The sequence below is a fragment of the Actinomyces sp. zg296 genome (genome assembly GCF_009829695.1).
Classification (GTDB): Bacteria; Actinomycetota; Actinomycetes; order Actinomycetales; family Actinomycetaceae; genus Actinomyces; species Actinomyces marmotae.
In genome coordinates this window covers 114,731-171,007 of record NZ_VWPG01000005.1, presented here as the reverse complement: position 1 = coordinate 171,007, position 56,277 = coordinate 114,731, and the positions used below count along the sequence as shown (strand labels likewise).

55 protein-coding genes (2 of these 55 only partly in view) are annotated in these 56,277 nt (G+C 70.4%); 8 read left to right on the top strand and 47 right to left on the bottom strand.

Annotated features, from left to right (window positions below; all coding sequences use genetic code 11):
- Positions 1–732: the 3' portion of an ROK family protein gene (locus tag GVV76_RS06250; protein WP_159524087.1), read on the top strand. 18 nt of this gene lie to the left of the window's left edge; the window shows 732 of its 750 coding nt (coding positions 19–750); its start codon lies off the left edge, out of view; it ends in the stop codon at positions 730–732.
- 220 nt (positions 733–952) lie between these two features.
- On the opposite strand, the gene GVV76_RS06245 is transcribed toward GVV76_RS06250, so the two are convergent.
- The 20 genes from GVV76_RS06245 to rplN all read right to left on the bottom strand — a co-directional run bounded on the left by GVV76_RS06245 (position 953) and on the right by rplN (position 13,889).
- Positions 953–2,500, bottom strand: a complete 1,548-nt coding sequence (locus tag GVV76_RS06245) for an Ig-like domain-containing protein (protein WP_159625750.1) — start codon at positions 2,498–2,500, stop codon at positions 953–955.
- A 254-nt stretch (positions 2,501–2,754) separates the two neighbouring features.
- Positions 2,755–3,492: a 50S ribosomal protein L17, sunset domain variant gene (gene rplQ / locus GVV76_RS06240; RefSeq protein ID WP_159625748.1), complete on the bottom strand. Its 738-nt coding sequence runs from the start codon at positions 3,490–3,492 to the stop codon at positions 2,755–2,757.
- Positions 3,493–3,523: 31 nt separating this feature from the next.
- Entirely contained in the window at positions 3,524–4,522 is a 999-nt protein-coding gene (locus GVV76_RS06235) for a DNA-directed RNA polymerase subunit alpha (protein WP_080461926.1), read from the bottom strand.
- A 162-nt stretch (positions 4,523–4,684) separates the two neighbouring features.
- Positions 4,685–5,086, bottom strand: a complete 402-nt coding sequence (rpsK, locus tag GVV76_RS06230; protein ID WP_159524076.1) for a 30S ribosomal protein S11 — start codon at positions 5,084–5,086, stop codon at positions 4,685–4,687.
- A 67-nt stretch (positions 5,087–5,153) separates the two neighbouring features.
- Positions 5,154–5,528 (bottom strand): 30S ribosomal protein S13, encoded by a 375-nt coding sequence (gene rpsM, locus GVV76_RS06225; protein ID WP_159524077.1) that lies wholly within the window; start codon positions 5,526–5,528, stop codon positions 5,154–5,156.
- 175 nt (positions 5,529–5,703) lie between these two features.
- Positions 5,704–5,817: a 50S ribosomal protein L36 gene (gene rpmJ / locus GVV76_RS06220; RefSeq protein WP_005987264.1), complete on the bottom strand. Its 114-nt coding sequence runs from the start codon at positions 5,815–5,817 to the stop codon at positions 5,704–5,706.
- A gap of 32 nt (positions 5,818–5,849) precedes the next feature.
- Positions 5,850–6,071, bottom strand: coding sequence for a translation initiation factor IF-1 (infA, locus tag GVV76_RS06215; protein WP_017177298.1), 222 nt, complete (start codon positions 6,069–6,071; stop codon positions 5,850–5,852).
- 225 nt (positions 6,072–6,296) lie between these two features.
- The gene (map, locus tag GVV76_RS06210; protein WP_159625745.1) at positions 6,297–7,202 is read right to left on the bottom strand and encodes a type I methionyl aminopeptidase; all 906 of its coding nucleotides are present in this window, start codon (positions 7,200–7,202) and stop codon (positions 6,297–6,299) included.
- Positions 7,203–7,270: 68 nt separating this feature from the next.
- Positions 7,271–7,855 (bottom strand): adenylate kinase, encoded by a 585-nt coding sequence (locus GVV76_RS06205; RefSeq protein WP_235905448.1) that lies wholly within the window; start codon positions 7,853–7,855, stop codon positions 7,271–7,273.
- A complete protein-coding gene (gene secY / locus GVV76_RS06200) occupies positions 7,852–9,141 on the bottom strand; it encodes a preprotein translocase subunit SecY (protein WP_159524079.1) in 1,290 nt (429 codons plus the stop codon). The genes GVV76_RS06205 and secY overlap by 4 nt, the downstream gene beginning before the upstream one ends.
- Before the next feature lie 429 nt (positions 9,142–9,570).
- Positions 9,571–10,086 carry a 50S ribosomal protein L15 gene (gene rplO, locus GVV76_RS06195; protein ID WP_159625743.1) on the bottom strand — a complete coding sequence of 172 codons (516 nt, stop codon included), beginning with the start codon at positions 10,084–10,086 and terminating at the stop codon, positions 9,571–9,573.
- A gap of 1 nt (position 10,087) precedes the next feature.
- Complete coding sequence (gene rpmD / locus GVV76_RS06190) at positions 10,088–10,291, bottom strand: 50S ribosomal protein L30 (protein WP_017177303.1); 204 nt, start codon at positions 10,289–10,291, stop codon at positions 10,088–10,090.
- A complete protein-coding gene (rpsE, locus tag GVV76_RS06185) occupies positions 10,291–10,995 on the bottom strand; it encodes a 30S ribosomal protein S5 (RefSeq protein WP_159524081.1) in 705 nt (234 codons plus the stop codon). Before rpsE ends, rpmD begins: the two co-directional genes overlap by 1 nt.
- A 34-nt stretch (positions 10,996–11,029) precedes the next feature.
- Positions 11,030–11,404: a 50S ribosomal protein L18 gene (gene rplR, locus GVV76_RS06180; RefSeq protein ID WP_159524089.1), complete on the bottom strand. Its 375-nt coding sequence runs from the start codon at positions 11,402–11,404 to the stop codon at positions 11,030–11,032.
- A 2-nt stretch (positions 11,405–11,406) separates the two neighbouring features.
- Positions 11,407–11,946, bottom strand: coding sequence for a 50S ribosomal protein L6 (rplF, locus tag GVV76_RS06175; protein ID WP_159524082.1), 540 nt, complete (start codon positions 11,944–11,946; stop codon positions 11,407–11,409).
- Between the two features lie 23 nt (positions 11,947–11,969).
- Entirely contained in the window at positions 11,970–12,368 is a 399-nt protein-coding gene (rpsH, locus tag GVV76_RS06170) for a 30S ribosomal protein S8 (RefSeq protein WP_017177307.1), read from the bottom strand.
- A gap of 58 nt (positions 12,369–12,426) precedes the next feature.
- Entirely contained in the window at positions 12,427–12,612 is a 186-nt protein-coding gene (locus GVV76_RS06165) for a type Z 30S ribosomal protein S14 (RefSeq protein ID WP_017177308.1), read from the bottom strand.
- 1 nt (position 12,613) lies between these two features.
- Positions 12,614–13,171, bottom strand: coding sequence for a 50S ribosomal protein L5 (gene rplE, locus GVV76_RS06160; RefSeq protein WP_159524083.1), 558 nt, complete (start codon positions 13,169–13,171; stop codon positions 12,614–12,616).
- Positions 13,171–13,515, bottom strand: a complete 345-nt coding sequence (gene rplX / locus GVV76_RS06155) for a 50S ribosomal protein L24 (RefSeq protein ID WP_159524084.1) — start codon at positions 13,513–13,515, stop codon at positions 13,171–13,173. Before rplX ends, rplE begins: the two co-directional genes overlap by 1 nt.
- A gap of 2 nt (positions 13,516–13,517) precedes the next feature.
- Positions 13,518–13,889 (bottom strand): 50S ribosomal protein L14, encoded by a 372-nt coding sequence (gene rplN / locus GVV76_RS06150; RefSeq protein WP_159524085.1) that lies wholly within the window; start codon positions 13,887–13,889, stop codon positions 13,518–13,520.
- 364 nt (positions 13,890–14,253) lie between these two features.
- Between rplN and GVV76_RS06145 the strand changes: the two genes are divergently transcribed.
- On the top strand, positions 14,254–15,348 hold the full coding sequence (locus GVV76_RS06145; protein ID WP_159625740.1) for a hypothetical protein: 1,095 nt from the start codon (positions 14,254–14,256) through the stop codon (positions 15,346–15,348).
- Positions 15,349–15,484: 136 nt separating this feature from the next.
- Here the strand turns inward: GVV76_RS06145 and rpsQ are convergent, their stop codons facing one another.
- The 23 genes from rpsQ to rpoB form a co-directional block, all read right to left on the bottom strand.
- Positions 15,485–15,772, bottom strand: a complete 288-nt coding sequence (gene rpsQ / locus GVV76_RS06140) for a 30S ribosomal protein S17 (RefSeq protein WP_017177313.1) — start codon at positions 15,770–15,772, stop codon at positions 15,485–15,487.
- Positions 15,769–16,014: a 50S ribosomal protein L29 gene (gene rpmC / locus GVV76_RS06135; RefSeq protein WP_017177314.1), complete on the bottom strand. Its 246-nt coding sequence runs from the start codon at positions 16,012–16,014 to the stop codon at positions 15,769–15,771. The genes rpsQ and rpmC overlap by 4 nt, the downstream gene beginning before the upstream one ends.
- Entirely contained in the window at positions 16,014–16,433 is a 420-nt protein-coding gene (gene rplP, locus GVV76_RS06130) for a 50S ribosomal protein L16 (RefSeq protein WP_017177315.1), read from the bottom strand. Before rplP ends, rpmC begins: the two co-directional genes overlap by 1 nt.
- 3 nt (positions 16,434–16,436) lie before the next feature.
- Positions 16,437–17,249, bottom strand: coding sequence for a 30S ribosomal protein S3 (gene rpsC, locus GVV76_RS06125; RefSeq protein ID WP_159524090.1), 813 nt, complete (start codon positions 17,247–17,249; stop codon positions 16,437–16,439).
- Positions 17,249–17,626, bottom strand: a complete 378-nt coding sequence (gene rplV, locus GVV76_RS06120; RefSeq protein ID WP_073451442.1) for a 50S ribosomal protein L22 — start codon at positions 17,624–17,626, stop codon at positions 17,249–17,251. Before rplV ends, rpsC begins: the two co-directional genes overlap by 1 nt.
- A 31-nt stretch (positions 17,627–17,657) precedes the next feature.
- A complete protein-coding gene (rpsS, locus tag GVV76_RS06115) occupies positions 17,658–17,936 on the bottom strand; it encodes a 30S ribosomal protein S19 (protein WP_009748893.1) in 279 nt (92 codons plus the stop codon).
- Between the two features lie 12 nt (positions 17,937–17,948).
- A complete protein-coding gene (rplB, locus tag GVV76_RS06110) occupies positions 17,949–18,785 on the bottom strand; it encodes a 50S ribosomal protein L2 (protein ID WP_159524091.1) in 837 nt (278 codons plus the stop codon).
- A gap of 27 nt (positions 18,786–18,812) precedes the next feature.
- Entirely contained in the window at positions 18,813–19,118 is a 306-nt protein-coding gene (gene rplW / locus GVV76_RS06105; protein ID WP_159524092.1) for a 50S ribosomal protein L23, read from the bottom strand.
- On the bottom strand, positions 19,115–19,765 hold the full coding sequence (rplD, locus tag GVV76_RS06100) for a 50S ribosomal protein L4 (RefSeq protein ID WP_159524093.1): 651 nt from the start codon (positions 19,763–19,765) through the stop codon (positions 19,115–19,117). The genes rplW and rplD overlap by 4 nt, the downstream gene beginning before the upstream one ends.
- A 4-nt stretch (positions 19,766–19,769) precedes the next feature.
- The gene (rplC, locus tag GVV76_RS06095; RefSeq protein ID WP_159524094.1) at positions 19,770–20,438 is read right to left on the bottom strand and encodes a 50S ribosomal protein L3; all 669 of its coding nucleotides are present in this window, start codon (positions 20,436–20,438) and stop codon (positions 19,770–19,772) included.
- 11 nt (positions 20,439–20,449) lie between these two features.
- A complete protein-coding gene (rpsJ, locus tag GVV76_RS06090) occupies positions 20,450–20,758 on the bottom strand; it encodes a 30S ribosomal protein S10 (RefSeq protein WP_005987219.1) in 309 nt (102 codons plus the stop codon).
- Between the two features lie 374 nt (positions 20,759–21,132).
- A complete protein-coding gene (locus GVV76_RS06085) occupies positions 21,133–22,617 on the bottom strand; it encodes a class C sortase (RefSeq protein ID WP_159625738.1) in 1,485 nt (494 codons plus the stop codon).
- Positions 22,618–22,840: 223 nt separating this feature from the next.
- A complete protein-coding gene (locus GVV76_RS06080; protein ID WP_159524096.1) occupies positions 22,841–24,478 on the bottom strand; it encodes a SpaH/EbpB family LPXTG-anchored major pilin in 1,638 nt (545 codons plus the stop codon).
- A gap of 561 nt (positions 24,479–25,039) precedes the next feature.
- Positions 25,040–26,230 (bottom strand): elongation factor Tu, encoded by a 1,191-nt coding sequence (tuf, locus tag GVV76_RS06075; protein WP_159524097.1) that lies wholly within the window; start codon positions 26,228–26,230, stop codon positions 25,040–25,042.
- A 207-nt stretch (positions 26,231–26,437) separates the two neighbouring features.
- Positions 26,438–28,573 carry an elongation factor G gene (gene fusA, locus GVV76_RS06070; RefSeq protein ID WP_159524098.1) on the bottom strand — a complete coding sequence of 712 codons (2,136 nt, stop codon included), beginning with the start codon at positions 28,571–28,573 and terminating at the stop codon, positions 26,438–26,440.
- A gap of 142 nt (positions 28,574–28,715) precedes the next feature.
- Entirely contained in the window at positions 28,716–29,186 is a 471-nt protein-coding gene (gene rpsG, locus GVV76_RS06065) for a 30S ribosomal protein S7 (protein WP_006548368.1), read from the bottom strand.
- Positions 29,186–29,560 (bottom strand): 30S ribosomal protein S12, encoded by a 375-nt coding sequence (gene rpsL / locus GVV76_RS06060; protein WP_017177329.1) that lies wholly within the window; start codon positions 29,558–29,560, stop codon positions 29,186–29,188. The genes rpsG and rpsL overlap by 1 nt, the downstream gene beginning before the upstream one ends.
- 568 nt (positions 29,561–30,128) lie before the next feature.
- The gene (locus GVV76_RS06055; RefSeq protein WP_159625736.1) at positions 30,129–31,901 is read right to left on the bottom strand and encodes an FHA domain-containing protein; all 1,773 of its coding nucleotides are present in this window, start codon (positions 31,899–31,901) and stop codon (positions 30,129–30,131) included.
- Positions 31,898–32,782, bottom strand: a complete 885-nt coding sequence (locus GVV76_RS06050; RefSeq protein WP_159625734.1) for a PP2C family protein-serine/threonine phosphatase — start codon at positions 32,780–32,782, stop codon at positions 31,898–31,900. Before GVV76_RS06050 ends, GVV76_RS06055 begins: the two co-directional genes overlap by 4 nt.
- A gap of 1 nt (position 32,783) precedes the next feature.
- Positions 32,784–34,814 (bottom strand): FHA domain-containing protein, encoded by a 2,031-nt coding sequence (locus GVV76_RS10610; RefSeq protein WP_268891786.1) that lies wholly within the window; start codon positions 34,812–34,814, stop codon positions 32,784–32,786.
- Positions 34,815–35,106: 292 nt separating this feature from the next.
- Positions 35,107–36,072, bottom strand: a complete 966-nt coding sequence (locus GVV76_RS06040) for an AAA family ATPase (RefSeq protein WP_159524102.1) — start codon at positions 36,070–36,072, stop codon at positions 35,107–35,109.
- A 378-nt stretch (positions 36,073–36,450) separates the two neighbouring features.
- On the bottom strand, positions 36,451–40,407 hold the full coding sequence (locus GVV76_RS06035; protein ID WP_159524103.1) for a DNA-directed RNA polymerase subunit beta': 3,957 nt from the start codon (positions 40,405–40,407) through the stop codon (positions 36,451–36,453).
- A 19-nt stretch (positions 40,408–40,426) separates the two neighbouring features.
- Entirely contained in the window at positions 40,427–43,948 is a 3,522-nt protein-coding gene (gene rpoB / locus GVV76_RS06030; protein ID WP_159625730.1) for a DNA-directed RNA polymerase subunit beta, read from the bottom strand.
- Between the two features lie 1,410 nt (positions 43,949–45,358).
- Here rpoB and GVV76_RS06025 point away from each other — a divergent pair.
- Positions 45,359–46,393, top strand: a complete 1,035-nt coding sequence (locus GVV76_RS06025; RefSeq protein WP_159625728.1) for a hypothetical protein — start codon at positions 45,359–45,361, stop codon at positions 46,391–46,393.
- 125 nt (positions 46,394–46,518) lie between these two features.
- Here the strand turns inward: GVV76_RS06025 and GVV76_RS10420 are convergent, their stop codons facing one another.
- Positions 46,519–46,968: a prepilin peptidase gene (locus tag GVV76_RS10420; protein ID WP_236263246.1), complete on the bottom strand. Its 450-nt coding sequence runs from the start codon at positions 46,966–46,968 to the stop codon at positions 46,519–46,521.
- Between the two features lie 562 nt (positions 46,969–47,530).
- On the opposite strand from GVV76_RS10420, the gene GVV76_RS06015 reads away from it, so the two are divergent.
- The 3 genes from GVV76_RS06015 to GVV76_RS06005 all read left to right on the top strand — a co-directional run bounded on the left by GVV76_RS06015 (position 47,531) and on the right by GVV76_RS06005 (position 51,101).
- Positions 47,531–49,063: a 3-phosphoshikimate 1-carboxyvinyltransferase gene (locus GVV76_RS06015; protein ID WP_159625724.1), complete on the top strand. Its 1,533-nt coding sequence runs from the start codon at positions 47,531–47,533 to the stop codon at positions 49,061–49,063.
- Positions 49,063–50,202 (top strand): ribosome small subunit-dependent GTPase A, encoded by a 1,140-nt coding sequence (gene rsgA / locus GVV76_RS06010; protein ID WP_159625722.1) that lies wholly within the window; start codon positions 49,063–49,065, stop codon positions 50,200–50,202. The genes GVV76_RS06015 and rsgA overlap by 1 nt, the downstream gene beginning before the upstream one ends.
- Positions 50,203–50,348: 146 nt before the next feature.
- Positions 50,349–51,101: a helix-turn-helix transcriptional regulator gene (locus GVV76_RS06005; protein ID WP_159524216.1), complete on the top strand. Its 753-nt coding sequence runs from the start codon at positions 50,349–50,351 to the stop codon at positions 51,099–51,101.
- Between the two features lie 66 nt (positions 51,102–51,167).
- Here GVV76_RS06005 and GVV76_RS06000 read toward each other — a convergent pair whose 3' ends face one another.
- The 3 genes from GVV76_RS06000 to GVV76_RS05990 are packed head-to-tail and all read right to left on the bottom strand — an operon-like array spanning position 51,168 to position 55,301.
- A complete protein-coding gene (locus tag GVV76_RS06000) occupies positions 51,168–52,679 on the bottom strand; it encodes a multicopper oxidase domain-containing protein (RefSeq protein ID WP_236263244.1) in 1,512 nt (503 codons plus the stop codon).
- A complete protein-coding gene (locus tag GVV76_RS05995) occupies positions 52,663–54,132 on the bottom strand; it encodes a hypothetical protein (protein ID WP_159625719.1) in 1,470 nt (489 codons plus the stop codon). The genes GVV76_RS06000 and GVV76_RS05995 overlap by 17 nt, the downstream gene beginning before the upstream one ends.
- On the bottom strand, positions 54,129–55,301 hold the full coding sequence (locus tag GVV76_RS05990; RefSeq protein WP_201292207.1) for a hypothetical protein: 1,173 nt from the start codon (positions 55,299–55,301) through the stop codon (positions 54,129–54,131). Before GVV76_RS05990 ends, GVV76_RS05995 begins: the two co-directional genes overlap by 4 nt.
- A 151-nt stretch (positions 55,302–55,452) precedes the next feature.
- Between GVV76_RS05990 and GVV76_RS05985 the strand changes: the two genes are divergently transcribed.
- Positions 55,453–55,755, top strand: a complete 303-nt coding sequence (locus GVV76_RS05985; RefSeq protein WP_159524214.1) for a DUF2249 domain-containing protein — start codon at positions 55,453–55,455, stop codon at positions 55,753–55,755.
- Between the two features lie 86 nt (positions 55,756–55,841).
- On the top strand, positions 55,842–56,277 hold the beginning of the coding sequence (gene moaA, locus GVV76_RS05980; RefSeq protein ID WP_159625717.1) for a GTP 3',8-cyclase MoaA. It continues 752 nt past the right edge of the window; the window shows 436 of its 1,188 coding nt (coding positions 1–436); the start codon lies at positions 55,842–55,844; the stop codon falls past the right edge of the window.

The following is a 56,277-nucleotide window of genomic DNA, read 5'->3' as shown; positions in this document are numbered from 1 at the left end:
GACTGCGGGGGCGGCGGCATCAAGGCCTCCGTCCTCGACGCCGAGGGGACCATCTGCTCTCGCGCCGTGCGCACGCCCACCCCCTACCCGCTCCCCCCGTCGAAGTTGGTCGAGACGATTGCCGGCCTCGCCGAGCAGCTGCCCCGGGCCGACCGGGTGACGGTGGGGATGCCGGGGATGATCCGCCACGGCGTCGTCGTCGCCACCCCGCACTACATCACGAAGGACGGCCCGCGCTCCAAGGTGCTCCCCGAGCTCGCCGAGGCGTGGCACCGCTTCGACATGGGCGCGGCCATCGCGCAGCGCCTCGGCCTGCCCTCGCTCATCCTCAATGACGCGGAGGTCGCCGGCGCCGGAGTCGTCACCGGCCACGGCCTTGAGATGATCGTGACCCTGGGGACGGGCCTGGGAAACGCGGTCTTCGACAACGGCGTCCTGGCCCCGCATGTCGAGGTCTCCCAGGGCCCCGTCCGCTGGGGGCTCACCTACGACGACTACATCGGTGAGCACGAGAGGCTGCGCCTGGGCGACGCCCATTGGTCGCGCAGGGTGCGCCACGTCGTCGACGGCCTGCGCCCCATGTACCTGTGGGACCGCCTTTACCTCGGGGGCGGTAACTCCCGGAGGATCACGGCACTCCAGCTCACCCGCATGGGCGACGACGTCGTCGTGGTGCCCAATGAGGCGGGGATGACCGGCGGGGCGCGCTGCTGGACCATGGCTCGCCCCTGAGCCCAACCGCGCCCGGCGGCTCCCGCGCCCGGCGGGCGGGCCCCTCGGCCGGACCGCCCGCCCGAGGGCCCGCCCATCGGCGCAGGCACAAGGGCCCGCCCATCGCCGCAGGCATGAGAACCCGCTCGCCAGAGCAAACGCGAGGGGCCCACCCGGATGATCCGGGTGGGCCCCTCGTCTCAGTCCGGGTCAGTTCTCACTGGCCGGGACCGGGTGTGGATCAGGCGCGGCGTCCGCGACGAACCAGGACGACGCCGCCGCCGATGACGGCGCCCGCGATGAGCGCCGGCACCAGGATGCTGGCACCGGTCTTGGCCAGCGAGGGCTTCGACGTCGGCTGGCTGTTAGCCGGGGCCGCGGGAACGGCGTGGCTCTTGGGGGCCTGGGTGCCGAGCTGCTGCGGGCCGGGCGCCGCGGCAGCGGCCTGAGTGGTGGCCGGGGCGGTGGGGGCGGCAGGGTCCTTCGGGGCCTGGGGGCCGGGCTGCTGCGGGGTGACCCGCGGAGCGGCGGCCTGGGTGGTGGCCGGGACGGTGGGCAGCGCGGGGTCGGAGGGCGCCGCGCTCTCAGAGGCCGACGGCGTCGGGGCCGGCACCGTGGTCTCGGGGGCGGACGGCGCCGCAGACGGCGTGGCGCTCTCAGAGGCCGACGGCGTCGGAGCCGGCGTCGCACTCTCGGAAGCCGACGGCGCCGCGGACGGCGTCACGCTCTGGGAAGCCGACGGCGTCGGAGCCGGCGTCGCGCTCTGGGAAGCGGACGGCGTCGGGGCCGGCGTGGTCGTCTTGGGGCTCGGCGCCGGGGCGGGGTTCTTGCCGCCGAGCGCGTTGCCGGAGCCGGCCTCGGTGGCGGTGATGCCGCTGCGCGAGTAGGTCTGGCCGTTCACCGTGGCGGTGTTGGCCTGGGCGGCCTTCGTGGGCTCGGTCGTGGTGTAGAAGCGGACGCGGCACACCGCCTCAGCGGAGGGGGCGTCGAACTCGACCTGCTCCTGGGGCCAGCCGGGGGCGACCTTCACGTTGGCCACGCCCTTGCCCTCCTGCCAGGAGCCGGTGGTGCACAGGACGGAGTTGGCGACGTAGGTGGCGCCCGGGTCCTTGACGACCCAGTGGGTGTTCTTGGCGCCGCCGGTGTTCTGGGCGCGCACCTCCCACATGAAGACGTACTTGCCCTGGTCGTTGACGCCGTTGAACCAGCCGGACTTGAAGGGGTTGGGCTCGGGGTAGTTGGGCTTGACGCCGTCGCAGCCGGTGTCGCAGGTGCCGTCGCCGTTGGAGTCGCCGAAGACGATGGGCGCGGTGGTCGGGCCCACCTTGACGGTGCTCTGCTTGAGGCCGATGCCCTTGTTGTTGATCTGGGCCTGAGCGATGAGGGTGCCGTTGGTGAGCTTGTCCCACTTCTCCGCGCCGGCGGTCAGGGTGCAGGTCATGTCCTGAGAGCCGACGGTGAACGTGCAGTTGCCGACGTCGGAGCCGTTCTGGTCGAGGAGGTCAAAGCCGAGCGATCCGGACCACTCCAGGCCGTCGCCGAGCTTGACGGTGAAGGAGTTCCCGGCCTTGGGGGCGGTGGCCTCCCACTTGGCCTGGAGGCTCACCTTGTCCCAGGCCTCGACGGCGACGCCGTTGACCGGGCGCTGGCGGGCCTCGGAGGTGACCTTGACGTCGGTCACCTTGATGTTGTCGGAATCAGCGGCTTGAGCTTGCGTGCTCACGGCGGCGGGAACGAAGGCGCCTGCGGCGACGAGCGCGCCGGCGGCCAGAGCGGAAGACCGTCTCATGACTCTCCTCGTGCGAATAAGGGACTGGTTGGCTGATCTGGGCACACCGCGCCTTAGACGCGGTCACATGTCCAAACTAACGGATTCAGAGGCGGATGTCTCGCCCACGTCACGGAATAACTGGCGAATCACATCCCCGTCACGTAGTCGCGCGCCACCGCAGGTCAGCGAGATTCCGCGAAATAATGGAGGGCTGGGGACCTCACGGACCCCAGCCCTCCATGTCTATGCGACACGAATCACATTCGTGCGCCTCAGGCGTCGACCTTCTGCGCGGCCGCCCCACCGGCGGGAGCGAAGCCGGCAGCCTCGGCCTCCTCCACGGTGGCAAACCAGACCTCGGCGACCGTGGCGTCGTACCAGCGCGAGCCGGGGACGTGGTACTTCATCGAGTCCTCGTTGCCCTTGATGCGGTGCTCGTCGTCGGGAGCGTCGGCGGAGCCCTCGTCGACGCGGACGGCGCCGGCGAACGCGACCTTCTCAGTCTTCGCGCCAGCCTCCTTCGCGGCGGGGGCCTCGGTCTTGGCGTCCGCGGCCTCATCACCCTTGGCCTCGGCGACGGCGTCCTGCGCGGCCTTCTTCGCGGCGGACTTGGCGGTCTTGACCGCGTCCTCGACGACGGCCTTCTTGGCCACCGGCTCAAGCACGAGGGAGATGACGGCCATGGGGGCGTTGTCACCCTTGCGGGGGGCGGTCTTGATGATGCGGGTGTAGCCGCCGTCGCGGCCCTCCATCTTCGGGGCGATCTCCTCGAAGAGACGGTACACGGCGTACTTGTCCGTGATCTTCTTCATCACGGTGCGGCGGGCGTGAAGGTCCCCGCGCTTGCCCTTGGTGATGAGCTTCTCGGCGTAGGGGCGCAGGCGGCGGGCGCGGGCCTCCGTCGTCGTGATGGACTCGTGGATGAAGAGCTGCCGGGCGAGGTTGGCCAGCAGGTGGCGCTCGTGCTGGGCGGAGCCGCCCAGGCGGGGTCCCTTGGTGGGGCGAGGCATTGTTGTCTCCTAGATCGTGACGAGCCTGGGCTCAGGCCTGCTCGTCGCTGAAGGTGGGGTTGGTGTAGTCGTCCTCGGCGAGGTAATCGAGGGGGGATCCCTTGAGGGACAGGCCCAGCTCGGCAAGCTTGTCCTTGATCTCGGAGATCGACTTGGCACCGAAGTTGCGGATGTCGAGCAGGTCCGCCTCGCTGCGCGAGACGAGCTCGCCGACCGTGTGGATGCCCTCGCGCTTGAGGGCGTTGGAGGAGCGCGCCTGGAGGTCCAGTTCATCGATCATGAGGGCGAGGTCCTGCTGGAGGGCCTGGTCCATGGGCGACGGGCCCACCTCGATGCCCTCGGCCTCGACGTTGAGCTCGCGGGCCAGGCCGAAGAGCTCGACGAGGGTCTTGCCCGCCGAGGCGAGCGCGTCACGGGGCGTGATGGAGGCCTTCGTCTCAACGTCGACGATGAGTCGGTCGAAGTCGGTGCGCTGCTCGACACGGGTGGCCTCGACGGCGTAGGAGACCTTCTTGACCGGCGAGTAGATGGAGTCGACCGGGATCCGGGAGATCTCCGCGTTCGGGTCCTTGTTCTGGTTGGCCGAGACGTAGCCGCGGCCGCGCTCGACGGTCAGCTCGATCTCCAACTTGCCCTTCTCGTTGAGGGTCGCGATGACCAACTCGGGGTTGTGGACCTCGACGCCGGCGGGCGGGGTGATGTCACCGGCGGTGACGGCTCCCGGGCCGGACTTGCGCAGGTACATGACGACCGGCTCATCGTTCTCACTGGAGAGGACGATCTCCTTGATGTTGAGGATGATCTGGGCGACATCCTCCTTGACCCCGGGGATCGTGCGGAACTCGTGGGGGACCCCGTCGATGCGCACGGAGGTGACCGCCGCGCCCGGGATGGACGACAGCAGTGTGCGGCGCAGGGAGTTGCCCAGTGTGTAGCCGAAGCCGGGCTCGAGGGGCTCGATGATGAACCGCGCGCGGCGGTTCTCCTCGACGACCTCCTCGGTGAGAGTGGGACGCTGTGCGATGAGCACTGTCGGTTTCCTTTCGTCGCGGCGCCCGCTATATGACGCCGTTCCTCATGGTTGTCGCCGCTGGGCCCTCAGCTGCCGGGGCGGCGGCCCCGCGCGGCGGGGCGATTCACGGGCCGACGGCGCCCGCCGCGCTGGGAGGCGGGCGCCGTCGGACCGGTCGTCTCAGACGCGGCGACGCTTCGGGGGGCGGCAGCCGTTGTGCGCCTGGGGGGTGACGTCCGTGATGGAGCCAACCTCAAGACCGGCGGCCTGGAGGGAGCGGATCGCGGTCTCACGGCCGGAGCCGGGGCCCTTGACGAAGACGTCGACCTTCTTCATGCCGTGCTCCTGGGCTCGGCGCGCGGCAGCCTCGGCAGCGAGCTGGGCGGCGTAGGGAGTCGACTTGCGGGAGCCCTTGAAGCCGACCTGGCCGGAGGAGGCCCAGGCGATGACGGCGCCCTGCGGGTCCGTGAGGGACACGATGGTGTTGTTGAAGGTGGACTTGATGTAGGCGTTGCCGTGAGTGACGTTCTTCCGGTCCTTACGACGCGGCTTGCGCACGGCGGTGCGGGTCTTCGGAGGCATTCTTCCTTCTTCTTCTCAAGATCGGGTCGCGCGGTGGGCATCGGCGCCCGGACCGCGGCTCAACTGCTTACTTGGCCTTCTTCTTGCCGGCCACGGTGCGCTTGGGGCCCTTGCGGGTGCGCGCGTTGGTCTTGGTGCGCTGGCCGTGCACCGGGAGGTGACGGCGGTGGCGCAGACCCTGGTAGCAGCCGATCTCGACCTTGCGACGGATGTCGGCCTGCACCTCGCGGCGCAGATCGCCCTCCACCCGGTAGTTGGAGTCGATGTGGCCGCGCAGGGCCACGAGCTCGTCCTCGGTGAGGTCCTTGACGCGAGTGTCGGGGTTGACCCCCGTTGCCTTGAGGGTCTCGTCCGCGCGGGTGCGGCCGATCCCGAAGATGTAGGTAAGCGCGACCTCGACCCGCTTCTCGCGGGGGAGGTCGACGCCGGAAATGCGTGCCACGGTGGTGGTTCTCCTGTGTGCTCCCGGAGGTCGTCACCCACCTCCCCCGCCCCCTTGGGGCGGCCCCGGCCTCCAGGAACCGGGGGTTGCGGGGCGCCGGCCGTTCAGGCCGGCGCTGATCGCTGGGGTGGGCGCTGATCGGTGGCCACGGATCGCGTGGCCGGTGCGCGGGGCCTCAGCCCTGGCGCTGCTTGTGCCGCGGGTTCTCGCAGATGACCATGACACGGCCGTGGCGACGAATCACCTTGCAGTTGTCACAGATCTTCTTGACGCTCGGCTTGACCTTCATGATTGTCCTCCGCCGGCCCGGGGGCCGACTTGTCACTTGTACCGATAGACGATGCGGCCGCGCTGGAGGTCGTAGGGACTCATCTCCACGACGACGCGGTCCTCGGGGAGGATGCGGATGTAGTGCTGCCGCATCTTTCCGGAGATGTGCGCGAGCACGACGTGCCCGTTGCTCAACTCCACCCGGAACATCGCGTTCGGAAGGGCCTCGACGACCGATCCCTCGACCTCGATGACGCCGTCCTTCTTTGCCATGTTCCTCCGTCGGTTTTCTCGCTCGAGTTCTCCGGCGACGACGCCGCCGGTTGGGCGCGCGCGCCCCGGCCCGGCCGGAGGGCTCGGGTCAGGAACGGTAGACGCACCGAGGGCCAACGATACGACACCTCGATACCGCGCCACCACGCGGGAAGGGGCTCCCGGCCGGTGTTCCCGAACACATCGGCCAACGCGCTCGACGGCGGCGGGCGGGACGCGACGCGATCAGCCGCGCTCGGCCAGGGGGCAGGGCTCGATGCCGAAGGGCGCCAGGCCCTCGGCCCCGCCGTCGGGGGCGGTGAGCACCCACACCCCCCCGGGCACGATCGCGACGGTGTGCTCCCACTGGGCGGCGCGCGAGCCGTCCTGGGTGACGACGGTCCAGCCGTCGTCGAGCTCGCAGACCTCGGGCCCGCCGGAGGTGAGCATCGGCTCGATAGCCAGCACCATGCCGGGGCGCAGCTTAGGCCCCTTGCGCTTGATCGAGTAGTTGAGGACGTCGGGGGCCTGGTGCATGGCGGTGCCGATGCCGTGGCCGACGTACTCCTGGAGGATGCCGAGCCGGGCCTCGGGATGGCCCTGACCGGCGGCCTGGGCCAGGGCGCGGTCCACGGTGGCCTCGACGGCGTCGCCAATGGCGTTGAGTCTCGCGGCGCGCCCGCTCGTCCGGCCCGCGGCCGCCCGGGCGACGGCGGCGATCGCCTCCCACAGGGCCTGCCGGGTGGTGGTGTCCAGGAGGCGATCGGAGGCCGATGCATACTCGCCGCCGACCACGGTGGTGAAGGCCGCGTCGCCGTGCCACTGCTGGCCGCCGTCGAGGATGTAGGCGCCGCAGTCGAAGGTGACGAGGTCTCCCTCCTTGAGGACTCGCGGCCCGGGGATGCCGTGAACGACCTCATCATTAACCGAGACGCACACCGTGGCCGGGTAGTCGTGGTAGCCCAGGAAATTCGAGTGGGCGCCGGCGGCCTCGATGGTCGCGGCGCACACGGCGTCGAGCTCGGCGGTGCTCACCCCCGGGCGGACCGCCTCCCTCAGGGCGGCGTGGATATCGGCGACGACGAGGCCCGCTCGCCGCATAAGCCGGACCTGGTCCGGGGTCTTGATCTCGATCTGCTCGCGCGCCAGCACCGCGCGCCCCCTCTCTGGCAGGCAGTGGCGCGGGCCCGACCGGTCCCGCGCCACTGAGGATTGCTCGCTCAGGCCCTGACGCCCGCGGAGGCGAGGGCCGTCATGATGCGCTCGGTGACCTCGTCGATGTCGCCGATGCCGTCGACGCGCACGAGGAGGCCCTTGGCCTCGTAGAGGGCGGCCAGCGGCTCGGTCTGCTCGGCGTAGACCTCCAGGCGGCGCCGGATGACCGGCTCGGTGTCGTCGGCGCGGTTCTGCTCGGTGGCGCGCTTGAGGAGCCGCTCGACGACCACCTCGGAGTCGGCGGTGATCTCCAGGACGACGTCGAGGGCGAGGCCCTTGGCGGCCAGCATGGAGTCGAGCTCGTGGACCTGGGCCTCGGTGCGCGGGTAGCCGTCGAGGAGGAAGCCGGAGGCGGCGTCGTCGGCGGCGATACGGTCGGCGACCATGGCGTTGGTGACCGAGTCGGGGACGTACTCGCCCTTGTCCATGTACTCCTTGGCCTTGAGGCCGAGCTCGGTGGCGCCGGCCACGTTGGCGCGGAAAATGTCGCCGGTGGAGATTGCGGGGATGGACAGGCGCTCGCTGATGCGGGCCGCCTGGGTGCCCTTGCCCGCCCCGGGGGGGCCGAGGAGGACCATGCGTGCGCTCATGAGAGGAACCCTTCGTAGTGTCGCTGCTGGAGCTGGGAGTTGATCTCCTTGACGGTCTGGAGGCCGACTCCCACCATGATGAGGATAGTCGTGCCGCCGAAGGGCAGGGACTGCGACAGTCCCAACTCGATGACCGCCAGGGTGGGCACCAGCGCGAGGATCACGAGGTAGATCGAGCCGACGACGGTCACCCGGTTGATGACGTAGGAGAGGTACTTCACGGTGGGCTCGCCCGCGCGGATGCCGGGGATGAAGCCGCCGTACTTCTTCATGTTGTCCGCGATCTCCTCGGCGTTGAAGGTGATCGCCGTGTAGAAGAAGGTGAAGAAGAGGATGAGCAGGCCGTAGGCGACGAGGTAGATCGTGTCCGTCTGACGCAGGTTCTGCCCCACCCAGGCGGCCCAGGAGCTGTTCCGGGCGAACTGGGAGATGAGCTGGGGCATGGCCAGGATGGAGGAGGCGAAGATGACGGGGATGACGTTCGCCGTGTTGATCTTGATGGGGATGTAGGTGGTGGAGCCGCCGTACTGGCGCCGCCCGATCATCCTCTTGGCGTACTGCACCGGGATGCGCCGAGTGCCCTGCTCCACGAAGACGACGGCGACCGTGGCCACCAGGATGACAGCGATGACGATGGCGAACTTCGAGACGCCGCCGCTGCCGGTGAGGACCGAGCCGAGGTTCTGCGGGAAGCGCGCGACGATCGAGGTGAAGATGAGCAGCGACATGCCGTTGCCGATGCCGCGGTCGGTGATGAGCTCGCCGAGCCACATGATCAGGCCGGTGCCGGCGGTCATGGTGACGATCATGAGGGCAAGGGTGACCGGGCTGCTGCTCGGGATGACGGAGACGTTGCAGGTGGGGAAGAGCTGGCCGTTGGCGGCCGTGGCCACGATCGTGGCGGATTGCAGGACGCCCAGGCCGATGGTCAGGTAGCGGGTGTACTCGGTGAGCTTGGCGGTGCCGGACTGGCCCTCCTTGTGGAGCTCCTCGAAGCGGGGGATGACCACGCGCAGGAGCTGAATGATGATGGAGGCCGTGATGTAGGGCATGATCCCCAGCGCGAAGACACTCAACTGCAGCAGGGCGCCGCCGGAGAAGATGTTGATGAGGCTCAGCAGGCTCGCGTCATCTGCCTGGCCGACGCAGGTCTGGACGTTCCGCAGGCTCACGCCCGGCGTCGGCAGGACCGATCCCAGGCGGAACAGGGCCATGATGCCGAGGGTGAAGAGGAGCTTCCTCCTCAGGTCAGGCGTCTTGAATGCCTGGACGAAGGCGCTGAGCACGCGGTCTCCTGTGGGCTCGGGGAATCGGCGTCGACTGGCCCTGAGGCGGGCCCGACGGCGGACGCGCAGGCGCGCGCCTGGCTCACACTACCCCGGAGCAGGGCCCCCCTTCGACGCCGTGACGGTTTCGGAAGGCAAGGCGTGCGTCACGCGCCGGCTTCCCCGCCCCTCCCCTCCCCCCGCCGAGACCGGTCGAAATGACGAGCGAGACCGGTCGAAAACAGGAGCGAGACCGGTCGAAATGACGAACGAGACCGGTTCAGGCGCGCCAGTCGCTCCTCCCCCGCCCGCGGGGCGGCGTCCGCTCCAGGGACCGCGCCCGCGGGGCCGCGCCTGGCCCGAGCGCAGCACGAGGCCCCGGTGAGGTGGGCCGAAGCCCGCCCTCACCGGGGCCTTGCCTTGCTCGCTTGGAGCGGATCAGTTCTCTGATCAGTCCTCGGAGAGCTCGATCGTGCCGCCAGCGGCCTCGATCTTCTCCTTGGCGGAGGCCGACCAAGCATCCGCCTTGACCGTCAGCTTGACGGAGACATCCCCGCCGCCGAGGACCTTGACCAGGTGCCCGTGGCGCACGGCGCCAGCGGCCACGAGGTCGGCAACCGTGACCGTCCCGCCCGAGGGGAACAGCTCGGCGATGCGGCCGACGTTGACCGGCTGGAACTCCACGCGGTTCGGGTTGCGGAACCCGCGGAGCTTGGGCAGGCGCATGTGCAGCGGCATCTGACCGCCCTCGAAGCCGGGGCGCACCTGGTAGCGGGCCTTCGTGCCCTTGGTGCCACGACCGGCCGTCTTGCCCTTAGAGCCCTCACCGCGACCCACGCGGGTCTTGGCCTTCTTGGCGCCCGGGGCGGGGCGGAGGTGGTGCAACTTGACGACGCGCACCTTCTCCGTCCCGGACTCAGCGGCGTTCTCGGCGGCCTTCTCAGAGGCCTTCTTGGTGTCTGCCATCTCAGACCTCCTCAACGGTCACGAGGTGGTGCACCGTCGCGATCATGCCGCGCACGGTGGGGGTGTCCTCGCGAACAGTGGACTGGCGGATCTTGCGCAGGCCGAGGGACTTGAGGGTCTCGCGCTGGCGGTGGGTGCCACCGATGCCGGAGCGGACCTGGGTCACCTTGAGCTGCTTCGTGCTCGCGGTCTTGGTGTCAGCCATCACGCCTCCACTCCTTCAGCGGCCTTCTCGGCCTCCTTCTTCTCCGCCTCGGCACGCTTCTCAGCCTCTCCCTCGGCGCGGGCCCGCAGCATGGACTGCGGGGCGACGTCCTCCAGGGGAAGACCGCGGCGGGCGGCAACCGTCTCGGGCTGCTCAAGCTTCTTGAGCGCGTCGACCGTCGCGTGGACGATGTTGATCGCGTTCGAGGAGCCGAGCGACTTCGACAGGATGTCGTGGATGCCGGCGCAGTCCAGCACGGCGCGCACCGGGCCGCCGGCGATAACACCGGTTCCGGGGGAGGCCGGGCGCAGGAGGACGACTCCGGCGGAGTCCTCGCCCTGGACCAGGTGGGGGATGGTGCGGCGGATCATCGGGACGCGGAAGAAGTTCTTCTTCGCGAACTCCACGGCCTTGGCGATCGCGGCGGGCACCTCCTTCGCCTTGCCGTAGCCGACTCCGACCGTGCCCTCGCCGTCACCGACGACGACCAGCGCCGTGAAGGTGAAGCGGCGGCCGCCCTTGACGACCTTGGACACGCGGTTGATGGTGACGACGCGCTCGATGTACTTGTCGTCGTTGCCGCGACCGGAGTTGCGGTCACGGCGGTCATTGCGGTCACGACGGCCGCGGCTCTCGCCACGGTTCTCGTCGTTGCGGGCCGAGCCGTCGGACGACGCGGACCTGTCTCGCTGCGGTGCAGCCATCAGATTCTCCTTTGCTTTCTCGTCGTCTCAGCGCTCAGAGCGCCAGGCCGCCCTCGCGGGCGCCGTCAGCGACGGCGGCGACGCGGCCGTGGTACTTGTTTCCACCGCGGTCGAAGACGACCGCCTCGATGCCCAGGGCCTTGGCGCGCTCGGCAACGAGTTCGCCGACCTTGCGGGCGGCCCCGACCTTGTGGCCCTCGACGCCCTTGCAGGCCTCCTCGAGGGTCGAGGCGGAGCACAGGGTGTGGCCGATGGTGTCGTCGATGACCTGGGCGACCATGTGGCGGTTGGAGCGGGTGACGACGAGGCGCGGCCGCTCGGGCGTGCCATTGACGTGCTTGCGCACACGCTGGTGGCGGATCTTGCGGGCGATCGCCTTGGACTTGCCCCTCTTGATCGAGTAAGCCATGGTCACTTACCAGCCTTTCCGACCTTGCGGCGCACGTTCTCGCCGGCGTAGCGCACGCCCTTGCCCTTGTAGGGCTCCGGCGGGCGGATCTTGCGGATGTTCGCGGCGACCTCGCCGACCTGCTCCTTGGAGATGCCGGAGACGGCGAGCTTCAGGTTTCCGTCCACCGTGAAGGTGATGCCCTCGGGGGGCTCGACGACGACGGTGTGCGAGAAGCCGAGGAAGAGCTCGATGGCCGAGCCCTTGGCGGCGACGCGGTAACCGGTCCCGACGATCTCAAGGTTCTTGACAAAGCCCTCGGTGACGCCGATGACCATGTTGTTGATGAGCGTGCGGGACAGGCCGTGGAGCGAGCGCGAGCGGCGCTCGTCGTTGGGACGGGTCACGAGGATCGTGCCGTCATCCTGCTTGGTCACGCTCAGGGGCGCGGAGATGACGCGGCTCAGGGTGCCCTTGGGGCCCTTGACGGTCACCTCGTTGCCGTTAATCGTGACGTCCACTCCGGCGGGAACCGGAACGGGGAGTCGTCCAATACGCGACATGGTGTTCCCTCCGTTCCTTTCTCTCACCAGACGTAGGCGAGGACTTCCCCGCCGACGCCCTTGTTCTCAGCCTGGCGGTCGGTCAGGAGGCCGGAGGAGGTGGACAGGATGGCCACCCCCAGGCCGCCGAGGACCTTGGGCAGGTTCGTGGACTTCGCGTAGACGCGCAGGCCGGGCTTGGAGATCCGCTTGAGGCCCTGGATGGCCCGCTGGCGGTTGGCTCCGTACTTGAGGCTCAGCGTGAGCGTCTTGCCGACCTCGGCGTCCGTGACCTCGTAGTCGGCGATGTAGCCCTCGGTCTTCAGCATCGCGGCGATGTTGACCTTGAGCTTGCTCGACGGCATCGAGACGGTGTCGTGGTAGGCGCTGTTTGCATTGCGCAGACGGGTCAGCATGTCTGCGATCGGGTCTGTCATAGTCATGAGTGGGCCTTGGCCCTTCCTCGTCGTGGTTTCCTCGTCGGACCTGCGACGTAAGTTCTTACCAGCTGGACTTGCTCACGCCGGGGAGTTCGCCACCAAGGGCCATCTCCCGCAGGCAGATACGGCACAGGCCGAACTTGCGGTACACCGAGTGCGGGCGGCCGCAGCGCTGGCAGCGCGTGTAGGCACGAACACCGAACTTCGGCTTCCGGTTCGCCTTCTGGATGAGAGCGGTCTTCGCCATGTCACTTCTCCTTGAAGGGGAAGCCGAGCCGCGCGAGCAGCGAGCGGGCCTCCTCATCGGTCTTGGCCGTGGTCACGATGGTGATGTCCATGCCACGGACGCGGTCGATCGAGTCCTGGTCGATCTCGTGGAACACAGCCTGCTCCGTGAGACCGAAGGTGTAGTTGCCGTTGCCATCGAACTGCTTGGGGCTCATTCCGCGGAAGTCGCGGATCCTGGGCAGCGAGATCGAGATGAGGCGGTCGAGGAACTCCCACATGCGGTCGCCGCGCAGCGTGGCGTGCGCACCGATCGGCTGGCCCTCGCGCAGCTTGAACTGCGCGATCGACTTGCGGGCCTTCGTGATCTGGGGCTTCTGGCCGGTGATGGCGGCCAGGTCGCGAACGGCGCCCTCGATCATCTTGGAGTCGTGAGCGGCCTCGCCCACACCCATGTTGACGACGACCTTGGAGATGCGGCCGATCTCCATGACATTGGAGTGCTTGAACTCCTCGCGGAGGGCGGGGAGCACCTCCTCGGCGTACTTGGTCTTGAGACGGGGGGTGATCTTGTCGCTCATCAGAGGTCCTTCCCGCTCGCCTTGGCGTAGCGGACGCGAACGGTGCGCTTGCGGCCGTTGGGCCGCACGCCCTCCTCAACGCGGAAGCCGACGCGGGTGCGCTTCTTGGTCTGGGGGTCGATCGGCATCACGTTCGAGATGTGGATCGGGGCCTCGACGGTCTCGATGCCGCCGGTGCGGGCGCCCTGGGCGGACTGCCCGACCTTGACGTGCTTGGTGACGCGCTGGACGCCCTCGACGACGACGCGATCGGTGTCCTTGATCACTTCCAGGACGCGGCCGGTCTTGCCCTTGTCCTTGCCCGCGATGACGATGACCTGGTCGCCCTTCTTGATGCGTGCCATATTCAGATCACCTCCATGGCGAGCGAGACGATGCGCATGAACTTCTTCTCGCGAAGCTCACGGCCGACGGGGCCGAAGATGCGCGTGCCGCGCGGCTCCCCATCGTTGTTCTTGAGGATGACGGCCGCGTTCTCATCGAAGCGGATGTACGAGCCGTCCGGACGACGGCGCTCCTTGCGGGCGCGGACGACGACCGCCTTGACGACGTCGCCCTTCTTGACGCTGCCGCCCGGGACCGCGTCCTTGACAGTGGCGACGATCGTGTCGCCGATGCCCGCATAGCGCCGACCCGAGCCGCCGAGCACACGGATGCACAGGATCTCCTTGGCACCGGTGTTGTCGGCGACCTTCAGTCGCGACTCCTGCTGGATCATAGGGTGTTCTCCTTCGTCGAGCCGGTTCTCGGGTCCCCCCGAGCCTTGCCGAACGTTCTTGGCGTTCTTGCGCGCTGCTCCCCCGGCCCGGGGGCGGGAGGAGTCCACGAGGCGTGGGTCCCATCAGACACAGGCGCAGGAGCGCGGGGTCTCTGATGGGCGCGCCGAGGGCGCACGCAACTCTCCCAGCCTAGTGCAGCGCCGAAGGCGCCGGATACCACAGGCCCCCTCCGGCCCCTGTGCCCTTCCTCACCAGCCTCCCCCTCCCACCGAGACCGGTCGAAATCACGATCGAGACCGGTCGGTTTTCCACAGATTTCCCAGCCCCCTTTCATGAGCGAGCCTCAGCGGCGACGCTTGAGAGATGCACACCACCGATGACTTCAACCACATCCCCCTCCCCCACCCCAGCGCATTGGGATCCCAGTCGGATCGCGAGACCGGCGCGATCCAGGCGATACGCCGCGGGACCGTGATCCGCGCCGACCCGGACGAGCCGCACTGGCGCACATGCTCCCGAGCGAGGGAGGCGATCATCGAGTCCTGTGGCGCCGAGGGGCTCAACGGCGTCGTCTGCCAGGAGGCCGCCGCGCGCATCCACGGGGCAAGAGCGTTGTCCGAGGCTCATACGATCCATCTCGTGACCTCCTGGAAGCCCGGCGGTCTCCGGCGCATATCGGGCCCGCGCCACCCCGGGCGGGTCTCATCGCGCGACGCCTCGCGGGCCGAGCGCCGTCGGCTCCTCGAGGCCAGGCCGATCGTGCGTCACCACATGCCGCTGGACGAGCGCGACGTCGTCGACCTCGACGGGCTGCGGGTCACCGGCCTAGAGCGCACGATCCTCGATTGCGCCCGCTTCCTTCAGCCCGATCGCGCGCTGGCCGTCGTCGATTCCCTCTTCGCCGTCGCGGTGGGCGCGGGCGAGCACCCGTGGGATCACCGGCGCCGGATCGAGGCGGCATGCGCCCGGCTGCGGCGTCGGCTGCTCGCGCGGTTGGAGGAGTGGACGGGGCAGCGGGGCTACCGGCGCGCCCAGGCAGTCGTGCTCGCCGCAACCGCGATGAGCCAGTCGGTGTGGGAGTCCGAGGCCCGGCGCCTGTGCCTGGCCTCGGGCATCACCGCCCCGCAGGTGCAACTGGCCGTGCGCGGGGCCGACGGCCGCGCGTACTTCGCGGATCTCGGGTGGCTGCTCATCCGTCTCCTCCTGGAGGTCGACGGCGAGGTGAAGCTCGCGGAGGATCCCGACGGCGAGCTACGGCGCCGAGCGGCCCGGGAGGAGGCGATCCGCGACGCCGGTTTCGACATGCTGCGGCTGACTCCCGAGGATCTGAGGGACGCCCGCGCGGCGTTGCGCCGCATCTGGGACGCGCTGCCGCCGTCGGCGCGCGACGCTCCTCCGATCACGGCGCTGCTGACCACCCATGAGCGTCAATCCGGGGGCCTGCGGCCCGTGTTCTGATGGCCGGCCTCCCGCCGGACCGGTCTCGCTCTTATTTTCGACCGGTCTCGCTCGGGGGCGGGGGGGGACGACGGCGCCGCGGCGGCCCGCTGGGTGCGGGCGCCGCGGCGTCGTGATGCTGTTGATCAGCGGGAGGTCACTTGGCCTTCTCGATGATCTCCACGAGGCGCCAGTGCTTGGTGGCGCTCAGCGGACGGGTCTCCATGATCGAGACGAGGTCGCCGACGGCGGCCGTGTTGTTCTCGTCGTGGGCCTTGACCTTCTTGGACCGACGGATGACCTTGCCGTACAGGGAGTGCTTGTAGCGCTCCTCAACGAGGACGACGATGGTCTTGTCCATCTTGTCGGAGACGACGTAGCCGCGGCGGACCTTGCGCTGGTTGCGCTCGGGGGCGGCCTCGGTACTGGTGGTCTGCTCGCTCACTTGGACTCCTGGCTGCTCGGAGCGGTACGGATGCCGAGCTCACGCTCGCGCACGATGGTGTAGATACGGGCGATGTCGCGACGCACCGCCTTGAGCCGGCCGTGGTCCTCGAGCTGGCCGGTCGCCGAGGCGAACCGGAGGTTGAACAGCTCGGCCTTCGCCTTGGTGAGCTCCTCGGCGAGGCGCTCGTTGTCCATGCCGTCGAGGTCGGCGGGGGTCAGCCCCTGGGATCCGATAGCCATCAGACGTCACCACCCTCACGAGTCACGAAACGGGTCTTCATCGGGAGCTTGTGCATCGCGCGGCGCATGGCCTCACGGGCGAGCTCCTCGGGGACGCCCCCGAGCTCGAACATGATGCGGCCGGGCTTGACGTTGGCGATCCACCACTCCGGGGCGCCCTTACCGGAGCCCATGCGGGTCTCGGCGGGCTTCTTGGTCAGCGGGCGGTCCGGGAAGATGTTGATCCACACCTTGCCGCCACGCTTGATGTGGCGGGTCATGGCGATACGGGCCGCCTCGATCTGGCGGTTGGTGATGTAGGCGGGCTCAAGGGCCTGGATACCGAAATCACCGAAGGCGAGCTGGTTGCCGCCCTTGGACATGCCCGAGCGGTGCGGGCGGTGCTGCTTGCGGAACTTGGTCCGGCGGGGGATGAGCACGGCTCAGGCCTCCGTTCCCTGCGTGGCGGCAGCTTTCTCGGTGGCCGGCGCCTGCTCGACCTGCTGCTCGCCGCCCTGACGCGCGCCGCGCTCGCCGCGTCGCGCGCCGCGGCGGTCGCCGGAGCGCCCCCCACGGCCGCGCGGGGCGGACTCGGCCTGCTGGCGGGCGAACTCACGCTCGGTGAGGTCACCCTTGTAGATCCACACCTTGACGCCGAGACGGCCGAAGGTGGTCTTGGCCTCGTAGAAGCCGTAGTCGATGTTCGCGCGCAGGGTGTGCAGCGGCACGCGGCCCTCGCGGTAGAACTCAGAGCGGCTCATCTCAGCGCCGCCGAGACGGCCGGAGCACTGGACCCGGATGCCCTTGGCGCCGGCGCGCAGGGCGGACTGCATGCCCTTGCGCATCGCGCGACGGAAGGACACGCGGGAGGCGAGCTGCTCGGCGATGCCCTGGGCGACGAGCTGGGCGTCCAGGTCGGGGCTCTTGACCTCAAGGATGTTGAGCTGGACCTGCTTGCCGGTCAGCTTCTCCAGCGAGCCGCGCAGGCGCTCGGCCTCGGCGCCGCGGCGCCCGATGACGATGCCCGGGCGGGCCGTGTGCAGGTCGACGCGGACGCGGTCGCGCGTGCGCTCGATGTCGACCTTGGAGATGCCGGCCCGCTCCATGCCATCGGCCATGAGGCGGCGGATCTTGACGTCCTCCTCAACGAAGTCGCGGTAGCGCTGACCGGGCTTCGTCGAGTCCGCGAACCAGCGCGAACGGTGGTCCGTGGTGATGCCCAGGCGGAACCCGGTCGGGTTGACCTTCTGCCCCATTACCGGGCTCCTTCCTTGCGTGCGGTGTCGGCGCGGTCGCCGACGTAAACGGTGATGTGGCTGGTGCGCTTGAGGATCCGGCTCGCGCGGCCCTGGGCCCGCGGGCGGAACCGCTTGAGGGTCGGGCCCTCGTCGGCGAACACCTCGGTGATGAACAGATCGTTCTCGTCGAACCGCTCCCCCGCGGCCTCGGCCTTGAACCGGGCGTTAGCGATCGCGGACTCGATGACCTTGCGCACCGGCACGGCAGCGGCCTGCGGGGCGAAACGGAGCACGTTGACGGCCTCGACGGCGCGCTTGCCGCGGACGACGTCCACGACGCGGCGAGCCTTCATCGGCGTGCAGCGCACGTACTTGGCCTGCGCCTTAGCTTCCATAGTTCTTCTTTGCCTCTCAACTCTCCGCGCGTCAGCGGCGCGACTTGCGGTCGTCCTTGACGTGCCCGCGGAAGGTGCGGGTCGGGGCGAACTCGCCGAGCTTGTGGCCCACCATGGACTCGGTGATGAAGACCGGGACGTGCTTCCGGCCGTCGTGGACGGCGAAAGTGTGTCCGAGGAAGTCCGGCGTGATGACCGAACGACGGGACCAGGTCTTGATGACGTTCTTGGTGCCCTTCTCGTTCTGGGCGTCCACCTTCTTCTGCAGGTGGTCGTCGACGAAGGGACCCTTCTTCAGACTGCGCGGCATATCAGGCTCCTATCAGCGCTTCTTGCCGGTCCGACGACGACGCACGATGAGGCGGTCGCTGGACTTGTTGGGACGACGGGTACGGCCCTCGGGCTTGCCCCACGGAGAGACGGGGTGGCGACCACCGGAGGTGCGGCCCTCACCACCACCGTGCGGGTGGTCCACCGGGTTCATGACGACACCGCGGACGGTCGGGCGGACGCCCTTCCAGCGCATGCGGCCTGCCTTGCCCCAGTTGATGTTGGACTGCTCGGCGTTGCCGACCTCGCCGACCGTGGCGCGGCAGGCGACCTCGACCATCCGGATCTCACCGGAGGGCATGCGCAGCGTGGCGTACTTGCCCTCCTTGGCGACGAGCTGGACGGAGGTGCCGGCGGAGCGGGCGATCTTCGCGCCGCCGCCGGGGCGCAACTCGACGGCGTGCACAACGGTACCGGTAGGGATGTTGCGCAGCGCGAGGTTGTTGCCGGGCTTGATGTCCGCGTTCGGACCGGCCTCGACGATGTCGCCCTGGGAGAGCTTGTTCGGGGCGATGATGTAGCGCTTCTCGCCGTCGCGGTAGTGCAGGAGGGCGATGCGCGCGGTGCGGTTGGGGTCGTACTCGATGTGAGCGACCTTGGCGGGCACGCCGTCCTTGTCGTGACGACGGAAGTCGATCACGCGATAGGCGCGCTTGTGGCCGCCGCCCTTGTGGCGGGCGGTGACGCGGCCGTTGTTGTTGCGACCACCGGTCTTGTGGAGCGGGCGAACGAGGGACTTCTCGGGCTCGCTGCGCGTGATCTCGACGAAGTCGGCCACGGAGGAGCCGCGGCGACCCGGCGTCGTCGGCTTGTACTTACGGATTCCCATGTCGATCCTTTACCTTCCGTGTCCGTGTCAGTTCGCCACGTCGCCGAAGATGTCGATGCTGCCCTCGCGCAGCGTGACGATCGCGCGCTTGGTGTCCTTGGACTTGCCGAGCCCGGTGCGGGTGCGGTGGGTCTTGCCCTTGCGGTTGGCCGTGTTCACCGAGTCGACCTTGACGTTGAAGATGGACTCGATGGCCATCTTGATCTCGGTCTTGTTGGAGTTCGGCGCCACGAGGAACGTGTACTGACCACGGTCCATGCAGGCGTAGGACTTCTCGGAGACGACCGGCGCGATGATGATGTCGCGGGGGTTCTTGGACTTCTCAAGGCTCACTTGGACTCCTCCTCGCCCTTGCCCAGGAACGAGTCCAGGGCAGCGGAAGTGAAGACGACGTCGTCGTTGACCAGGACGTCGTAGGTGTTGAGCTGGTCGGCCCACAGGACGTGCGCCTCGGGGGCGTTGCGCAGGCTCAGGCGGCTCAGGTCGTCTTCGCGGGTGACGACGACGAGGGCCTTGCGGTCCGTCAGGTTGCGCAGCGCGCCGAGGGCCGACTTGGTGGAGGGCGTCTCGGTGGTGACGAACTCGGTGATGACGTGGACGCGGCCGTTGCGGGCGCGGTCCGACAGGGCCGAGCGGAGGGCGGCGGCCTTCATCTTCTTGGGCGTGCGCTGGGTGTAGTCGCGCGGCTGCGGGCCGTGGACGGTGCCACCGCCGGCGAACTGGGGGGCGCGGGTGGAGCCCTGGCGGGCGCGGCCGGTGCCCTTCTGGCGGTAGGGCTTCTTGCCACCGCCGCGGACCATGCCGCGGGTCTTGGTGGCGTGAGTGCCCTGGCGGGCCGCGGCGAGCTGGGCCACGACGACCTGGTGCATAAGCGGGATGTTGAGGTCGACGTCGAAGATCTCCGCGGGGAGCTCGGCGGTGCCCTTCTTGGCGCCCTTGGAGTCGACGATCGCGACGGTGAGGGTCTGGTTCTCAGCCATGGTCTCAGGCTCCCTTCACGGCCGTGCGGACGACGACGACCTGTCCCTTGGGGCCCGGGACGGCGCCGCCGACGAGGAGGTAGCCCTTCTCGACGTCGATGCCGCGGACCTTGAGGTTCTGGACGGTGGTGGTGGCGTGCCCCATGCGGCCGGCCATGCGCAGGCCCTTGAAGATGCGGCCGGGGGTGGCGCAGGCGCCGACGGAGCCGGGCTTGCGGTGGTTGCGGTGCGCGCCGTGGGAGGCGGAGACGCCCTTGAAGCCGTGGCGCTTCATGACACCCGCGAAGCCCTTGCCCTTGGAGGTGCCGGTGACGTCGACGAGCTGGCCGACCTCGAAGATGTCCGCGCCGAGCTCCTGGCCCGGGGTGAACTCCGAGGCGATGGAGGTGCGCAACTCGGCCACGTGGCGGCGAGGGGCGACCCCGGCCTTGGCGAAGTGGCCGGCGAGGGGCTTGGTGACCTTGCGCTCGTCGATCTCGCCGAAGGCGAGCTGGACGGCCTCGTAGCCGTCGGTCTCGACCGTGCGGACCTGGGTCACGACGTTGGAGTCGACGCGCACGACCGTGACGGGGCGGAGGACTCCGTTCTCGTCCCAGATCTGCGTCATGCCGAGCTTGGTGCCGAGGAGCGCCTTGGCAGGCGCGGCGGCTGCCGGCTTGTTAAGCGTAGTCATGGCGATGGTCCTCAGAGCTTGATCTCGATGTTGACATCGGCCGGGAGGTCGAGGCGCATGAGCGAGTCAACGGCCTTCGGCGTCGGGTCGATGATGTCGATCAGCCGCTTGTGCGTGCGCATCTCGAAGTGCTCGCGGCTGTCCTTGTACTTGTGGGGCGACCGGATGACGCAGAACACGTTCTTCTCGGTCGGCAGCGGCACCGGGCCCACGACCGTCGCGCCAGCGCGGGTCACGACGTCGACGATCTTGCGCGCCGAGGAGTCGATGACCTCGTGGTCGTAGGACTTGAGCCGGATGCGGATCTTCTGTCCCGCCATGGCGCCTAACCTCTCTTACTTTCGGGCGACCGGTCCACGCGCTCGGGCGTGTCGCAAGCGCGACGCCCCACGAGGCTCTCTATTGAGGGAGGGTGGGCCGGTCTGGACACACGGAAACCCGATCGATGATCGGCTCCGTCAGACTGGTTCCCGGGGCGACCCCGGGAGGTAACTGCCGGGACTGGCGGGCGCCACCGCGACGAGCGCGGCGGCAGGGCCAGGGCCCAGCGGCTGACCAACGCTATCAGGGCGGGGTGCGGGCCGGTCAACCTGAGAGCGGGGCCAAGACTGTGAGACCGACCACCGCCCCACGCGCTCGGGCGTGTCGCGCTCCGGCGGCGCCGGGACCCGTCGGCACGCGCCTGCCGCAGTCGTCACCGAATCGTGAGTTGAGGGGCGCGCTGCGGCGGCGCGATGGCACCCCTCGATGCGCCGGCGTGATTCGGGGCCAGGGGCGCCCAGCGGATCTCCTCGGGCGAGAGCGCGGACCAGCCCCTGTCCAGGCCGGGAGGCGGCCCGGGATCGGGGTCCTCGGGCGTGACGGCGTTGCGCAGGGAGATCGCGCTGTGGACGCCGATCTGCGCGGGCGTCGCTCCGGCATCCTCGCCCGCGCCGCCACTGGTATCGGCAGTGCCGACGGCGGCAGTGCTGGTAGCGGCAGCACTGCCAGCGGGAGCAGAGGCTGTGCTGGCAACGCTGGCGGTGCTGGCTGTGCTGAGTGCGCCCGCCATGGTCGCGCTTATCCGGGGGCCGGTCCAGTAGCCCTCGGCGGCGGTCGTCTCGCCACGCGCCGCCGCGCCGTCCGGGTCATGCCCGTCATTGGGGGCCTTCGCGCCGGGGCGGGGGCCGTTGTCGTCGCCACCGCCGTTGGCGGCTGCGGCCTTGGGCGAGTAGCCGGTGCGCCAGAGGTAGAGGCCGACGGCGATGACGCCGCAGGTGATCCAGACCGCCCACCAGGGGAAGCCGGGGACCTCGGGCTTGGCGCCAGCGGCGGCGAGGTCTCCGGCGGGGGTGGGGGTGATGCGCTCGGCGGTAACGAGGATGCGGTGGGTGTTGATGCCCAGGGGCGTGCAGGTGACGAGCGTGACGAGGTCGCGGTCGGGGTCGGCCCGCAGGGACTCCGTCTCCTCGGGGGCGACGACCTTGGTCTCGATCACCTGGTAACTGAGGACCTCGCCGAAGACCTCAAGGGTGAAGGTGTCCCCGACTCCCACGCGGTCGAGGTTGTTGAACATGGTGGCGTTGGCGAGGCCACGGTGGCCGGTGATGACGGAGCGCGTGCCCTTGCCGCCGACGGGCAGGGATGTGCCCTGGAGGTGGCCGAGGCCGGCGAGGAGGACCTGGTCGGAGGTGCCGTGGTAGATGGGGAGGTCGAGGTCGATGGTGGGGATGCGCAGGCGCCCCATGAGGCCGACGGCGTTGGCGGAGAGGATCTTGTTGTAGTCCGGGGACTCGTCGGGGTGCTCGCCGGCGCCAGTGGGCAGGTTGGTGTTGGCCTCCAGGACGGCGCCGGAGGAGAGGGCGTCGTTGTAGGAGTGGGCCTGGGAGAGTTGCTCGTCGGCGGCGGGCCTGGCGTTGTCGACTTGCTCCTCGTAGTTGGCGACGACTTTGGACTGGTTGTACTGACTGATCCAGGAGGCGACGCTGGGGTAGGAGAAGAGCGCGAGTCCGACCAGGGCGAGGACGGCGGGGATGAGGTTGATGATGCGGAGCCGCCAGCGGCGCTTGGATGAGCGCGTGGCGGGGGCGCCCGGGGCGGTGGGCGCGCTGCCGGGGGCGTCCGCGCTGCCAAGGCGATCGGGGTCGCCGGGGCTGTGGGTGTCGCGTGCGGCGTCAGCTGTGCCAGTGGTGCTGCTCATGGCGGCTCGGGCTCCTGGTGGGTGGGATAAGGGGGGCGCGGGGGAATCGGTGGGCCGGTGGTTGGCCGATTGGAGGGCCGGCTGGGCGGAGGATCGGGGCGATGGCATGGGCGCGACGCGCGGAGGTGGCGGGGAGGCTGGTGCCTCCCCGCCACCTCATGCGTGGTTGAGGGGCTGATGCCACCCGGCGTGGGACGCGGTCACGCCCTCGCCGAAGCGGTTATCAGGCCTCGTTGACGCGGCGCTTGCGAGCAACGAGCACGAAGCCGACGGCGATCGCCATAAGCGACAGGCCACCGACCGTCATGAGGATCTTGCCCGCCGCACCCGTGAGGGGCAGCTGCGGGACGGTGGTCTTGGTGTTGTCAACCGTCACCTGGTTATCGGTGGTCTGCTGACCCGCCGTAATCTTGATCGGCGTCAACTCAGCACCGCCGGTCGGAAGGGTGAAACCCGCGGGGGCCTTGGTCTCCTTGAGCACGTAGCAGCGCGTGGTGTGGTCCACGGCAACATTCTCAACGCCAGGGGCCCCCTTCTTCGAGTCAACGAACAAGCCCTTGATGTCGACCTTGCCCTGGGCATCAGTGGTGAAGACATCCTTGCCATCCACGGTGACCTTGGCCGACTCATCGATGGCGGTGTTCTTATCGTCCTCGGCGATCTCAGTGGTGCAGGTTCCCTCCCAAGGGTTCTTTGCGTTGTAGATCTCGAAGGTCGCTCCCTCAAGCGGCTGCTTGCTCTGCTTGTCCTGCTTCAGCAGGGAGGCGGCACCCCAGGCGGTGACAACCTTGTTGGAGGGCACGGGGGGGTCGCCAGCGGGAGGAGTGGTCGGCGGAGCAATCGGAGGAATGAGGCCCGGAATGGTGTCGACGTAGACCTTCGCCTGGTTGTTAATGGCAGCAGCAACCGACTGCGTCTTCGCAGTGAAGGTGACGGAAATGACACTTCCAGGCTTCTTCTTCAACTCCTCCAGACCCTTCTGAGTGAAGGAGATGTTGGCCTCGTTGCCTGCATTGACTGTCGCCTTGTACCAATCCTGATCGATTGGGGCTCCATCGATGGTCACCGAGTTAGGCTTCACCGCAGGCGACGTGTAATTCACATCCATCGGGTCCGATATGATGAAGTGCTTGAAGGAGGTGTTCGCGCCGATCGCCGGAACCTTCGCTGTCACCGGGAACTCAACTTGAGCCTCCCCGTTCAGACCGTAGGAGACCACATTGACGTCCTTGACAGGAGCGTCGATCACCACGTTCTTCGGGTAGACATTGACGTCGTAGATCCACTGGCCGTTGCTGTTCGCCCCAGCGCCGTTCTTCTCATTCTCCTTGGTGTTGGGGAAGGGGACGGTCACGACGAAGGGGGCCGCCTTCTCCACGACCTTGGCAGGAGACTCGGTCTCACAGACGAGGTAAGCGCCCACTGCGAGATTATCAATGGTGGCCTTCCCCTGGTCGTTCGTGAGGTCAGATTGAGAAGCATCCGCTGCCTTAACCGGCAGGACACCGACAGTTTTTGCGGGAGTCCTAAAGTCAGATCCACAGGCGTCATTCGGCACTGCCAACTGGGACAGTATGGCCCATGTGTCCTGGTTCTTAAGATCGGCCTCGAGTTTGTAAGCGGTGAACTTCACCCCCGCGACCGGATCGCCCTTGACACCGGTGTCCTTCCCGTCAGCAGTGCCGGGAGTAGCGGTTCCAGACTGAACGTGCTTGTGGATGAGGAGCTTTCCAGATTGCTCGAAGTCGATGTTGCCAGGCCCGGAGGGAGCAGCCAGGGCCGTGGCGCCAAGGCCGGAAAGGCCCAGGCTAAGAACGCCGGCAACGCCAAGCGCTCTTCGGGATAAGCGTGTCGCACGCATGGGTGGTGACTTCCTTTCAGGATGTGCCCGGGGATGGGCAGGCGCCACGATTTGGGAGCATCGCGTGGGCTTTCATACGAGAGGCCCGTGCGCCAAGAATGTCGGAAACTCGTGGAAGGAGCCGGCAGCAACCGACCCTGGGATCAAGTAACCGTTCGATCAACCCACCTCTTCAACGCTGGACAAGCGCCAGCTCAGAACTGGGACTATCAGGATGGAGCATATCCGCTCACAGGCTCGCGAGAGTCCCGGGACGATTGCGATCCGATCTCTCATCGTCGTGGGAGCCCGCCTCGTGGCCTCGCCTAGTCGCCGACGAAACGCTCCCCGCGCCTGCGGCGCCGTCCAGAGCCCTCACACCCCTCCTCCCGCCGCCCTCTCCCCCTCCCGGGGGCTTCTGGGCGCTCTGGGCGCTCCTGGCGCGCTGCTGCCGCCTACTGGCGCTCCGGGGCGCTCTGAGAAGAAGGCGCCGCCCTAGAGAAAAAGCGGTTCCCCCGGCACTCGCAAAGAGTGCCGGGGGAACCGGATGCTCAAGAAGAGCGGCTGCTCACGCAGCGATCATCACTTGATGATCTTGGTGACGCGGCCGGAGCCGACGGTGCGGCCACCCTCACGGATGGCGAAGCCGAGGCCCTCCTCCATGGCGATGGGCTGGATGAGCTCGACGCTCATCTCGGTGGTGTCGCCGGGCATGACCATCTCGGTGCCCTCGGGCAGCGTGATGACGCCGGTGACGTCCGTGGTCCGGAAGTAGAACTGCGGACGGTAGTTCGAGTAGAAGGGGTTGTGGCGGCCGCCCTCATCCTTGGTCAGGATGTAGACGTGGCCCTCGAACTGGGTGTGCGGGGTGATGGAGCCGGGCTTGCAGACGACCTGGCCGCGCTCGACGTCCTCGCGCTTGGTGCCGCGCAGGAGCAGACCGCAGTTCTCGCCGGCCCAGGCCTCGTCCATCTGCTTGTGGAACATCTCGATACCAGTGACCGTGGTCTTCTGGGCCTCGCGGATACCGAGGATCTCGACCTCGGAGTTGATCGGCAGCTTGCCGCGCTCGACACGGCCGGTGACGACGGTGCCGCGACCGGTGATGGTGAAGACGTCCTCGATGGGCATGAGGAACGGCTTGTCCATGTCGCGCTCGGGGGTCGGGATGAAGGTGTCGACCTCGTCCATGAGCTCCTTGATCTTGGCGGCCCACTCGGCGTCGCCCTCAAGGGCCTTGAGCGCGGAGACGCGAACCACGGGGGCGTTGTCGCCGTCGTAGTCCTGGGAGGACAGCAGCTCGCGGACCTCCATCTCAACCAGGTCGAGGAGCTCCTCGTCCTCCACCATGTCGGCCTTGTTGAGGGCGACGAGGAGGGCGGGGACGCCGACCTGGCGGGCGAGCAGGACGTGCTCGCGGGTCTGGGCCATCGGGCCGTCGGTGGCGGCGACCACGAGGATCGCGCCATCCATCTGGGCGGCACCGGTGATCATGTTCTTGATGTAGTCGGCGTGGCCGGGGGCGTCGACGTGCGCGTAGTGGCGCTTGTCGGTCTGGTACTCGACGTGCGCGATGTTGATCGTGATGCCGCGCTGGCGCTCCTCGGGAGCCTTGTCGATCTCGTCGAAGGGGGTGAAGGGGTTGAGCTCCGGGTACTCGTCGTGCAGAACCTTGGAGATCGCGGCGGTCAGCGTCGTCTTGCCGTGGTCGACGTGACCGATCGTTCCGATGTTGACGTGCGGCTTGGTCCGCTCGAACTTGGCCTTGGCCACTGGTGTCCTCCTGGGACTCGGGTAGTGCTCTTCGTCGGGATTCGACTAACACATGCTAGCCGGTCCCCCTGCCAGAGCCACTACAGGATGGTTGTTGGAAATCTTACTGGAATGCAGGCTCGGCGCCGAACGGCCCGAGCAGTCCCGGGGACCGGGCCGGATCAGTCCGGCCCCCGGGCTCATGGGGCCCCGTGCGGGGCCGAGGACTCAGGCGCCCTTCGCCTTGGCGACGATCTCCTCCTGAACGTTGCGCGGCACCTCGGCATAGGAGTCAAAGGTCATGGAGTACACCGCGCGGCCCTGGGTCTTGGACCGCAGGTCACCAACGTAGCCGAACATCTCGCTCAGCGGCACGTTAGCGCGCACCACCTTCACGCCAACGGCGTCCTCCATGGACTGGATCATGCCGCGGCGGGAGTTGAGGTCGCCGATGACGTCGCCCATGTACTCCTCGGGGGTGCGGACCTCGACAGCCATGATGGGCTCAAGGATGACCGGGCTGGCCTTCTTCGCGCCCTCCTTGAACGCCATGGAGCCGGCGATCTTGAAGGCCATCTCGGAGGAGTCGACCTCGTGGTAGGCGCCGTCGATGAGGGTCGCCTTGATGTCCACCATCGGGTAGCCCGCCAGGACGCCGGTGAGCATGGCGTCCTGGACGCCGGCGTCGACGCTGGGGATGTACTCGCGGGGCACGCGGCCACCGGTGACGGAGTTGACGAACTCGTAGTGGGCCTTCTCCTCGCCCTCGGCGGCCTCGACGACCTCCAGGGGCTCAAACGACATCTGCACCTTGGCGAACTGGCCGGAGCCACCCGTCTGCTTCTTGTGGGTGTACTCGACCTTGTCCACCTTCTTGCGGATGGTCTCGCGGTAGGCGACCATCGGGTTACCGACGTTCGCCTCCACCTTGAACTCGCGGCGCATGCGGTCCACGAAGACATCCAGGTGCAGCTCGCCCATGCCGCCGATGACGGTCTGGCCGGTCTCCTCGTCCAGGCGGACGGTGAAGGTCGGGTCCTCCTCGGAGAGCTTCTGGATGGCCACGCCCAGCTTCTCCTGGTCGCCCTTAGTCTTGGGCTCGATGGCCACGTGGATGACCGGGTCCGGGAAGGTCATGGACTCCAGGATGATCGGGGCGCTCTGCGACGACAGGGTGTCACCGGTGGTGACATCCTTGAGGCCGATGAACGCGTAGATGTGGCCCGCGGAGGCCACCTCCACCGGGTTCTCCTTGTTGGAGTGCATCTGGAAGAGCTTGCCGATGCGCTCCTTCTTGCCCTTGGTGGCGTTGAGCACCTGCTCGCCCTGCGCGACCTTGCCGGAGTAGACGCGGACGTACACGAGCTTGCCGTAGAAGGGGTGCGTGGCGACCTTGAAGGCCAGGGCGGAGAAATCGGCCTTGGCGTCGGCCGGGCGGGAGTCGGCCTCCTCCTCATTGCCGGGCTTGTGGCCCTCGACCGCCGGGACGTCCAGCGGAGAGGGGAGGTAGTCCAGCACGGCGTCGAGAACAGGCTGGATGCCCTTGTTCTTGAAAGCCGAGCCGGCCAGCACCGGGAAGGCCTTGCCGGCGATGGTCAGCTTGCGGATGCCGGACTTGAGCTCGGCGACGCTGAGCTCCTCGCCCTCCAGGTACTTCTCCATGAGGGCGTCGTCGGCCTCGGCGACCGTCTCGACGAGCTCGGCGCGCAGCTCCTCGGCCTTGGACACGAGGTCAGCGGGGATCTCCTCGTACTCGACGACGGAGCCGCGGGTCTCCTTGCCATCGGCGTCCTTCTCGGGGAAGCGGATCGCCCGCATCTCCAGGACGTCCACCAGGCCGGAGAACTCGCTCTCGGCGCCGATGGGGAAGTTGATAACGATCGGGGTGGCGTGGAGGCGGTCCCGGATGGTCTGGACGGAGAAGTCGAAGTTCGCGCCCAGCTTGTCCATCTTGTTGATGTAGCACACGCGCGGGACGTTGTACTTGTCCGCCTGGCGCCACACCGTCTCGGACTGGGGCTCCACGCCCTCCTTGCCGTCGAAGACCGCGACGGCGCCGTCGAGCACGCGCAGGGAGCGCTCGACCTCGACCGTGAAGTCCACGTGGCCGGGGGTGTCGATGATGTTGATCTGGTTCTTCTTCCAGAAACAGGTGGTGGCGGCGGAGGTGATGGTGATACCGCGCTCCTGCTCCTGCTCCATCCAGTCCATCGTCGAGGCGCCGTCGTGGGTCTCGCCGATCTTGTAGTTGATACCCGTGTAGAAGAGGATGCGCTCCGTCACGGTCGTCTTGCCGGCATCAATATGGGCCATGATGCCGATGTTGCGGACCTTGGTGAGGTCGGTCAGCACGTCGAGTGCCACGTGTGGTGTCCTTCGTTCGAGAGATCTGTGGATTCGCGTCGGCCGGGGCGGGCCCGGTGGCCCACCGGAGGGCCCCCGCGGGACTGGCTCCCGCGAGCGGCGGGCGGGCGCCGTCGGGCCCCGCCCCAGCCGACGATGGGCTTTACCAGCGGTAGTGCGCGAAGGCCTTGTTGGACTCGGCCATGCGGTGCATGTCCTCGCGGCGCTTGACCGCGGCGCCGAGGCCGTTGGAGGCGTCGAGGATCTCGTTCATGAGGCGCTCGGTCATGGTGTTCTCGCGGCGCTGCCGGGAGAAGTCGACCAGCCAGCGCAGGGCCAGCGTGGTGGCGCGGTTGGGGCGCACCTCGACCGGGACCTGGTAGGTCGCGCCGCCGACGCGGCGGGAGCGGACCTCAAGGGCCGGGCGGATGTTGTCCAGCGCGCGCTTGAGCACGGAGACCGGGTCCTGGTCCGTCTTGGCGCGGACGCCCTCGAGGGCGCCGTAGACGATGCGCTCCGCCGTCGACTTCTTGCCATCGAGGAGGACGCGGTTGACGAGCTGGGTGACGACCGGGGAGCCGTAGACGGGGTCGACGACGAGCGGGCGCTTCGGGGCGGGGCCCTTACGAGGCATTACTTCTTCTCCTTCTTGGCGCCGTACTTGGAGCGTGCCTGCTGGCGGTTCTTGACACCCTGGGTGTCGAGAGCGCCGCGCACGATGTGGTAGCGGACACCGGGAAGGTCCTTCACACGACCACCGCGGACGAGCACGATCGAGTGCTCCTGGAGGTTGTGCCCCTCGCCGGGGATGTAGGCCGTGACCTCAATGCCGGAGGACAGGCGCACACGGGCGACCTTCCGGAGGGCGGAGTTCGGCTTCTTGGGGGTCGTGGTGTACACGCGGGTGCACACGCCACGACGCTGCGGGCTGGCCTTCAGCGCGGGCGTCTTGGACGCGGAGCGCTTGGTCGAGCGGCCCTTGCGGACCAACTGCTGAATCGTAGGCACTACGGATTCTCCATCTTGAGTGCATGCTGACTGTGCTGCTGCCCTCACCGGCCCCGCCCCCGGTCCGCGACGACGCGCACCGCCAACTGGCGAGGCCGGCCCGCCCGGGGCACGGCCCTCGGACGCCCGGAGCCCTCCGGCCACTGGGGCGCGGGGAGGACCCGTCGGTTCCCGCCGCGGCAGACCCGCGTGGCGAGGGGCGAGGCGAGATGCCGCCGTGCCCTCCCGCTGGGAACGGAATGGAGATCGGAGCCCGCATGCGGGCACCAGGGGACACGGTACCCGGGCGGCGCCACCTGGGCCAGGCCGGCGGCTCCCGCCGCCACATGATCCTCGCCACGCCCCCTCACGATCGAGACCGGTCGTTATTACGAGCGAGACCGGTCGTTGTTACGAGCGAGACCGGTCGCGCACGCACTGCCCAACCGGCACGGGACTAGCGCCCCCACTCCTGTGGACAGCGGACCGGTCTCGCTCTTATTTTCGACCGGTCTCGCTCTTATTTTCGACCGGTCTCGCGTCTGTTTTCGACCGGTCTCGCGTCTGTTTTCGACCGGTCTCGGCGGGATCAGGCCTCGACGAGGACCGAGACGCCGTCGCCCAGGTCAATGACGTCGCCCGCGCGCAGCAGCGCCCGCTGGTGCTGGGTGAGGCGACGCGGGGGCTCGGAGGGGCGCATGAGGATCGTGCCGTTCGTGGAACCCAGGTCCTCCACGCTCAGGTCCCAGTCATCCAGCCTCACCGCGCAGTGCGACTTCGAGATCGCCTTCGAGGGGCTGATGACCGCCATGAGGCGCGGCTGCGGATCGCCCTCCGGGGCGTCCGACTTGGGCACGCGCCCGATGATGATGTCCCCGTCGATGGGCAGGACGGTGCCGTCGGAGGCGTGCAGCATGCCGAGCACGGGCCGGTTGACATGCCCGGTGCGGCTGGTCAGCGCCCCGCCGCACACCCGGCAGTGCGGGCCGTGGATCGGGTTCGGGTGACCCTCGGCGCAGAACGCGGCGAGGACCTTGACGGCGTTCTCCGGGACGGCCTCGTCCTCGCGCGCGGTGGCGGGGGACGGGGCGCCCGTCGCCGCGACGGCGCGAACCGCCTGCGACGAGTGCTCGGCGGCGGCCCCCCCATCGCCCGCCGGCCCCTCCACGGGCATGTTGGTGAGCGTCTGCCCGTCATGCGACCAGGCCTCCGCGGCCTGCTCACCGACGGCCCCGCCGGCCTGGACGGGGATCGGCAGAACCGGAGTGGGCTCCGCGGTGGCGGCGATCTCGGCCTCCGCATAGGCCTCAAGCCGTTTGGCGGCGCGAGTGAACTCGGACAGGTCGTTGGCGGCGGGGACGTCGTCGGCGCTGATGGGCTCGACGGCGGCAATCGGCTCAGCGGCATCGGACCGCGCCTGCCCGGCGGCGGGGACCGCCTCGTCATCGGCACTGGAGCGGCGCTCGGCCTGCCACCGGCTGATGACGGCGTCCTCGGGCGACCCGGTGGCGGAGAGCACCGGGGACTTCACGGAGGGAGCGCCCTTCAGGGCGGGCCGCGGGTCCGCGGCGGCATCCTTGCCCCGGATGGGGCCCGTGGCTCCGGCCCGGGAGGGTATTCCGACGATCGCGTCGATCTCGGCGAGGTCGGCCTGCGAGGGGTCCCCGGCGGGGGCCGGGGCGGCAGCGCGGCGGCCGCGGCCCTGCGCGGCCTCGGCGTCGGCGGCGGGGTCAGCGGTGCCCGCCTCAGTGGCGGCGGAGGAGGCGGAGGAAGCGGAAGAATCAGAGTTGTCAGTGGTACCAGCGGAACCCGCTGGTCCAGCCTCCTCGTCGTCGGAGGACGGGGCCTCCGACCTCGATGACTTCCGAGAGCCCTCGGCCAGCGAGCCCAGGGCGACGGAGGACGCCGCGACAACGCCGGAGGCCACCGGCAGCGGGGCGGTGTCCGCGGAACCAGAGTCGGTGAGCTCCAGGCCGATGCCGCGCACGCCGCGCAGGCGGACCTCCTCCCAGGCGAGCACCTCGGGGGCGGAGATCGTCCGCATGCCCTCGTCAGTGTCGACGATGAGCTTGAGGCTTCCGCGAACGGCCGCGGTCAACTCGCCATCCTCCAGGACGGCGACGACGAACTCGGGCAGGTCGAAGACACTGCCTCCGTGGGTGTCCATGAGCCCGTGAAGGAGATCGATGAGGGGGGCACCATCGAGCATCGAGGCCCAGAGCCGGGGGACGTCCTCGACGGAGGCCTGACCGCCGGGGGCGGAGGCGACGGCGGCGAGGCCGCGCTCGCAGATGGCGGTGCGGGTCGATCCAGGGATGTGGAGGGCGGCGGCATGACCAGGGATGCTCTGCGCGTGCCTCATGAGGGGTACTCCTTGTTGCTGTGCTGCTCCCGCGCTCGGGGCAGCGTGTCGTGCTTCGCCGACGGGATCGTCGAACTGTCCACGTCCGTCGCCGCGTCCGGCGCAGCGGGCGGAACATGGGTAACGTCAATGACGATAACTGTCGCATTGTCTTTACCACCAGCCCCCAGGGCAGTGGTGATCAGCGCATCCGCCGTCTCCTGAGGCCCCTGGCCTCGGTGAATGATCTCTGCGAGGGAATCGTCATCTATCTCACCACTAATGCCGTCGGTGCACACGATGAGCCGGTCGCCTACCCGCGCGGGGATGAGGAAGTGATCGGCGAGGGCCACGGGGCCGATGCCCGCGCCCAGCGCGCGAGTGATGACGTGGCGGCGCGGGGATGCCTGCGCCTGCCCCTCGGTGAGTTGGCCGGAGGCCATGAGCTCCTGGACCTCCGAGTGATCCACCGTGATCTGCTCGACGCCGTCGGGCGTCATCCGGTAGGTCCGGGAATCCCCGATGTTGATGACCCGCAGGCAGGGGCGCCCATCGACGCTCGTGACGACGACGCCGCTCAGGGTGCAGCCCGGGAGGCCCCTGAGGGGGTCGCGGCCAGCGCCGAGAGCGTCGACGTCGCGCGCGGCGCGCCCCAGGCACTCCATGAGGGCGTCGCCGGTGATCTCAGGGGCACCGACGCACGGGGCGAAGGCCGCCAGGGCCGTCTTGGAGGCCGTGTCCCCGGCCTCATGGCCGCCCATCCCGTCCGCGACGAGAAAGACCGGGCGGGCGGCGAGGTAAGAGTCCTCGTTGTGGCTGCGGATGAGGCCGGTATCGGTGGCGGCGCCATGCTCCAGGAGGATCTCGTCGGCGCTCGCCCCCGTCTCGCCTGCTCGCCGCATCTCAGGCTTCCACTCGCGCCGTGCGCTCGCCCAGCCGGATCGTGGCACCGATGGGCACGGGAACCATCATGCCGGGCAGCACCTGGGTGGCGGCGCCGTTGGGCTCCACGACGACCGTCCCGTTGGTGGACTGGAGGTCCTGGATGACGAGGCGGACGCCATCGTAGGTGATGACGGCGTGCGTCTTGGAGATGGAGAAGGCGGGGTCATCCACGGGCACCGGCTGGGCCTGCGCCCAGGGCCCCGCGGCCACGGGGGCGCGTCCGATGAGGGAGGTCCCGCCGAGCTGGACCACCTGGCCGGTGTCGAGCGCGAGGCGCGGCGCGGGGGCGCCGATCCCCGCCTGCTGGGCCGAGGAGCGGTCGAACACGACGGTGGCCGCGGCGCCGGCGACCTGGGCCTCGTAGGCACTCGGGGCCTGGGGCGCCGGGGCACCGTCCTGAGGGGACTGGGACGACGCCGCTCCCACGGGCTCGGCCCCCTGGGCGGGCTCGGCCCCCCGGGCGGGCACGCCCGGCTGAGCGGGCACGCCCGGCTGGGCCTGCGGGAACGCCGACTGGAAGGGGGCCGGCTGCTGGGGGCCGGGCTGCTGGAAGGGTTGCGCGGGCTCCGCCGCGCCGGGGGCCTGGTAGGCCTGGCCGGGGGCCTGGTAAGGCTGCTGGGGGGCCTGCGGGAACCGCTGGCCGGTCTGATAGGCCTGCGCGAGCTGGTCGGCCGGGGCGAATCCTTGCTGGAGGGGCTGGGCGGCCTCGGGGACGGCGGGGGCCTGGTCCCACCCGCCGGGCTGCCAGCCGCCCGAGGCGGGAATGCCCTCAGGGCCGGTCTGGGAGGCCTGCGGCTGAGCGGACTGGAGAGCGGAAAGCCAGCCGACGTCGGAGGGGGCCGGGGCGCCGGGGGCCGGCACCTGCGACTCGGGAGAGGGCCACTTCCCCGACGTCCCGGCGCCGGAGGGGGCCACCGGGGCCGACGGGGCCTGGGGAGCAGAGGGGGCCACCGGGGCCGACGGCACCACCGGGGCCGACGGGACCTGGGGAGCAGAGGGCACCACCGGGGCCGACGGGGCCGACGGGGCCTGGGGCGCCTGGGGCGCCTGGGGGGCCGAGGCGGCTTGAGCGCTCTGGGGACGGTCGGATGAGTCGTCGAGATGGCCCTGGGCGCCCTCGAAGGCGGCGCGGGCCAAGTCCTGATCGATGTAGGTGGTCTGCGCCTGGAGGGGGGCGAGCATCTCAGCGGGGTCGGGCGCGGAAGCGCCCTGCCAATCGGCCGGCCCCATGGCCTGGGCGTCCTGCTGCCTGTCGGCGGGCACGACCCCCTGGGGGGAGTAGGGCCCCTGTCCCGGCTGCCCGGACTGCTGCCAGGGCGCCTGCGCCCCGAGGCCGGGGGCCTCAGCGCGCGGGGCGGAGTCGGGGCCGAACTGCCAGTGGCCGGCCGAAGGCTCCGCGCCAGCGGCGCCACCCATCGCGGCGCCACCCATGGGGGCCAGGGGGGATCCGGCGTCGTCGTAGGCGGGGGCCACCGCGATGGGCTCCTGCCCCCAGGGCAGGGAGGCGCTCTTGGCGTCGGCGGCGTAGATGTCGGTGACCCGGTCGAACCAGAAGCGGTTGTGCTCGTCGCGGGTGAGGAGGTAGACGATGATCGTCCCAACGTTGGCCGTGAGCGCGCCGATGAGCACCTGAACGATCTTCTTGAGCAGGCCCTGCCGCCCGGGGTAGTCGGGGTAGGACCAGCGGACCCAGGTCACGCCGGCGATGCGCATGCCGGGCGTGGTCCCCGCCCTCATCAGCGCGATGATCCAGTACTTGATGAACGCCCACAGGAAGAGGATCGCTCCGACCACGCCCCCGATCGCTCCCCCAGTCGCGTCGGCCGCCATGGCGCCGACGCCGACGGCCACGCCCACGACGAGGCCGAGCAGTCCCACGAGGATGTTGTCGAGCAGCAGGGCGAGGAATCGCGCTGACAGCCGCGCTGGCGGCGCGCTTGTGAGATGCGGCGGGAGCAGCCCGGGACCGCTGGTGCTGGTGAGGGTCATAGTCACGTCCATCCTGATCGGCGCCGCCCGGCCAGTGGCTGGGGCGAGGATTGCAGAGCCTTCCGCGCCCTGACAGGCCCGGAATCGGATGCGGCGCGCCGCCGTCGTCCTGGATGGATGACGGGAATCTTCACCGATCCGTGATCAGAGCGTAGCGAGAACTGACCGCTCGCGCTTCCCCCCGGCACGAGGATGGACTCGTCCGCGGACGTGGGATGGCTCGCCTCGCGGATGGCCCGCGAGCCGTCCGCGGGGCGGAATCGGCCCCTCAGGGCGTCACGGCGCCACGTCGTCACATGCGGGCGGTGGGCGCCGGGATCTTCTCGACGGCGGCCGTGATGACCTGCGTGGCCGTGGCCCCGGCGAACTCGGCGTCGGGATCCATGACGAGGCGGTGCGCCCACACGACCTCCGCGAGGGCCTTGACGTCGTCGGGCAGGACGTAGGCCCGTCCCTGCGAGGCGGCCCACACGCGGATCGCGCGCGTCATGGCGATCGCGCCGCGAGTGGACACGCCGAGCCGAGTGGAGGGGTCTTCCCGCGTGGCCTCGACGAGCGCGCCAATGTAGTCCAGCACGGCGGGCTCCACGTGGTTCTCCGAGGCCAGGTCGGACATGGAGGCGACGGCGGAGGAGGAGATAACCGCGGGAATCTTCTGCGAGCGGTCGGGCCGGGCCGAGTCGGAGAGCACCTTGGTCAGGGCGGAGCGGTCCGGGTACCCCACGGAGGTCTTCATGAGGAAGCGGTCGAGCTGGGCCTCCGGGAGCCGGTAGGTGCCCGCCTGCTCCACTGGGTTCTGCGTGGCGACAACCATGAAGGGGCGGCCCGCGTCGTGGCGGACGCCGTCGACCGTCACATGCGACTCCTCCATGACCTCCAGGAGGGCGGACTGCGTCTTGGGCGAGGCGCGGTTGATCTCATCGGCCAAGACGATCGAGGAAAAGACGGGGCCGGGGTGGAAGTCCCAGGAGCCGGTCTTCTGGTCGTAGACGGTGACGCCAGTGATGTCACTGGGCAGGAGGTCGGGGGTGAACTGGATGCGCGAGTGCGTGCCCTGCACGGTGGCCGCGATGGCGCGGGCCAAGGCCGTCTTGCCGGTTCCCGGGGCGTCCTCCAGGAGGAGGTGCCCCTCGGCGAGCATCGTGGTCAGGGCGAGGCGGATGACATCCTCCTTGCCCAGGAGGGCCTGGCCGACGTTGTCGACCATCTTGCCGAAGGTCTCGGCGAACCAAGTCGCGTTCTCCTGGGTGATGGGCATGGCTGGGTTCCTGTTCGGGTCACGTGCGAGAGGAGGCTAGGGACGGGAGGGCTCCGCTGGAGCTCAGGCCCACTCCCGAGGCATCCCACGCGCCGGGCCCGTTTGTTCAGGGAGATGCGGGCCGACTCGTCAGGATGCCTCCGTTCGCGATGGATTCTCCCACACTCGTGGGCGCCGGCCGCGGCAGGAGCCGCCCCGCGAGGCCACGAATTGGACTCAATGATGAATGCCCAGGTGACACACCAGAACAACTGATGGCCGGAGTCGCATGAGCATGGCCGTGGGCCGGCCCCCTTTTCTTGGGGGCCGGCCCACGGCCATCGTCCACGCTCCAGGGCGCGGCCCGGCTCAAGCAACCGGGCCGCGCCCTGGGGGCGGTCAGAACTCCACGTCCTGGCTGTTGAAACCCGTGCGGAAGTCGTCGGAGAAATCCGCGCGGAAGTCGCCACCGAAGGAGAAGTCGTCCAGCGCGACGCTCTCCCCCACGCCGAACATGTCCTCGGAGAAGCCGGTGCGGGAGAAGACCTCCGCCTTCGTCTCCTCGGTGGGCTCCACCTCGATGTCCGAGTAGCGGGCCAGGCCCGTGCCGGCGGGGATGAGCTTACCCAGGATGACGTTCTCCTTCAGGCCCACCAGCGGATCCGACTTGCCGTTCATGGCGGCCTCGGTGAGCACACGCGTGGTCTCCTGGAAGGAGGCGGCGCTCAGCCAGGAGTCCGTGGCCAGCGAGGCCTTGGTGATACCCATGAGCTCGGTGCGCCCGGAGGCGGTCTTGCCACCCTCGGCCACGACGCGGCGGTTCTCCGAGCGGTAGGTCATGACGTCCACCAGGTCGCCCTGCAGCAGCGTGGTGTCGCCCGGGTCGAGCACGGTCACGCGACGCAGCATCTGGCGCACGATGACCTCGATGTGCTTGGAGTGGATGTCCACGCCCTGGGAGCGGTAGACCTCCTGGACCTCGTCCACGAGGTGGCGCTGGGTAGCGCCGACGCTGCGCAGGCGCAGGATCTTCTTGGGGTCCACCGGGCCCTCGGTGAGCGCCTGGCCGGGCTCAAGGCGCTGGCCGTCGGCCACCAGGAGGCGGCGGCGCGAGGAGACGGGGACCACCAGGTCCTCCTCGCCGTCGTCGCGCTTGATGACCAGGCGCTTGCCGTCGGCGTCCTGCTCGATGGCCAGCGTGCCCGCGGCCTCGGCCACGACGGCCTCGCCCTTGGGCGTGCGGGCCTCGAAGAGCTCCTGCACGCGGGGAAGGCCCTGCGTGATGTCCGCGGCGCCGGCGGCGCCACCGGTGTGGAAGGTGCGCATCGTCAGCTGCGTGCCGGGCTCGCCGATGGACTGGGCGGCGATGATGCCCACGGCCTCGCCGATGTCCACGCGCTTGCCGGTGGCCAGGGAGCGGCCGTAGCAGGCCGCGCAGGTGCCGACGGCGGAGTCGCAGGTCAGCACGGAGCGGACCGTGACCTCCTCGATACCGGCCTCGATCGCGGCATTGGCCTCGGCGGTGCCGATGTCGGCGCCGGCGGGGATGATGACGTTGCCCTCGGCGTCGACGACGTCACGGGCGGCGGTGGTGCCGATGACCGTGGTGTCGAGGATCTCCGAGACGTCCTTGAAGCGCTCACCCTCGGCGTCCTTCCAGGTGAAGAGGCGCTTGGTGAGGCCCTTGCGGGTTCCGCAGTCGTCCTCGCGCACGATGACGTCCTGGGACACGTCCACCAGGCGGCGGGTGAGGTAGCCGGAGTCGGCGGTCCGCAGGGCGGTGTCCGCCAGGCCCTTGCGGGCGCCGTGCGTGGCGATGAAGTACTCCAGGACGCTCAGGCCCTCGCGGTAGTTCGACTTGATGGGGCGCTCGATGAGGCGCTGCTTCGGGTCCGCCACCAGGCCGCGCATGCCGGCGAGCTGGCGGATCTGGTCCCAGTTGCCTCGCGCCCCGGAGACCACCATCTGGTAGACGGTGTTGCGGTGCGGGAAGTTCTCGCGCATGGCCTCGGCGACCTCGGCCGTGGCCTTGGTCCAGATGTCGATAAGCGAGGAGTAGCGGTCCTCCTCGGTCAGTGCGCCGAGCTCGAACTGCTCCTCGATCTGGGCGGCCTCGGCCTCATGGCGGGCCAGGATCCCGGCCTTAGCCTCCGGGGAGACGACGTCGGCGAAGGCGACCGTGATGCCGGACCAGGTGGACCAGTAGAAGCCGTTCGACTTGAGCATGTCGAGGGAGGCGGCCACGTCCACGCGCGGGAAGGACTCGGCCAGGGTGTTGACGATGTTGCCCAGGGCCTTCTTGTCCACCGTGTAGTTCACGTAGGGGAAGGCCTCGGGCAGCGCCGTGTTGAACAGGGCCCGGCCCAGCGAGGTGCGCAGGGTGATCGGGTCGCCCTCGCTCCAGCCCTCGGGGGCCTGCCATCCCTCGGGGGCGACGATCCCCTCGGAGAAGCGGATGTCGCAGGTGGCGTTGACATCGAGCCTGCCGAAGTCATGCGCCATGACCGCCTCCGCGAAGGAGGAGAAGGCCGGGACAATCTCCTCGCCGTTGGCGTCCTTGGCGACCTCGACGGCCGGGTCGGGCTCCTGGGTGAGGTAGTAGGTGCCGATGATCATGTCCTGGCTGGGCATGGTGACCGGGCGGCCATCGGAGGGCTTGAGGATGTTGTTGGACGAGAGCATGAGGATGCGGGCCTCCGCGGAAGCCTCAGCGCCCAGCGGCAGGTGGACCGCCATCTGGTCGCCGTCGAAGTCCGCGTTGAAGGCGCCGCACACGAGCGGGTGCAACTGGATGGCCTTGCCCTCGATGAGCTGGGGCTCGAAGGCCTGGATGCCCAGGCGGTGGAGGGTGGGGGCACGGTTGAGCAGCACGGGGTGCTCGCGGATCACCTCGGCCAGGACGTCCCAGACCTTCGGGTTGGCGCGCTCCACCATCCGCTTGGCGGCCTTGACGTTCTGGGCCTCCTTGAGCTCGACGAGCCGCTTCATCACGAAGGGCTTGAACAACTCCAGGGCCATCTGGCTGGGCAGGCCGCACTGGTGGAGCTTGAGCTGGGGGCCCACCACGATGACGGAGCGGCCCGAGTAGTCCACGCGCTTGCCCAGGAGGTTCTGGCGGAAGCGGCCCTGCTTGCCCTTGAGCATGTCGGACAGGGACTTCAGCGGACGGTTGCCCACGCCGGAGACGGGGCGGCCGCGGCGGCCGTTGTCGAAGAGGGCGTCTACGGCGTCCTGGAGCATGCGCTTCTCGTTGTTGACGATGATCGTCGGGGCGCCCAGGTCCATGAGCCGCTTGAGGCGGTTGTTGCGGTTGATGACGCGGCGGTAGAGGTCGTTGAGGTCGGAAGTAGCGAAGCGGCCGCCGTCGAGCTGCACCATGGGGCGCAGGTCCGGCGGGATGACCGGGATGTTGTCCAGGACCATCGACTCCGGCTTGGTGCCGGTCATGCGGAAGGCGTTGATGACCTTCAGGCGCTTGATGGCGCGGGTCTTGCGCTGCCCGGCGCCGGAGGCGACCACCTCGGACAGGGCCTCGGCCTCGGCCTCCAGGTCGAAGCCGCGCAGGCGGTCCTGGATGGCCTGGGCGCCCATGGCCCCCTTGAAGTAGATGCCGTAGTCCGCCTGCATGTCGCGGTAGAGGACCTCGTCACCCTCCAGGTCCCCGACCTTGAGGCCCACGAAGCGGTCCCAGACCTTGTCCATGTGCTCCAGCGTCCGCTGGTTCTTGCGGCGCATGGCGCCCATCTCGCGCTCGGCGGTCTTGCGGAGCTTGTCGCGCTGGGAGGCCTCGGCGCCCTCCGCCTCGGCGGCGGCCAGGTCCTCCTCCAGGCGGCGCTGGCGGGCCTCGATGTCGGCCTCGCCGGCCTGCTCGACGTGCTTCTTCTTCACCTCGAACTCGGAGCGCAGGGAGGGAAGGTCGTCGTGGCGGCCCTCCTCATCGACCTCGGTGACCATGTAGGCCGCGAAGTAGATGACCTTCTCCAGATCCTTGGGGGCGAGGTTGAGCAGGTACCCCAGGCGCGAGGGCACGCCCTTGAAGTACCAGATGTGGGTGACGGGGGCGGCCAGCTTGATGTGGGCCATCCGCTCGCGGCGCACCTTGGAGCGGGTGACCTCCACGCCGCAGCGCTCGCAGACGATGCCCTTGTAGCGCACGCGCTTGTACTTGCCGCAGGCGCACTCCCAGTCCCGGGTGGGGCCGAAGATCTGCTCACCGAACAGGCCGTCCTTCTCCGGCTTGAGCGTGCGGTAGTTGATGGTCTCGGGCTTCTTGACCTCACCGTGCGACCAGGACTTGATGTCCTCCGCGGTGGCCAGTCCGAGCTGGATGCGATCGAAGACGTTGGCGTCGAGCACAGTTCCTACTTCCGATGGGTCAGATCTCGTCGATGGTGGAGGCCATGGCCCCGCCCGGGCGGCGGCCCAGGTCGAAGCCGAGCTCCTCGGAGGCACGGCGGCCGTCGTCGTCGGTGTCGTCCAGGCCGATGACATTGCCCTCGGCGTCCAGTGCCTCGACGTTCAGGCACAGGGACTGCATCTCCTTCATGAGCACCTTGAAGGACTCGGGGATGCCGGGCTCGGGGATGTCCTCGCCCTTGACGATCGCCTCGTAGACCTTGACCCGGCCCACGACGTCGTCAGACTTGACGGTGAGCAACTCCTGGAGGGCGTGGGCGGCGCCGTACGCCTCCATGGCCCACACCTCCATCTCGCCGAAGCGCTGACCACCGAACTGGGCCTTACCGCCCAGCGGCTGCTGCGTGATCATCGAGTACGGGCCCGTGGAGCGGGCGTGGATCTTGTCATCCACGAGGTGGTGGAGCTTGAGGATGTACATGTAGCCGACCGAGACCGGGTACGGGAAGGGCTCGCCGGAGCGGCCGTCGAAGAGCCGGGCCTTGCCATTGGGGGCGACGAGCTGCTTGCCGTCGGCGCCCGGGATGGTGGAGTCCAGCAGGCCCATGAGCTCGTCATCGCGCACGCCGTCGAAGACCGGAGTGGCCACGGGGGTGCGCGGCTCGGCGGTCACGCCGTTGTCCGGCAGCCGCAGGGCCCACTCCTCCCCTGCCTCGCGGGCCGCCGTGGCGTCCCATCCGCGGGAGGCCACCCAGCCCAGGTGGAGTTCGAGGACCTGGCCGATGTTCATGCGGCTGGGCACGCCCAGGGGGTTGAGGATGACGTCCACGGGGGTGCCGTCAGCGAGGAAGGGCATGTCCTCCACGGGGAGGATCTTGGAGATGACGCCCTTGTTGCCGTGGCGGCCCGAGAGCTTGTCGCCCACCGTGATCTTGCGGCGCTGGGCGATGTAGACGCGCACCATGCGGTTGACGCCGGCGGGCAACTCGGCGTCCTCGCTGGCGGCGTCGAACTCGCGAACGCCGGTGACGATGCCGTACTCGCCGTGGGGGACGCGCAGGGAGGTGTCGCGCACCTCGCGGGCCTTCTCACCGAAGATGGCGCGCAGGAGGCGCTCCTCACTGGTCAGTTCGGTCTCCCCCTTGGGGGTGACCTTGCCGACGAGGATGTCACCGCTGCGGACCTCGGCGCCGATGCGGATGATGCCGCGCTCATCGAGGTTGGCCAGGGTCTCCTCGGAGACGTTGGGGATGTCCCGGGTGATCTCCTCGGCGCCCAGCTTGGTGTCGCGGGCGTCGACCTCGTGCTCCTCGATGTGGATGGAGGTCAGGATGTCCTCGGAGACGACCCGCTGGGACAGGATGATGGCGTCCTCGAAGTTGAGGCCCTCCCAGGTCATGAAGGCCACCAGGAGGTTCTGCCCCAGGGCGAGGTCGCCCTCGGCGGTGGCGGGGCCGTCGGCCAGGACGGTGCCCTCCTCCACGCGCTCGCCCTCGGTGGCCACGACGCGCTGGTTGTAGCAGTTGCCCTGGTTGGAGCGCAGGAACTTGGCGACCTTGTAGACCGTCTCGGAGCCGTCGTCGTTGGCCACGCGCACGAAGTCCGCGCAGACCTCGGTGACCACGCCCGCCTTGGAGGCCACGAGGACATCCCCGGCGTCGACGGCGGTACGGCGCTCCATGCCCGTGCCCACGAGGGGGGCGTCAGGGCGGATGAGCGGCACGGCCTGGCGCTGCATGTTGGCGCCCATGAGGGCGCGGTTGGCGTCGTCGTGCTCCAGGAAGGGGATGAGCGAGGTGCCCACGGAGACCATCTGGCGGGCGGAAATGTCCATGAGGTCCACCTGGTCCGCGGGGACCAGGGCGGGCTCGCCGCCGGTGACGCGGCACAGGACGTGATCCTCGGCGAAGCGCCCCTCCTCGGTGAGCTCCACGTTGGCCTGGGCGATGACGTGGCGGTCCTCGTCGTCGGCGGTCAGGTAGTGGGTCTCATCGGTGACCAGGCCGTCCTTGACCACGCGGTACGGGGTCTCGATGAAGCCGAAGGGGTTGATGCGGGCGAAGGTCGCCAGTGAGCCGATCAGGCCGATGTTCGGGCCCTCGGGGGACTCGATGGGGCACATGCGCCCGTAGTGCGAGGTGTGGACGTCACGGACCTCCATGGAGGCGCGCTCGCGGGACAGGCCCCCGGGGCCGAGGGCGGACAGGCGGCGCTTGTGCGTCATGCCGGCCAGGGGATTGTTCTGGTCCATGAACTGGCTCAGCTGGGAGGTGCCGAAGAACTCCTTGATCGCGGCCGTCACGGGCCGGATGTTGATGAGGGTGTTCGGCGTGATGGCCTCGACGTCCTGGGTGGTCATGCGCTCGCGCACCTGGCGCTCCATGCGGCTCATGCCGGTGCGCACCTGCGCCTGGATGAGCTCCCCGACGGCGCGGATGCGGCGGTTGCCGAGGTGGTCGATGTCGTCGTACTCCACCGGCATGTCCACGATCTCGCCACCGCGCAGCCCCTCGATCGTCTCGGCGCCGGCGTGCAGGGCGAGCAGATACTTGATCGCGGCGGTGAGGTCCTCGATGCGCAGCACCGAGTCGGTCAGGTCCGCGTCCAGGCCCAGTTTCTTGTTGATCTTGTAGCGGCCGACCTTGGCCAGGTCGTAGCGCTTGGGGTTGAAGTAGAAGTTCTCGATGAGGGTGCGGCCGGCCTCGACGCTCGGCGGCTCGCCCGGGCGGATCTTCTTGTAGATGTCCAGTAGGGCCTCGTCCTGGGTCGTGATCTTGCGGTCCTCGTCCAGGGCGACGGTCAGCGCGGGGTAGTCGGCGAACTCCTTGCGGATCTCCGCCTCGTCCATGCCCAGGGCGAGCAGGAAGACGGTGATGTCCTGCTTGCGCTTGCGGTCGATGCGCACGGCGACGCGGTCCGACTTGTCGATCTCGAACTCGAGCCAGGCGCCGCGCGAGGGGATGAACTTGACGTTGTAGACGTACTTGTCAGTGGTCTTCTCGGTGGTGCGCTCGAAGTAGACCCCCGGGGAGCGCACGAGCTGGGAGACGACGACGCGCTCGGAGCCGTTGACGATGAAGGTGCCCTTGTCCGTCATGAGGGGGAAGTCGCCCATGAAGACGGTCTGAGACTTGATCTCGCCGGTGGAGAAGTTCTCGAAGTCGGCCACCACGTACAGGGGGGCGGAGTAGGTGAGGTCCTTCTCCTGGCACTCCTCGGCGGTGTACTTGGGCTCCTCAAAGCGGTGGTCGTGGAACGACAGCGCCATGGTCTCGCCGAAGTCCTCGATCGGGGAGATCTCGTCGAAGATCTCCTCCAGGCCCGAGGTCTCGGGCAGAGAGCCGGGGCGGGCGGCGTTGGCGGCGTTGACGCGGGCGCGCCACTTCTCGTTGCCGACGAGCCAGTCGAAGGACTCGGTCTGCAGGGCGAGGAGGTTGGGAGCCTGCATGGGCTCGGGGATCTTCGCGAAGTTGATGCGCCGTGACGCGGTGCGCGCGGCGATGTCAGCGGCAGTGGGTGCAGAGGTGCGCGAGGCAGCCAAGTGGGGATCCTTCCCTCAGTCCGGGGATCACTCTCGCATCCGACGGCGTGGCCGGCACCGACTTTCCTCTGGAACGGCGATGATCATGGCAGGCTCTGACCGCGCCGTCCGAGGGGGCCATCGAGGACAGCACGCATACTGGACGCAAAGCGCTAGCGTACACGGCGGGTTTTGCACCTTCCACATCGGAACAGGACTCGGTCTTGCGATTCCCGCCACAGTCGCGCATACTGCCCCACCGCGAGGGCGGGTTCTCCGCGCGCTGGCGGGGGTTGGGGCGGTGCTGGGGGCGGCGTCGGGGCGCGGGCGCTGTGGCGCGGGCAGGGCGCGGGCGGCGGCAGGGATGGGGAGCCACCAGATCCACGTCACCCGCACCCTGCCCAACAGCCCGGGCACGCCAGGCGGCGGCCGCGAGAAGCCACACCGGACCTCCCGCCATCCAGGGCATCACCCGGCCATCCCAAGCACCGCCCAACCGTTACAAGCACCACCAGACCATCGACAGCAGCGCTCCCCGCAATGCCTTCAACACCCCAGCACCGCCCACAACGGCCCAACGACGCCCACAACGACCCCACCATGCCGAGATCGGAGCAGACAAGGCATCCCCCAGCAGCCCGTGCGCACCAGGCGGCGGCCGCGAGAAGCCACACCGGACCTCCCGCCATCCAGGGCATCACCCGGCCATCCCAAGCACCGCCCAACCGTTACGAGCACCACCAGACCATCGACAGCAGCGCTCCCCGCGATGCCTTCAACACCCCAACGCCGCCCACAACGGCCCACCGACGCCCACAACGACCCACCGACGCTCACAACGACCCCACCATGCCGAGATCGAGTCAGACAAGGCCCCCCCCCAGCACGCAGGGAGCGCCAGGCGGCGGCCACGAGAAGCCACACCGGACCTCCCGCCATCCAGAGCATCACCCGGCCATCCCAAGCACCGCCCAACCCTTACAAGCACCACCAGACCATCGACAGCAGCGCTCCCCGCGATGCCTTCAACACCCCAGCACCGCCCACAACGACCCCACGACGCTCACAACGAACCCACCATGCCGAGATCGACTCAGACAAGGCATCCCCCAGCAGCCCAGGCGCGCGCGGCGGCAGTGTCCTCCGCAGACTCAGAACCACCCCGGATCCTCAGCAGCCCGAGCGCGCCAGACGGCGGCCCGGGAGCCCCAGGCAGCGGCCCGGACGCGCGCGGCGGCGACGTGACCGGCCAGGCCAGCAGCCCGGGCACGCCAGACGGCAGCCCGAGCGCGCCAAACAGCAGCGGTTAAGAGACTCCGCCCGCGCTCGCGGGCCCGCGGCCCGGGAACCACAAGCGACGCCATGCGACTCCACGCACGCCTCTTCACAACGGCCCACCCGGTTCGGCTCGAACCCGGTCATCCTGTTCCCATGCCCACCACGTTCGGCCTCGAGATCGCCCTCCCCACGGTCATCCCCAGCACTCGCCGCGACGCGCCTCCGCCCGGGTCGATTCCGGTATCCAGGGGCCAGCACCTCCTGACACGCGCGCTGCCCACCGTCTGGGAGCAGATGCGAGAGGTGAGCCTGGCCAGAGTCCTCGCCGTCATGCGCAATTCGCCCGCGCGGACCGTGCTCACGCATGAGTCCGCCGCGCTACTGCATGGCGCTTGGATGGTGGCTCGCGAGCCGGATGTCCACACGATCTGCTCGGCGTCGGGAAGCAACCGCACCCTCATGCTCCCCCGGGTGGCCTACACGGGCGGGCGGGTGCGGGCCGCCGGCACCCGCGGCGCCGATGGGGAGGGGCGCCAGGCGCGCGTGCGGCGCCATCGGATGAGGGTCGAGCCCGGGCAGGTCGTCGTCGCCCATGGGCTGAGGGTCACCTCGATCCCTCGGACCATCGCCGATTGCCTCCTGGATCTCGATGGGCTCGCCGCCTTCGTCGTCGGCGACTCGCTCATGAGGGTGGCAGTGCGCCCGGACCGGTTCGTCTCCGAGCGGGATCCGGCCAGTCTGCGGGCTTTGCGCGCTGAGGTGCGCGCCATCCTGGTCAGTTGCGGGCGACGTCGGCGCAAGCGGCGGGCTCTGCGCATGCTGGAGCTCCTCAGCCCCTACGCCGAATCACCGGGCGAGAGCCGGCTGCGCTACCTGCTCCTCAAGGAGGGAGTGCCGGTGCCCGTGGTGCAGGCGGGCTTCGTGGTGGAGGGGAGGACGTACTTTGCGGACTTCGGCTGGCCCATGGCGCGCGTCGGCGAGGAGTACGACGGCGAGGGCAAGTACGCCGCTCCCGGAGCCGTCTTCGGGGAGCGACGGCGCGAGCGCAAGGCGGCGCGGGCAGGGTGGAGGCTGGTGCGGGCGACCTCGGCGCAGTTGCGCGATCCCCGCGCCCTGCTGGCCGATCTGCTGCGCGCCCTTCCCGACGACGCCGTCTTCCCCCTCGCCCCGCGCCCGTGGCTGGCATGACGCCGGCGGCAAGCACGGGGAGAAGCCCCGATCGCCCCCACTCGCGCGGGCCAGGTGATCCTGTCGTCCTGGCGGAGGATGGTCGTCAAGCCGTCAGAGAGGACCGCGCCCCGTGACTCCCGGCGTCAAAGAGCCGCGAACGGCCACGCCATGAAGGAGCCCAGGATCAGGTACGGGCCGTAGGCCATGGGGTCCTTGCGGCTGGCGCGCCGGGAGATGAGAAGCACGAGCGCCGCCACCCCGCCGACCATGACCCCGACCCACAGACCGAGCACGAGCACCGACACCCCGTACCACCCCAGCCACAGGCCGATGACGGCGCAGAGCTTGACATCACCGAGCCCGAGCCCAGTTGGCGCCAGAGCGACCAGAAGGCTGATCGCCCCCGCCACCAGCGCGCACAGCACCGCCCGCAGGGCGTCATGAGCCAGCGCGGGCCTGGCCGCGACAGCGACGACGCCGCACGCCATGAGCCACGCCGAGGCAGAGCCAAGAAGCCGGTTGGGCAGGATATGGGCCACGGCGTCAGCACTGGCCGCGACACCCAGCAGCGCCAGCACCGGCAGAGCCGTCACCGTCGGGCCCTGAGCACCCGTGCGAGCGCCCCACCACGCCGCACCGCCACAAACGGCCAACGCGAGCACGGCTTGCGGCAACCACCCCAGGATCCAGGCGCGCCGCACCACAGGGCGCCACCGCGCTTCAGCGCCCACCTCCTCCACCCCCATGCCGGCGGCGCTCCGCTGAGCCGGCGACGGCTCAGACGGCTCAGAGGGCTGAGCGGGCTGAGACGGCTCAGGACGGGCACCGAGCCGCGATTCCCCAGGCGGGGCACCGCCCCCAGACGGCTCAGGACGGGCCAGCCCGTGGATATATCTCCTGGTCCATCGCGCGACAGGACCCGCCGCCAATCCCACAGCGGCAACAGTCTCAGCAGCGAGGAGCCAGTCCATACCGCGCATCATGCCCGCCCCTCCCCCCTCACGGGGAAGACCGCTCCGAGTTCAAGATCAGCGCGACCGACGACGCCCGCCCCGCCCCCGCCGGCGGGCCCCATCACGGCCACCCACTCGCGCCCCCCACTCCTGCCCGCCCGCCTCACTGACTTCCCCGTGGAGTCGCCGTAGAGTCTGCCCCGTGCATGACGAGCCGACCGACGCCCCCGCCTGGGCCGCGCCGCGCGCCCTGGGGCCGCTCAACGCCGTCGTGGAGCTGCCGGGCTCGAAGTCGCTGACCGCGCGGGAGCTCGTGCTGGCGGCCACCGCAGCCGGGCCCAGCACGCTGGCCGGCGTCCTGCGCGCCCGCGACACCGATCTCATGATCGCCGCCCTAACCACCCTGGGCGCGCGCTTCGAGGAGGACGGCTCCCCCACGCGCCTGCGCGTCACCCCCGCGCCGATCCCGTTCCCCGTCAGCCGGTCCGAGCGCCCAACGGCCGACGCGACCGCCAGCGCCCCCGCGCGCATCGACTGCGGTCTGGCGGGCACCGTCATGCGCTTCATCCCGCCACTGGCCGCGCTCGCCGACGCCCCCCTCCTCCTCGACGGCGACGACGCCGCCCGGTCCCGCCCGCTCGGACCCCTGCTCGACGCCGTCTCCGCCCTCGGGGCGCGCGTCGACTACCTGGCCGCACCCGGCTTCCTCCCCGTCCTCATCACCCCGGGGGCCCCGGCAGGCGCGGGGGCGGCCAACGCCCCGGCCAACGCCGTGGCCGGCGCGGGGGCTGGTAACGCCGTGGCCGGCGCGGGGGCGGCCAACGCGAGGGCGGGCGCGGGGACCGGACCCCGGGGCCTCGCCATCGACTCGACCGCCTCCTCCCAGTTCCTCTCCGCACTCCTGCTCGCCGCCCCCCTGCTGCCCGGCGGCGCGCGGATCACCCCGACGGGGCGCGTGCCCTCCCTGCCGCATGTGGCCATGACCGTGGCCTCGCTGCGGGAACGGGGGGTGAGCGTCGAGGAGCCCGCCGCGGGAGCTCCCGAGGGCGAGCGCGCCTGGGCGGTGGCGCCCGGCCGGCCCGCGGGCGCCAGCACCACCATCGAGCCGGATCTGTCCAACGCCGGCCCCTTCCTCGCCGCCGCGCTCGTGGCGGGCGGGACCGTCAGCGTGCCCCACTGGCCCGCCTCCACATCCCAGGCCGGCGACGCCTGGCGGGGCCTCCTGCCGCAGCTCGGCGGAACCATCCGGCTCATCCAGGAGTCGGACGGCGCCCCCGCCCTCCAGGCCACGGGCACCGGCGCGCTGGCGGGCATCGACGCCGACCTGTCCGCCGTCGGCGAGCTCGCGCCCACCGTCGCCGCCCTGGCTGTCCTGGCTTCCGCCCAGGGGCGCACCTCCCGGCTGAGGGGCATCGCGCACCTGCGCGGGCATGAGACGGACCGGCTCGCCGCGATCGTCGCCGAGGCCCGCAGGCTCGGCGCCCCGGCCCGCGAGACCGCGGACGGCATCGAGGTCGGGGCCCTGGCCGCCGGAACCCGGCTGCGCCCGGCCCTGCTCCGCTCCTACGCGGATCACCGCATGGCGGCCTTCGCGGCGATCATCGGGCTGGCCGTCCCCGGGGTGCGGCTCGACGACGTCGCCTGCACTTCCAAGACCCTCCCGGGCTTCACCGGGCTGTGGGGGCGGATGCTCGCCAGCGCCTCACCGGCCGCCCCCGGGCGGGAGGCCCGCTGATGGCCCGCCGCGACACCGGCACCGACGACCCCCGCGTCCACGTGCGCCCGGGACGGGGATCGCGGCCGCGCACCAAGCAGCGCCCGGCCCATGCCGACGCCGCCGAGGGCATGGTCACCCGCATCGACCGGGGCCACTACCGCATCCGCCTGGCCGACCCCTCCCCCACGCTCGACGCCACGGGCGACATCACCGCCATGAAGGCCCGCGAGCTCGGGCGGGGGAAGATCGTCGTCGGGGACCGCGTGGCCGTCGTCGGGGACCTCAGTGGCCGCGATGGCACCCTCGCCCGCCTGGTGCGTATCGAGGAGCGCCGCGCGCTCCTGCGCCGCAGCGCCGAGGACGGCGACGCCGCCGGCACCGAGCGCCCGGTCGTCGCCAACGCGGACATGCTCGTCATCGTCACCGCCGTGGCCGACCCCGAGCCGCGCCCCCGCATGATCGACCGCTACCTCGTGGCGGCCTACGACGCCGGCATGGAGCCTCTTCTCGTCCTGACGAAATCCGACCTCGCCGACGCCGCGGCGCTGCTCGCCCTCTACGAGCCCCTCGGCGTGCGCTCCCTGCCCACCCGCCTCGACGCGGCCTCGCGCGCCGAGGCCTCCCGCGCCGGAGAGGGCGTGGACGCCGTGCGCGCGGCCATCGAGGGGCGGACCGCCGTGTTCGTCGGCCACTCGGGCGTCGGCAAATCCACCCTCATCAACGCCCTCGTGCCCGGGGCCGACCGCGCCACCGGGCACGTCAACGAGGTCACCGGCCGGGGCCGGCACACATCCACGAGCCTCCAGGCCCTCGAACTGCCCGGCGGCGGCTGGGTGATCGACACCCCCGGGGTGCGCTCCTTCGGCGTATCGCATGTCTCCAGCGCCGACGTCCTGCGCGGCTTCCCCGACCTGGCCGCCGTGGCCGAGGACTGCCCCCGCGGCTGCACCCACGAGGCCGGTGTCATCGACTGCGCCCTCGACGACTGGGCCGCCGGGCGCGAACCCTGGGGGGCCGACGACGGCGGGGCTCGGACGCATGGGGCGGCTCAGCATGGGGCCGGGCCGGGGACGCGCCCGGCCAGGGTCGACTCCTTCCGCCGCCTCCTGGCCCCCTCCCGCCTGGCCGAGGACCCCACCAGACCGGCGCCGAGATGAGCGCTGAGGCGATCGCGGCGATCCCCTCCCCCGGCGTCGGGCCCTCCCGGCGATCGACGGCCCTCCGCCCCGGCCAACGGAGATGACCCGGGCGCGGGTGACCTTCGACGCTGTCCTACGGCCCGCGGCGCGCATAGGCTCATCTCATGCCCGACTCGCCAGCGGCACCAGCCGCTCCTCACACAACGGCGGAGGCCCTGCCCCGGCCCACCTGGTCGGACCTGTCGGCCCGGGCGGACCTCACCGTGGCGCGGCGCCGAGTCCTCGAGCTCGTCGAGGCCTCCACCGTCCCGCTGACCGCCGCCGAGCTGGCCGACCGGCTCGCCCTCCACCACAACACGGTCCGCGAGCACCTCGACGCCCTCGTGGAGGCGGGCTTCGTGACGGCGTCGACGCGCCCCACGGGCAGGAGGGGGCGCCCCGCGCTGCTGTACACAGCGGTCTCCCCCGACCCGATGATCGTCATCGACTCCTACCTGACCCTCCTCGACGCGACCGTCGAGACCTTCGGCACCGGCCACGAGGCCCATGAGATCGCCCTGCGCATCGGGCGCCGCTGGGCCGAACTGAGCCCAGCGCCGGCCGCCGCCGAGCCCCTCCCCGAGAGCGCCAGCGACATGGACCGCCTCGCCGCCCTCCTCCCCGCCCTCGCCCTCATGGGATTCGCCCCGCGGATCGACGGCGAGAAGGTCGTCCTCAAGGCCTGCCCTCTCGTCACCCGATCCCGCGCCCCCCACCCGCTGGTCTGCGCGATGCACGAGGGATTCCTCAACGCCATCGCCCAGCGGCAGGGCCTGCTGCCAGCAGCGCCCGAGGGGGCGCCGGACCACGGCGAGCGCCCCCTGCTCGCGATCCACCCCCTGCTGGACGACGGCTGCCACGCCCGTTTCGAGGACTGATTCCCCGGGGCCCTCGGGCCTGGGCGGCCCTCAGCGAGACGGGGCGGGAATGGCCCGAGCCGTCGTCTACTCGCTGGCCTTGAGGATCGCCATGGCGCCCTTCTCCATGTCCGCGAAGGCGTGCGTCACCACCGCGTAGCTGCCGACCGCCGGGACCACGGCCTCCACGAAGCCGCCCTGCGCGGGCTGGAGGCCGAGCGCCTGCGAGCCGCCCCTCCAGGAGCGGCCGACGCCGTCGGGGCCGCCCAGCTGGTAGGCCCCCTCGAAGAACACCGTGTCGAACTGGAGGCCCACCACGTGGAAGGAGGTGGGCAGGGAGGGGCCCGCGTCCATCACCCAGAAGCGCACCCGCTCCCCCGGCCGGGCCTGAAGGGGCTGGAGGGCGTACTGGAAGGCCGCCCCGTTGAAGCACATGAGGTCCGGGGCCTTGGCCGCCACCTTGTCGGCGTCGGTGACGCCTCCCTCGGGCCCCAAGTAGATCTCGGACTGGATGAGGACGTACTCGCGGTCCACGCCCGCCAGCCCATCGGGATCGACGATGACGGCGCCGTGCATCCCGGAGGCCAGGTGGACGCTCATGGGCGCCGTCGAGCAGTGGTAGAGCCAGATGCCGGCGTGCTCGGCGGTGAAGGAGTAGACGAGCGACTCCCCGGGGTTGATGGAGCGCATGACCGCGTCCGGGGAGACGATCCCGGCGTGGAAGTCGATGGAATGGCTCATGGAGCCGTTGTTGACCAGCGTGATCTCGAAGGTGTCCCCCACCTTCCCGCGCAGGACGGGGCCGGGCGCGGTGCCGTTGAAGGTCCAGCGGGTCTGGGTGACGCCCGCGCCCACGTAGACGCTGGGCACCTCGGTGACGGTGAGGGTGTGCTGGTGAACGGTGCCCGCGGGCGCGGGGGCGAGGGCGGCGTCGAAAGGCGTGAAGCCCTCCGGCAGGGGCGCCTCGCGGTTCGGGGTGGCGCTCGGGCCGTCTGCCGCCGCGCCGTGCCCGCCGTGCCCGCCGTGGCCGCCGTGCCCGGTGGCCGCCTGGCTCGGCTGGGCCGCGCCCGTCGCCCGCCCGTCAGCGGTGATGCGCAGGACCATGCCCTGGGCGCGGTGCCCGGCGATGGAGCACCAGCCCTCGACGGGCCCGGTGATGACCCCGGCGTCGAGCCGCGCGCTGGCGCCCGCCGCGACGCGCCCGGTGGTGGCGCCTCCGGCCAGGACGAGGTCGTGGACCTGGTCGCCGGTGTTCTCCAGGGTGATGACGAGCCGGTCCCCGCTGGCGACGTCGATCGTGTCGGGCACGAAGCGCATTCCCTTCACGGTGACCGTGGCCTCAGTGGTGCGGCCGCTCCCGGTGGCGCCGCCCTGGGAGGCGCCGTTCCACGCGTGGATCGCCGTGCCGACGACGGCGGCGGCGCCCGCGGTGGCCACGCCGAGGATCGCCCCGCGCCGGTCGAGGGCGCGGGCGGGAAGGGCGCCCGCGGCCCTGGAGGAGCCCGGCGCGCCGGTGGCGGTCGGCGCGCCGGGGGCGCTAGGGGTTCCAGGGGCACCGGTGGCGCCGGGGGCGCTCGGCTTGTCAGGGACGTCGGTCATGGTGCTCTCCAGTGGTGGGGGCGCCCGCGGGCGCGGGTCGGGAGGGGACGGGCTGGGCATGGCTGGTCCGATGGGGGCCGCGGGCCGGATCACCGGCGCCGCGGGGCCGCCGCTCGAGCGCGCAGCGCGCCATACCCACGGGCACGGCGGCCGCGAGCGCGCCCGCCAGCAGGGCCCCGGCCAGGCGCACCGGCGTCGTCAGGACAGGGGCGAGGGCGATGAGCAGCCCCGCATTGGCGGCGGTGACGCGGTAGGAGGCGGCGCGGTCGAGGATCGCGTTGGTGGCGCGCGTGGCGGCGGGACCCCCGCCGAGCATGACGGGAGTGAGATAGGACAGTGCCCCGATCAGCACCTGGAGGGCGAAGCCCGCGGCCAGCGGGAGGCGCAGCCCGTGGATCGCCTGGCGCATGGCGGCGGCCTGGGCGGCCGCGTCGGCGCCTCCCGCGCCGTCGGCCAGGGCGCCCACGATCCCCCTGCCGAGCAGGACGACGCCGGCGATGAACCAGCAGACCGCGGCCGCCGTCGAGGCGGTGGCGTAGGAGTTGGGGGGCACGCGCCGGGCGGTGCGCAGCGCGGGGCCGAGGACGCTCGCGGCGCCCAGCAGGTAGATCGGCACCCCGAGCGCCCCGAGCGGCGCCCACGCGCCGGCGGCGGCGGACAGCGCGGTCCCCACCACGAGGACCGGCAGCCCCCGGGCCGCCCGGCGCGGGGCGTCGGGCTCCATGCGGGTGCGCAGCATCGTGGGCCATAGGACGGTGAGGGTGCCCAGCACGGTGATGCCCACGAAGCCCAGGAGCATCGTCGTCGTGTGAGCGATGTAGAGGGCGTCGACCAGGCGCGGGCCGACCGCTCCGCCCGTGCTGCCGCCCCCGCCGTGCTCCCCCGCCCAGTTGGTGAGCCAGCCGAGGAGGGCGCCCGTGGCCAAGGCGACGAGGGCGACGGCGTAGTGGAGGGCGAGCGCCCCCATCCGAGGCGCGACCGCGCGGCGGCGCTGGACGAGGATCGCCGCCACGCCCAGCAGGGCCTGGGCGATGACCACCGCGGCACCGGCCAGGGCGAGCCGGTCCAGGCCCGCGGTGATGCCGGTGAGCACGGCGATCGCGCCGAGGCCGTGGGCGGCGAGCCGGGCGTCGAGGAGCGCGGCGCCGCCCCAGGCGGGCCGGTGAAGGAGGGTGTCGGCGAAATGGGCCGACCAGGTGGTGATCGCCGAGCCGATGCCGCCCAGCAGCAGGATGTGCAGGGGCAGCCACGCCCCCCAGGTGGCCAGCGGGCCGGCGAGGACGCCCACCGTCACCGCGCCCGCGGCGACGAGCCAGGCCAGGACGACGCCATTGCGGCGCGTCTGGGCGGCGCGCCTGCCCCCGCCCCCGGATCCGCCCGCGCCCCCGGGGCGTCGGGGCGGCCCACCGGGAGCACGGCCGGAGGGGCCGGGCATGGGGGTCGGCGGCATCATGGGCGGCTCCCGATCCTGCCCGAGGACACCGCCCGGGTGACGGCGATGAGCATGAAGGCGAGAATCCCGACGATGCCGACCACTCCGCCAGCCTGCCAGGGGCGCAGGGCCCCGGCCGCGAGCGCGCCCACCCGCAGCGCCAGGCCGCCGTGGAGGAGCGCGAAGGGCACCCACATGAGGGGGTGGTGAGGCAGCTTGCGATGGACGATCGCGGGGATGATCGTGGGGGCGTGGGCCAGGATCATGGAGAAGGCGAAGCCCAGGCCGAGGCTGTGGATGATGATCTCGTAGGCGTTTCCCTCCAGGCCCCGTGCGGTCCAGACCGCCCCGGCGACCGCGAGCCAGAGGTAGCCGGCGAGCATGGAGGCCGCCGCGAAGCGCACGGCGCCGGCGGCGCGTCCCCGGGAGCGGATCGTGCGGCGCGCGACGTCGTAGTAGGCCATGGTGACGGCCAGGCCCAGGAGCGCGGGGCCGATGATGATCGTGGCCCTGTCCCCGGTGGGGTGGAGGCAGGCCCCCAGCAGCGCGGTGGCGGATAGTCCCGCCACGACCGCCTCGACGGCGCCGTCGAGGAAGGCGACGCGGGCGAGCTCGAGGCGCTCACCGACGATCGTGAGCGTGGGCAGGAGGAGCCACAGGGGGACGCAGTCCTCGATGGGGGCCCCCGCGATCCACAGCAGGATCCCGAGGATGAGGGCGATGGCGCCCAGGGCCTCGACGTCGCCGGCCACCGAGGGGGCGCGGCGGTGGACTGCGATGTAGATGGCGCCCAGGGCCAGCGCCCCGACGAGCGTGATCAAGCGGCCGACTCCCTGCGGCGCGCCGGCCGGGCCCAGGAGCGCCCCGAGGGCCAGCCCGGCGGGGGCGAGGAAAGCCCAGGCGGCCCGCGCGGCCACGGCCCGCTCCAGGGAGATGACCGTGCCGAGGAAGCCCACGAGCATGAGGGGGCCGTGGAGGGGGGCGAGGGATCCTGGGGCGGGCCCCGCGTCGATGACCGGCGCGGAAAGGCCGAGCCGCAGCAGAGCGGCCTCAAGGCCGGTGAGCAGGCAGGCTCCGGCCATGGCCAGGGCGAGGAACCGGGGCGCGAGCCTGGCAGGCCGAGGCCCCCCGGCTCCCCGGCTCTCGCCCGTGGAGCCGCCCTGCTCGCCCCGGCCCAGCGTTTTAATCACAAGGCGTACCGTATTAAAGTCGTACTGAGGCGAGCAACGCCCGCGGCAGCGGTCCTGCTCACCCGGCGGCCCCGGCCGCCGCGCGACAGCCATTCGCCAGCCGGACGGCCCCCTCGGGCCCTCCAGCCCACCCCACGTCAAGGAGCACCAGATGAGCGAGAACCCGAACCTCCTGCCGATCGAGGAGAAGAAGTCCGGCGGCTGTGGATGCGGCTGCGCGCCCAGCGACGAGCGCCTCTCCCTCGACGCCCGCGTGATCCCCCACCGCCTGCGCCACGCCGCCGTCCTGGGGGCCGCGTCGAGCCTGACGGTCGGCGAGTCCTTCGACCTCCTCGCCCCGCACGTGCCCACGCCGCTGCTGTCCCAGATCGACCAGCTCGATGGCTCCTTCGCCTATGAGCTGCTCGAGGCCGAGGACGGCTACGCGCGCGTCGAGATCCGCCGCACCGCCTGAGCAGCCCGTCCCCTCACGGCCCCGGCCATCGCCGGGCGCCGTGGGCCCGCGCCCTGCCCGCGAGGACGATCCGTATCCTTGACCCCATGACCTCCGCCCCTGCTTACGCCCCGCGTAGCGGCACCGCCAGGACGCGCCTGCCGGTGCCGCTGGCGGTCGCGCCCAAGAGGCCGGGCGGGGCGGGCGCCGAGTCACCCGGCGCCACCGGGCTCCCCTGGCCGGGCCCTCCGCCGAGCACCCTGACCGACCGCTACGGGCGGGTGGTGCGAGACCTGCGCCTGTCGATCACCGACCGCTGCAACCTGCGCTGCTCCTACTGCATGCCCGCGCAGGGACTGGACTGGCTCGCCACGCCCCTCCTGCTCACCGCCGACGAGATCGGCCGTCTCGCCCGCATCGCCGTCACCCGCCTGGGGGTCGAGCGGATCCGCATCACCGGTGGGGAGCCGCTCATGCGCCGGGACCTTGAGGAGATCATCAGCGCCATCGCCGCCCTGCGCACCCCCGGCGGCGCGGTCCCGG

Bases quoted from the DNA above. Each gene is read 5' to 3' on its own strand.
- GVV76_RS06040 (WP_159524102.1), bottom strand. From the start codon at position 36,072: ATGCCCATCACCCAGGAGAACGCGACTTGGTTCGCCGAGACCTTCGGC.
- rplN (WP_159524085.1), bottom strand. From the start codon at position 13,889: ATGATCCAGCAGGAGTCGCGACTGAAGGTCGCCGACAACACCGGTGCC.
- rpsJ (WP_005987219.1), bottom strand. From the start codon at position 20,758: ATGGCGGGACAGAAGATCCGCATCCGGCTCAAGTCCTACGACCACGAG.
- rplQ (WP_159625748.1), bottom strand. From the start codon at position 3,492: ATGCCTCGCCCCACCAAGGGACCCCGCCTGGGCGGCTCCGCCCAGCAC.
- rpmJ (WP_005987264.1), bottom strand. From the start codon at position 5,817: ATGAAGGTCAAGCCGAGCGTCAAGAAGATCTGTGACAACTGCAAGGTG.
- GVV76_RS06025 (WP_159625728.1), top strand. From the start codon at position 45,359: ATGCCCACCACGTTCGGCCTCGAGATCGCCCTCCCCACGGTCATCCCC.
- rpsG (WP_006548368.1), bottom strand. From the start codon at position 29,186: ATGCCTCGTAAGGGCCCCGCCCCGAAGCGCCCGCTCGTCGTCGACCCC.
- GVV76_RS05995 (WP_159625719.1), bottom strand. From the start codon at position 54,132: ATGATGCCGCCGACCCCCATGCCCGGCCCCTCCGGCCGTGCTCCCGGT.
- rpsS (WP_009748893.1), bottom strand. From the start codon at position 17,936: ATGCCGCGCAGTCTGAAGAAGGGTCCCTTCGTCGACGACCACCTGCAG.
- rpmD (WP_017177303.1), bottom strand. From the start codon at position 10,291: ATGGCTGACACCAAGACCGCGAGCACGAAGCAGCTCAAGGTGACCCAG.
- GVV76_RS06205 (WP_235905448.1), bottom strand. From the start codon at position 7,855: ATGAGCGCACGCATGGTCCTCCTCGGCCCCCCCGGGGCGGGCAAGGGC.
- GVV76_RS06145 (WP_159625740.1), top strand. From the start codon at position 14,254: ATGCACACCACCGATGACTTCAACCACATCCCCCTCCCCCACCCCAGC.
- rplO (WP_159625743.1), bottom strand. From the start codon at position 10,086: ATGGCAGACACCAAGAAGGCCTCTGAGAAGGCCGCCGAGAACGCCGCT.
- infA (WP_017177298.1), bottom strand. From the start codon at position 6,071: ATGGCAAAGAAGGACGGCGTCATCGAGGTCGAGGGATCGGTCGTCGAG.
- GVV76_RS06085 (WP_159625738.1), bottom strand. From the start codon at position 22,617: ATGAGCAGCACCACTGGCACAGCTGACGCCGCACGCGACACCCACAGC.
- GVV76_RS10610 (WP_268891786.1), bottom strand. From the start codon at position 34,814: ATGACCCTCACCAGCACCAGCGGTCCCGGGCTGCTCCCGCCGCATCTC.
- GVV76_RS06165 (WP_017177308.1), bottom strand. From the start codon at position 12,612: ATGGCGAAGACCGCTCTCATCCAGAAGGCGAACCGGAAGCCGAAGTTC.
- rpmC (WP_017177314.1), bottom strand. From the start codon at position 16,014: ATGGCTATCGGATCCCAGGGGCTGACCCCCGCCGACCTCGACGGCATG.
- GVV76_RS06005 (WP_159524216.1), top strand. From the start codon at position 50,349: ATGCCCGACTCGCCAGCGGCACCAGCCGCTCCTCACACAACGGCGGAG.
- rplB (WP_159524091.1), bottom strand. From the start codon at position 18,785: ATGGGAATCCGTAAGTACAAGCCGACGACGCCGGGTCGCCGCGGCTCC.
- GVV76_RS06245 (WP_159625750.1), bottom strand. From the start codon at position 2,500: ATGAGACGGTCTTCCGCTCTGGCCGCCGGCGCGCTCGTCGCCGCAGGC.
- rplV (WP_073451442.1), bottom strand. From the start codon at position 17,626: ATGGAAGCTAAGGCGCAGGCCAAGTACGTGCGCTGCACGCCGATGAAG.
- rpsC (WP_159524090.1), bottom strand. From the start codon at position 17,249: ATGGGGCAGAAGGTCAACCCGACCGGGTTCCGCCTGGGCATCACCACG.
- rplC (WP_159524094.1), bottom strand. From the start codon at position 20,438: ATGACTACGCTTAACAAGCCGGCAGCCGCCGCGCCTGCCAAGGCGCTC.
- rpsK (WP_159524076.1), bottom strand. From the start codon at position 5,086: ATGCCTCCGAAGACCCGCACCGCCGTGCGCAAGCCGCGTCGTAAGGAC.
- GVV76_RS06055 (WP_159625736.1), bottom strand. From the start codon at position 31,901: ATGAGGCACGCGCAGAGCATCCCTGGTCATGCCGCCGCCCTCCACATC.
- rpsE (WP_159524081.1), bottom strand. From the start codon at position 10,995: ATGGCTGCACCGCAGCGAGACAGGTCCGCGTCGTCCGACGGCTCGGCC.
- rplF (WP_159524082.1), bottom strand. From the start codon at position 11,946: ATGTCGCGTATTGGACGACTCCCCGTTCCGGTTCCCGCCGGAGTGGAC.
- rplD (WP_159524093.1), bottom strand. From the start codon at position 19,765: ATGGCTGAGAACCAGACCCTCACCGTCGCGATCGTCGACTCCAAGGGC.
- rpsH (WP_017177307.1), bottom strand. From the start codon at position 12,368: ATGACTATGACAGACCCGATCGCAGACATGCTGACCCGTCTGCGCAAT.
- rplR (WP_159524089.1), bottom strand. From the start codon at position 11,404: ATGGCTTACTCGATCAAGAGGGGCAAGTCCAAGGCGATCGCCCGCAAG.
- GVV76_RS06000 (WP_236263244.1), bottom strand. From the start codon at position 52,679: ATGACCGACGTCCCTGACAAGCCGAGCGCCCCCGGCGCCACCGGTGCC.
- rplE (WP_159524083.1), bottom strand. From the start codon at position 13,171: ATGAGCGACAAGATCACCCCCCGTCTCAAGACCAAGTACGCCGAGGAG.
- rsgA (WP_159625722.1), top strand. From the start codon at position 49,063: ATGGCCCGCCGCGACACCGGCACCGACGACCCCCGCGTCCACGTGCGC.
- GVV76_RS06080 (WP_159524096.1), bottom strand. From the start codon at position 24,478: ATGCGTGCGACACGCTTATCCCGAAGAGCGCTTGGCGTTGCCGGCGTT.
- GVV76_RS05985 (WP_159524214.1), top strand. From the start codon at position 55,453: ATGAGCGAGAACCCGAACCTCCTGCCGATCGAGGAGAAGAAGTCCGGC.
- GVV76_RS06050 (WP_159625734.1), bottom strand. From the start codon at position 32,782: ATGCGGCGAGCAGGCGAGACGGGGGCGAGCGCCGACGAGATCCTCCTG.
- rplX (WP_159524084.1), bottom strand. From the start codon at position 13,515: ATGGCACGCATCAAGAAGGGCGACCAGGTCATCGTCATCGCGGGCAAG.